This window comes from Streptomyces sp. 142MFCol3.1, from assembly GCF_000424945.1.
GTDB classification, from domain to species: Bacteria; Actinomycetota; Actinomycetes; order Streptomycetales; family Streptomycetaceae; genus Streptomyces; species Streptomyces siamensis.
Window position 1 is genome coordinate 1 of record NZ_AUKV01000007.1, and the last position, 57,671, is coordinate 57,671.

Here is a 57,671-nt window from a genome sequence, read left to right on the forward strand (position 1 = left end):
ATCGACGCCGAGGGCATCGACATGGGCCCGTCCCCCACGGACGCCGCCCTCGCCGCCGACCTCGCGCTGCCGATCGAGGAGCTGGAGCTCACGGTTCGTTCGTACAACTGCCTCAAGCGTGAGGGCGTCCACTCCGTGGGTGAGCTCGTCGCCCGCTCCGAGGCCGACCTCCTGGACATCCGCAACTTCGGTGCGAAGTCCATCGACGAGGTCAAGGCGAAGCTGGCCGGCATGGGCCTGGCCCTGAAGGACAGCCCGCCCGGATTCGACCCCACGGCCGCCGCACTCGGTGCGGACGACGACGCGGACGGGAATTTCGTGGAGACGGAGCAATACTGAACGCTGCGCTGCGCCGGTCATAGAGACACCTCGCGCACGGGGACAGGAGAACCTCCACGCTGTTCCCTGCCCGCTGGGCGAACTCGGCCGGGTCCTCGCCCGCGCACAAAACCTGGCGAAGGCAGCCGGCGGCAGAGCGGCGCAGCGCCGGGTCGGCGCTGACCAGGACGGCTGGCCCGTCAAAGCGGTACTGCGGGGCGTTCGCTGGTGTCTCACGCACTCGACCGGCCCTCTCATCTGTCACCGGAGACGCTGGTACAGCGTGACGCGCCGGCCCCGGACCTGTTTGTCCGCCACTACCGTGAAGTGGGCGGCCAGTACGGCGGCCTTGGTCCTGTCCCGCTCCGCGGAGACCGGCCGGGACACGCGGGATGCGTCGGTGACGAGGAGTATGCGCCGGTGAGTCAGCATCGCGGCGCGTATCCGTCGCGGACCGGCCTCCTCGCCCTTGAGCGTCCCGGACTCCACGGGGCTCTCGGCGAGCGCGAGGTCCCGCAGCCCGGTGAAGTCGCGGGGGGAGACCAGTGCCGTGTCGCGCCGGGCCGCCGGGATGAAGATGACCCCATCGCCGGGCCTCTTCAACTGCCGTACCTCACCGGCCACCGACAGCACGTCGTCGACCCGGCTACCGGGGGACCGCTTGGCCAGGGACTGCGGCATCAACGCCGCCACCGCCACCACGAGCGCCAGCGGGACGAGCCACGGCGCCCCACGTGGGAACCGGGGCGCGGCCGCGCGCACAGCCGTGGCCAGCGCCGTGCCGATCAGCAGGGCCACGCCCAGCATCGTGAAGAGCACGTAGCGGTCCAGGAACATGGGTTTGACGACGGAGATCCCGACGAGGGCGAGTTGGGGCACCGTCAGCAGCGGCAGCCCGACAGCCGCCACCGACAGCCGACCCGCCTCCGGTCCGTCCAGCAGCGCGCAGAGTCCACCGATCGCCAGCAGCACCGCCGGGCCGATCAGCATGTGCCACGTCAGCGGGGGGATCCAGGAGACCTGGTCGGACTGGCTCCGGCTGAAGAGGATCAACGGCGAGGCTGCGGTGGCTGCCGCCGCCGCAGCCACCGCCCAGCGTGCGAGGGTCCTGCGTCCGGCCCCCGCCCAGACGAGGGTCGCCAGGTGCGCGGGCAGGATCAGCAGGGACAGCCAGTTCAGCAGGGCGCACAGCAGGACCGTGCCCGAGTACGCCAGCCAGCGGCCCGTTGCGCGGCGCTCGCCGAACGCGGTCACCAGCAGCAGCGTCGAGACGCTGGCCCCGGCCGCCACCATCGCGTACGGACGGCCCTCCTGGAGGTAGAACTGCACGGCCGGCAGCAGCCCGAGGGCTAGCCCTCCCCCGAGGCCGGCCCACACCCCCGCCAGGCGTTGCCCGATGGCCGCCACGCAGGTGGCGGCCACCCCCATGGCCAGGACCGAGGGCAGCCGCAGGGTGGTGGTGCTCGCCCCGAAGCAGGTGAACAGCCCGTGCATCAGCAGGTAGTACAGCCCGTGCACGGCGTCGACCCGCCCCAGCATGTGCCAGATGTCGGGGACAGACCGCAGGGCCACCTGCCAGGTGGCGGCTTCGTCCCGCCAGACGCTGTGCTGCCGGGACAGGCCCCACAGCCCCAGCGCGACGGTCCACGGCAACGCAATCAACCATAGGGGTATGCGGAGGCGGGCGACGGTGACATGGCTGTTCATCTAGGCGGCCAGGGCCTCGTCGTGGAGGGCGAGCACGGAGTCGCACCGGTCGCGGACGCGGTCGTCGTGGGTGGCTATGAGCACTGCGCAGCCGGCCTCGCTCATCTCCCGGAGGATGTCGACGACCACCGTGGCATTGGTGTGGTCAAGAGCACCGGTCGGCTCGTCGGCGAGGACCAGGCCCGGCTGCTTGACGAGGAGCCGGGCGAGCGCGACACGCTGTTGTTCGCCGCCGCTGAGGCGGTGGACCTTCTCGGTCTCCCGCCCCGCCAGGCCAACGCGGCTAAGGGCCTCGGCGAGAGCGGTTTCGCTCCGGTCGCGCAGGGACCGCCGTGGTGCGGCCGCGACCCTCAGGTTCGCCGCCACATCGGCGTTCTCGATCAGTGCGTAGTTCTGGAAGAGGTATCCCAGGACGTCACGGCGGAACAGTCGGCTCTCACGCGGACCGAACCCGGTGATGTCCTTCCCCTCGTACAGGATCTGCCCCGAGCTCGGCTTGTCGAGCAGGCCGATGCAGTTGAGGAGGGTGGACTTCCCCGAGCCGCTGGGGCCTACGAGGGCGACCATCTCGCCACGGCTGACGGAGCGGGTGACGTCGGACCACAAGGTCCGGGTGCCGAAGGTCTTCGACAGCTTGACGATCTCGATCACGGAAGTGCTCCTGCTGGACGGAGGAAACGGGCCCGGTGCGGTGCTCACGCCCCGGCCACCCCCTCCTTGACGATGCGCCGGTGGAACGCCCGGAGAGCGAGGAGAACGGCGCAGAATTCGACGGCGACCAGTCCGGCGATGGTGGCGAGGTCCATTGCCGTGACATGGACAGGGGGGTAGGGGGCGGGGATGCCCTGGGAGGTGATGTCCTTCAGTTCCTGGTTCTGCTGCCAGGCGCGGATGGGCACCCACCAGGCCAGGAAGACCGCGAGGAGGCCCTCGACGGCCAGGATGTTGCGGTGGATCGAGGCGAACCGCCAGCCGTTGATGTGCTGCGCGAATATCGCGTCCGCGTTCTTGCGCGCATGGATGACGCAGACGCCGAGTCCGGTGATGAGGAGGACGCCCGTCGCCGCGAGGAGGTCGAAGAGCTGCAGCCGGAACGCGTTGCGGGCGTCGCGCAGCAGCGCGGCGGCGTTCTGCCCCACCGGGTTCACGGCTGCCACGTAGGTCTGCAGTTCACCGTCGTGGGCCGCCATCGCACGCAGGACGTCCCCGGGGTCGGGGAAGATGATCCCGTCCTGCGTCGCGAACGTCGTGTACGCGTCGTCGGTCAGGATCCTCGAGCCGTCGGGCACCACGACGAGGACCGGGTCGCGCACAAGCGACCGGTCGTCGTCCGGGCTGTACGCCATGTTCGGGCTGAGGTTGCCCGAGTTGTAGGCGAAGATCTGCTGACCGCTCCTGGCCTGCAGCGTCTCGACCTCGACCCGCCGGCGCAGTGCCGGATCCAGTCGGCCGAACACGTCGGGGACCGTGGCCCTGATGTCCGCCGTGTACGGCGCCAGGGACTGCGGAAGGATCAGCCGCACCGCGTGGTCCTCCGGGGCCTTCCCGTCGTGCGGCACCGGGGTGTACCGCCGCCCGTTCGGGTCGAGGACCGGCTGCTCGGCGAGGAAGGCCTCGTTGACGACGAGCATCTCCCCCTCGGGGAGGCGCGAGTCGGTGGAGACGCTCTGCAGATCGCGGCGGCCAGCGACGACGATCTCGCCCGCCGCGTCGGATTTGCGCAGCCACCGGCCCACGTGCGTCACCACGGCGCCCGTGTGACCACCCCAGCTGCCGTTGAGGCGGATGGTGACGGCGTCACCGGCCTTGGCGTAGACGTCCTGGTTGTCCTGGCGGGCCAGCACGTGCTGCCCCGCCAGAGTGACGTCCATGGCGAACCCCAGGGCGAGCAGCACCGCGGGGACGCGCACCAGGTACGTGGCGAGGAAGGCCGTCCTGGCGGGCAACTCGCCCTTGAGGGCGCGCAGTACCTCGACCTTGAACGTCAGGGTGAGCACGGCGGCATGGGCGGCCAGCACGAACAGGACCAGCAGGACGGCGAGACACGCGGCCACGGCGGCGAAGAGGCCCAGCCAGGCGAAGCCGTTGTAGAGGCCCAGGAAGACCAGAACCCCTGCCGTGACGGCACTGGCCGCGACCGGCCAGAATCCCGCCAGCTGTCCTAGGTCGCGAAGGAGGACGTCGGTGAACGACCTGCCCTGCAGGCGCAGCACCCCGTAGGTTCGCGCGCTGAGCAGCACACTCGCGCCCGTCATCGTCACGGCGGCGAGCGCGACCACGCCGAAGGACCAGAAGAGGTCGTCGTCCGTGAAGGACGCGGCCAGGTCGCCGGACGCGAGCGGGTGCTGCGCGCTCGCGGTCATGCCGAGACGGGCGAGTTCGGCCGTCAGCATGTCCGCGGCGCCGGGCGCGCCGAAGACGTAGTAGAAACCGCGGGGGTCCCGCTGCCCGATCTCGGCCAGCGGGTGCACCTCGGTTTCGATGTGCCCGCTGAAGCCGGGATATCCGTCGGTCAGCCACGAGGCGGCGTCGGACTTCGGGTCACCGGTGGTCAGGTACAGGTGCCGCAGCCGGTCGGGGTTCTTCAGGTCGGGCAGTTCACGCGCCACCGTGACCCGGTGCTCCTCGGCGAACCGGGCGACGGCACGGGTGACCTGCGCACCGTTCACCGAGTCGTCGGATTTGAACACCCAGACCTGTGCCGAACTGCCCAGCACCAGTTGCTCGTCCAGCCCGCGCACGAACAGGAAGGCGAGCATCGCCGAGAAGACCAGCACTGCGACATGGACGAACTTGATACCTCGGTGGAGCATCGACTACCTAGGTCCGGGCGCTCGGGGAGCGCGCATGTCGTGGGGGGCGGGGGGAACCGCGGCACCTCCGGCTGCGGGGGAGGATCCCCCGCAGCCGAAGAGGCGCCTGTCAGCGGCTCATGGCTGTGTCAGCCACGAGCACCGGGCGTCAACAGGCCGGGTCGTAGTAGGCGTGGCTGATGGTGTTCGCCTTCTCAGCCGACGCCTTGGACCACACGTTCTCCTTGGTGCAGCCACTCTTGGCCCAGTACTTGCCCTCCACCGAGGAGGCGTGCCAATTCTTCTTGTGGAAGTAGTTGGAGTACACGTAGTTGGCGCCGACGTCGTGGCTCCATCTGCCACCGCCGACGTCCTCCGACACAGCCAGCGCGGGAGCGGCGGCGGCAGTGAGGAGGGCACCGGCCGCGATGACGGCCTTGAGCCCGTTCTTTATCGTCATGAGTGACTCACTTTCACTTCGCTATCCTGATGGACTGTCGACCTCGGGGCGTACCGCAGGCATGCTCGATCCGCTTTTCACGGACGAGGAAATACCGCTGTCGGTCGACGCGGGGCAGAGCCGGGCCCATTCGGAAAAGGGCGGACCGTCCTGTCGGCTACAAGACGGACATGCCGGCTCGCCAGTTCTCACCCTGGCACGCGAGGGGATTCTGGAAAATCTCGAATGAAACGAATCTGCGCCGGAAATGCAGCTACTGGCCGGACCGTCTCAGGCGGCGATCCATGGAACCCGGCAGGCGTGCGGCTTCGGACCCTCGGGGCACAGGGCCCTGATCACTGCCTTACGGATGGCTCGCCAGGTGCGCAGGGAACACACCATGCGTACGGACAGTTCCACGGGCTCGCGCGCCCCGCTGCTCTCGCCTGGGTGTTCGACGGCCCACTGTTCCGCCAGGAAGCCGTAGACATCGGCGGTCGTCAGCTCGCTGCCGAATACGGTGTGGGCGACGTTCTCCTCGACGATCCGCGCGCTGCGGGACGCCACGGCTTCCCCGACCAGGTTCCTGGCCCAGGCCAGCCCGCGCTCGTCCGCGTACAGCCCGAAGCTGAGGGTGCGCGTTCTCATACCCGTCAGCCCCTCGTGATGTCCTTCTTCGTGCAGTGCTTCGCACGATAGCCCTCGCGCATCTGGTCGTTGGCGTCCTTGATGGCCGCCTTCCACGCGTCCGGCTGGGTCTTCGCCCAGCCATGACCCTGGACGAACCCGTGGGCGCTGTTGTCGGAGATGCGCATCTTGGTGCACTGCACGTGCGCGGTCCATCCGCTCGCCGCCTGGGCGGGAGCGGCGACCCCCATGGAGAACACGGCCGCGACAACGGTGGTGACGAGCGGGGAGACGGCAAGCAGTCTGCGCATAGAGAGATCCTCCACGATATCGATGGTCGTTCGCCGCAGAGGGCAGCCTGTCGAATACCGCGGTGCACACTTTTCCGCCATCGCCGGAATCACCGAACAACGCCTCGGCCGAACAGGTCGAGACGGACTCCAAGTGCTGGACCACTACCCCCTGAGCGCCATCCGATTTCCGGTGGTCAGCCGACCGGATGGGCACACCGAGAACCTACAACGAATGATCAATCGTTGGCCAGTAATTCTTGCAATCGTGATCACCGTCACCTCTGGGGGGACACAGATAATGTCCCGTCAAAATTCGGGCCCAGCACCTACTTCCACGACAGACGGTCCCGCGACGCGTCCGCGGCCTGCCGGTCGGTGAGGTTCTCGGCGAACTGCAGCACCGTCACCAGGGCAAGCAGGGCCGGGGACTGGGCGGGTGCCCCGCGGTCGGGAAAGGCATCGGTGAACAACGAGTCGTCGAAGACCTCGGCCAGATGGTCACGGACCCGCATGGGCAGGCTGCCGCGGGGGAAGGCCGCGCCGGCCGTCCTCGCAGTCTGCTCGGGAATGGGCGCCAGTTCTTTCTCGGCCGCATGGACACCGCACCAACCCCTGCGGCCGGGACGGACAGAACGACCGCACCGACGATCGGCCGCACGCTGTACGGCGTGCGTCTCTCCGCCTGAGCACCGGCGTCGCCACCCGCGCCAGGGACCGATCGGCCCCATCGGGAGGGGCCGGACAGCGCGGCAACGGGTTCCCGCAGGCCCTGCTCTGGGCAGCGGCGACGGACGAGCATCGACAGTGGAGCCGCGCACGGGACCCTCCGTGAACGGTGTCGCGAACGATGCGGAGGCAGTGATGACCGTGGCAACCCGTGCAGACGTGGACGCTCCCGCCGAGGCCTGGCGCGGTTTCGCCGGACGAGGCTGGCGCGGATCCGTCGACGTGCGTGACTTCATCCAGGCCAACTACACGCCGTACGAAGGCGGTCCCGAGTTCCTGGCCGGCCCCACCGAGCGCACGCTCGCCGTCTGGCGCAAGGTGAGTGCCCTGTTCCCCGAGGAGCGGCTCAAGGGCATCCTCGACGTGGACACCGCCACACCCTCGACGATCACTTCCCACCGGCCGGGCTTCATCGACCGCGAGCGCGAACTCGTCGTCGGCCTGCAGACCGACGCCCCGCTGCGGCGGGCGATCATGCCGAACGGCGGCCTGCGCATGGTGGAGGCCGGTCTGAAGGCGTACGGCTACGCGCCCGACCCGTTCGTCACCAAGGTCTTCGGCACCTACCGCAAGACCCACAACGACGGCGTCTTCGACGCCTACACCCCCGAGATGCGGGCCGCCCGCAAGGCAGGGATCATCACCGGGCTGCCGGACGCGTACGGCCGCGGCCGGATCATCGGCGACTACCGGCGCGTCGCGCTGTACGGCTCCGACCGGCTGATCGAGGCCAAGCGGGCCGAGCGGGCCCTGCTGGACGCGCAGCCCTCCGGTCCGGACGTCATCCGTGACCGCGAGGAACTGGCCGAGCAGATCCGGGCGTTGGGCGAACTGACGACGATGGCCGCCTCGTACGGCTGCGACGTCTCGCGCCCCGCCGCCACCGCGCACGAGGCCGTGCAGTGGCTCTACCTCGGTTTCCTGGCCGCCGTGAAGGAGCAGAACGGCGCCGCGATGTCGCTCGGCCGCACCTCCACCTTCCTGGACGTCTACCTCCAGCGGGACCTGGACGAGGGGACCATCGACGAGACCCGCGCCCAGGAGCTGATCGACGACTTCGTCATCAAGCTGCGGATCGTCCGGTTCCTGCGCACCCCCGAGTACGACGCGCTGTTCTCCGGCGACCCCACCTGGGTGACGGAGTCCATCGGCGGCATCGGCGCCGACGGACGCACCCTGGTCACCCGCACCTCCTTCCGCTTCCTGCAGACCCTGTACAACCTCGGCGCCGCGCCCGAGCCCAACCTCACCGTGTTCTGGTCGCCGCGGCTGCCCGAGGGCTTCAAGCAGTTCTGCGCGCAGGTCTCCATCGACACCAGCGCGATCCAGTACGAGTCCGACGACCTCATGCGGCCGCGCACCGGCGACGACACCGCGATCGCCTGCTGCGTCTCGGCGATGGCGGTGGGGAAGCAGATGCAGTTCTTCGGCGCCCGGGTCAACCTTGCCAAGGCGCTGCTGTACGCGATCAACGGCGGCCGGGACGAGATGAGCGGAGAGCAGGTCGCTCCCGAGGCGCCCGCCCTGACCCGCGAGTACCTGGACTACGAACAACTGCGGGCTGCGTTCGACCACATGCTCGACTGGCTGGCGGCCACGTACGTCAACGCGCTCGACGTCATCCACTACATGCACGACAAGTACGCCTACGAGCGCATCGAGATGGCGTTGCACGACCACCCCGTGCACCGGTTCATGGCGTGCGGCATCGCCGGCCTCTCGGTGGCCGTGGACAGCCTCTCGGCCGTCAAGTACGCCCGGGTGAAGGTGATCCGGGACGAGACCGGGCTGGCCGTGGACTACGAGGTCGAGGGCGACTTCCCCGCGTACGGCAACAACGACGACCGCGCGGACGCGCTCGCCGCCGAACTGGTCGAGTCGTTCATGGCGAAGGTGCGCGAGCACCCCACCTACCGGGGCGCCGAGCACACGCAGTCGGTGCTGACCATCACCTCGAACGTGGTGTACGGCAAGCACACCGGCAACACGCCCGACGGCCGCCGCGCCGGCGCCCCGTTCGCGCCCGGCGCCAACCCGATGAACGGCCGGGACCGGCACGGGGTGGCCGCCTCGGCCCTGTCCGTGGCCAAGCTCCCGTACGAGCAGGCCCGCGACGGCATCTCGCTGACCACGACGATCACACCCGAGGGGCTCGGCCATGACCCCGCCGAGCGTGCGGGCCACCTGGTCGGCATCCTCGACGCGTACACGGCCTCCGGCGGCTTCCACATGAACGTCAACGTCCTGGACCGGGCCACGCTCGAGGACGCCATGGAACACCCGGAGAAGTACCCGGAGCTGACCGTCCGGGTGTCCGGCTATGCCGTCAACTTCGTCCGCCTGACCCGCGAGCAGCAGCTCGACGTGATCAGCCGCACCTTCCACGGGGCGCTGTGAACACCGCGGCGAAGCCGGTGACAGGCCAGGCGCTCCCGGCGCCGGGGCAGCTCACCGGCCGGGTGCACTCCTGGGACCTGTCCACCGGCGTGGACGGTCCCGGGACCCGGTTCGTGCTCTTCGTCAGCGGCTGCCCCCTGCGCTGCCTGTACTGCGCCAACCCCGACACCTGGCACATGCGCGACGGCAAGCCGGCCACCGTCGACGAGGTGATGGCCGAGATCGAGAAGTACCGGCCCTTCGTCACCGCCGCCGGCGGAGGAGTGACACTCACCGGCGGCGAGGCCCTGCTGCAGCCCGCGTTCACGGCCGGGATCTTCCGCCGCTGCAAGGAACTCGGTCTGCACACGGCCCTGGACACCTCCGGATTCCTCGGCGATCGCGCGAGCGACGAACTGCTCGCCGACACCGACCTGGTGCTGCTGGACATCAAGTCCTTCGACGTCCGCACCTACCGGAAACTGACCGGAGGCGAACTCTCGCCGACCCTGAACTTCGCCACTCGCCTGGACCGGCTCGGCGTCCCGGTGTGGATCCGCTACGTCCTCGTGCCCGGCTGGACGGACGACCCGGAAGCCGTCGACGGCCTCGCCCGCTTCGTCGCCGGACTGGGCAACGTCGACCGGGTCGACGTCCTGCCGTTCCACAAGCTCGGCGCCCACAAGTACGACGCTCTCGGTATCCCCTTCCCCCTGCGCGACACCCCTGTTCCCGATCCGGAGCTGACGCGACGAGTGCGCGAACAGTTCCGAGAGCACGGTCTGAGGGCAGTGTGAACCGGCTGGTCGGGGACGGCGTCAGCGTGTGCAGCCTCACGGCGTGCAACTGCCGGCCGCGGCACTGAAAAGCCGCTCAACGCCACCTGTGCCCGCAACTGCGCACGCCCGCTGTACGCTTCCCGGCTGCCCATGACCGGGGCAAGGCGGCTCCGACGCCGGGAGCCGGCGGCTGCCGTACCCCAAGCGGTGCGACGACGCCGAATGCGAAAGCGGCGGCTCGGCGCCCCAGTCAGGTGTTCGCGTCGGTGATCCGGAGGCCCGTGATCAAGTCCGGGCGGATGCGGACCGCGTAGTCCATGGTCTGGTTCACCCACGGGTTGAGCAGCGCACGGTAGCGGGCCAACTCCTCCGGCTCGGTCACCAGGTGGGCGTAACCGGTGACCGTCACGCTCCAGCCGAGGTGCCTGTCCGGGTCGATGGCGTCGGCCTCATAGGCGACGACCACGCCCTGGCCGTCCGCCTGCCGCGCGCGCGAGGTCAGCGCCGCGCCCTCGTGCGTGCGGATGATGATGTCGCCGTTGTCCAGGATGTGGTTGACCGGGCGGATGGTCGGCAGCGCGTGACGAGTGAAGACGATCCTCCCGAAGGCCACGCTGCCCAGCAGCCGCAGGGCTTCGTCCCTGTCGATCTCGATGCTCCGGCGTGGTCCGGGAGGAAGGGTCTGGGCGTGGTCGATGGTCATGGCGGGCTTCCGTACGGTTTCGTTGTTCACTGTTGTGCGTCTTCGGCCGGCGCGCGGATGCTGTCGGCCGGTGACCGGCCGCCGCGGCTCGGCCGGGTGCCGCTACGGCATGCGCGTCGTCCCTTCGAGTCGGGCTGTGGACGGCTGCTTGCCCGTGGCACCCGGGTTCAGCGGGCCCACGGGCAGGCTCGATCAGGTCATTGGAACCGCACCGGAGCTCCTCATGCCAGGGCCGTTCGGCCCTCGTCGGCGTCCGGCCGGCCCTGCCCGGCCCCGTGGTAGGCGGTGCGCATGATGTCCTGCATGTCGTCGAGCATGGGCATCCGCGGGTTGGCGGGGGCGCACTGGTCCTCGTAGGCGTTCAGGGCCTGCTGGGGCAGCGCGTCGAGGAAGGATCGCTCGTCGATGCCGAGGGCCTGGAACGAGGCCTCGATGCCCACGGCGTCCCGCAGCCGCTCCACCGCGCCGGCCAGCGACTCCACTCCCTCCTGCGGGGTGGCGGCCGGCAGGCCCAGGGCGCGGGCTATGTCCTGGAAGCGTTCGGGAGCCCGGTAGTTCTCGTACTTGGGCCAGCCCGTCAGCTTGGCCGGCACGGTTCCGTTGTAGCGGATGACGTGCGGCAGCAGGACCGCGTTGGTACGCCCGTGCGCGATGTGGAACGTGGCGCCGAGGGTGTGCGACATGGCGTGGACGATGCCGAGGAAGGCGTTGCCGAACGCCAGGCCCGCGATGGTGCCGGCGTTGTGCATCTTCTCCCGCGCGTCGGGGCGGCTCGCGCGGTCGTTCACGGCCGCCTCGATGTTGCCGAAGATCAGACGGATCGCGTGCAGGGCGAGGCCGTCGGTGAAGTCGTTGGCGTACACGGACGCGTACGCCTCGATGGCGTGGGTGAGGGCGTCGAAGCCGCTGTCGGCGGCCAGTGCCGGGGGCAGGTCCGCGGTGAGCAGCGGGTCCACAATGGCCACGCTGGGCGTGAGGGCGTAGTCGGCCAGCGGGTACTTCTTGCCGGTGGCCGGGTCGGAGATCACCGCGAAGGGGGTGACCTCCGCGCCGGTTCCGGAGGTGGTGGGCACACACACCAGGCGGGCGCGGGCGCCGAGGACTGGGAAGCGGAAGGCGCGCTTGCGGATGTCGGAGAACTTCTGCCGCATGTCGGCGAAGTCGACGTCCGGGTGCTCGTACAGCAGCCACATCACCTTGGCCGCGTCCATCGGTGAGCCGCCGCCGAGCGCGACGATCGTGTCCGGGCGGAAGTCCCGCATGAGCTGGGCGCCGCGCTGGACGGAGTCGATGCTCGGCTCGGGCTCGACGTTGTCGATGATCTGCACGGTGACGGGCTCGTGGCGGCGCTGGAGGACCCGGCTGATGCGGTCGACGAAGCCGAGGCGGGTCATGGTCGCGTCGGTGACGATCGTGACGCGGTGGACGTCCGGCATGGCCGCGAGATAACGGAGGGACTGCGGCTCGAAGTAGATCTTCGGCGGAACCTTGAACCACTGCAGGTTGTTGCGGCGCATGCTGACCCGTTTGACGTTCAGGAGTTGGGCGACGGAGACGTTGTTGGACACCGAGGTGTGGCCCCAGGAGCCGCAGCCCAGCGTGAGTGACGGCAGCAGGCTGTTGTAGATGCCGCCAATGGCACCTTGCGAAGAAGGGGCGTTGACGATGATCCGTACGGTCTTCATGCGTCGGCCGTACGCTTCCGCGAGCGTGGGGTCCTCGGTGTGGATGACCGCGGTGTGGCCCTGACCGTGGAACGCGACCATGTCGGCGGCCAGGTCGAAGCCCTCCTGCTCGGAGCGGGCCCGCAGCACGGCGAGCACCGGGCAGAGCTTCTCCCGGGTCAACGGCTCGTCGGGGCCGACCCGTTCGGCCTCGGCCAGGATCAGCGAGGTGCCGCCCGGGACGCTGAAGCCGGCCTGTTCGGCGATCCATGCGGGGCTCTGGCCGACGGCCGCGGCATTGACCTTGGGTTCACAGCCCGCGTTCGCCCGGCCGGTCGGGAACAGGAACGCTTCCAGCTTCGCCTTCTCCTCGGCGGTCGCGAGGTGGGCGTGCAGGGTGCGGAACTCGGTCAGTGCCGCGTCGTAGATGTCGTCGTCCAGGATGACGGCCTGTTCGGAGGCGCAGATCATGCCGTTGTCGAAGGACTTGGACAGCACCAGGTCGTTGACGGCGCGGCGCAGCTTGGCGCTGTTGTGTACGTAGGCGGGGACGTTGCCGGCACCGACTCCCAGGGCGGGCTTGCCTGCCGAGTAGGCGGCCCTGACCATGGCGTTGCCGCCGGTTGCGAGGATCAGCGAGATGCCGGGGTGGCGCATGAGGATGCCGGTCGCTTCGACGGACGGGGTTCTGATCCACTGCACGCAGTGTTCCGGCGCGCCGGCGGCGACGGCCGCGTCCCGCACGGTCCGGGCCGCCTCCGCGCTGCACCGCTGGGCGGAGGGGTGGAAGGCGAACACGATCGGGTTGCGGGTCTTCAGCGCCATCAGGGCCTTGAAGACGGTGGTGGACGTCGGGTTGGTGACGGGCGTGACCGCGCAGACCACACCGACCGGTTCGGCCACCTCGATCATGTCCTCGATGTCGTCGCGGGCGATGACGCCGACCGTCCTCACCGGGCCCATGCTGTGCGTGACGTGCTCGCACGCGAACATGTTCTTGGCGGCCTTGTCCTCGAAGACGCCACGCCCGGTCTCCTCCACCGCGAGGCGGGCGAGCGCGGTGTGGTGGTCGAGGGCGGCGACCGAGGCCTTCTTGACGATGTGGTCGACCTGCTCCTGGGTGAGGGCGTCGTAGTCGGCGAGCGCCTTGAGCCCGTTCGTGACCAGTTGGTCCACGGCGATGGCGATGTCGGACGGCGCGCCGGTGGCGGACGTTGCCTCGGTTCCGGCGTCGTGACGGGTCATGGGGTGCGCCTCCGTTGACGAGGGGCCGCCGAGGGTGGCCGGCGGCGGGCGGACATGAGCGGCACCGCGGGGGACCGGTGGCGCTCGCGTCTTCACCCTTGTCCCGTCTCGCCCCCTCTCCCAGGTGCCGATGGTCCCTTCCGGGGGCTGACCGGCACCGCTTCGAACAGGCTGGGTGAGCCCCTCGGTCAAGGGGCCGGTCCTGGATTCATCGCCGTGCGTCCTGTGCCGCCGGGTGGCCGGCGCAGGACGATTCAGTGCGGGGCAGGTTGTGCCGGGCGGCTGTCGTCGATGTCGAAGCCGAGCTTGCCGACCACACCGACGACACCCTCCGCACCCCAGGTCGACCGAACGGCCAGGGGGACGTCACTGCGACGGTGGAGGCGTCCTTCCAGCGTGACCATGCCGTCCCGGACCGAGACGGCGACTGCGCCGGGTGGCAGGTTCAGCGCGCCGGCCAGGACCTCCTCCATCACCTGCCGGCGGATCTCATCGTCCGTACGCCGGAAGACCCGCAGCAGATCGCGGCGGGTGGCGATCCCGATGAGGCGGTCCTCCTCGTCCACCACGGGCAGACGATCAACATGCTGACGTTCCATCAGCCGCGCGGCGTTCGGCACGTGTTGCTCGGGGTGGATGGTGACCGCCGGAGTCGCCATCAGCTCTCCCGCGGTCGTGGCCGCAGTGCCATGCGCGAGGTCGGCACCCGAGACCACCCCGACCACCTTGTCGTCGTGGTCCACGACCGGCAGCGCGCGGATGCGGTGGCGCTCCAGCAGCCGCACCACCTCGTCCAACGGCGTCTGCCGGTCTGCACGGACGACCTCGCGGGTCATGACTTCGCCGACGGTGCGCGTTTCCATGGCGCTTCCCTCCTTCACGGTGCGAGCGGGAGGCGACAGGCCTGGCTCCCCGCTGGGTGACGGTTCCTCAGCCCGCGGCACCCACGGGCCGGCACGTCGCCCCTTCAGCCTCGCGGTCACCCTGCGCCGCGGTGCAGGGCCCGGACGTACCCCCGGGGAGGGCCGATCCGCCTCACACCGCGGGGCCGGGGGGCTCTAATCCCGCCCTCTGATGAGCCGGCCCCCACGCCACGGAGGGGGCGTGGCCGACCTGCGGGCCGCCTCCTTGCGGTGCAGGACCCGCGTGATCTGGCTGCGGAGGCGGTCCTGCAGCCGGTCGGCCAGTTCATGTGCCGTCGCTTCCTGCGCGTGCACGACCACGAGGGCCTTCCCCACGACGAGTTCGGCACCGGCGGACCAGGGCTGCTCGGCGTGGTGCGCTGCGGCCTTCACGATCCTCACCTCGCCGCTGACCTCGGGAACTCCGGGCCTGTCGAGGGCCGTTTCGACCTTGGTCCGGACGTAGGCGAGTGCCTCTTCGTCCACATCGCCTTCCGCTCGCACCTGTACGGCGACGGTGGAGGGGACGTGCGTGCCGGTGTCCTTCGCGGTCATCTGCTCCGCTCCTTCGATCGTTGGGCAGGGCTTCAGACTTCTGCGCGGGCCGGCGCGGGCCCAGGGCTGTCAGGCCCCGGGAACGGGGCCGTAGGGCTTGTCCTCGCAGGGCCGCCGGACGCACTCATCGGCGCTGTGGTCCGACTGCCGAGGAGCCCGCAGGGAATGCGGTCCTCCACGTGGATGTGACCGGCCCGCCGGTTCGCCCCCGCACGACGCGACTACGTCCGGCCCTGCAAGGCTCTTTGGAAACAGGGCCGACCGGCCCTGCCCCTTCGGCCCGGATCCGGGAAAGATCCCGGTACGAAGACCGATACGGTCACGAGTGGACATCCACCAGCAACGCGGAACCAGGGAGCAAGTGATGGCGGACAGCAAGCGGCCCGGCCCGGACAGCCCGATCCGGGTCTTCCTGCTGGACGACCACGAGGTGGTACGACGGGGCGTGCGCGACCTGCTCGACGACGAGCCGGACATCGATGTGATCGGCGAAGCCGGCACCGTGGAGCAGGCCCTGGTGCGCGTCCCCGCGCTGCGCCCGCAGGTGGCGGTCCTCGACGTCCGGCTGCCCGACGGTGACGGGGTGAGCGTGTGCCGGGAACTGCGCTCGCGCATGCCGGAGCTGGCCTGCCTGATGCTGACCTCCTTCGACGACGAGGAGGCCCTGCTGGACTCGATCATGGCGGGCGCGTCCGGATACGTCCTGAAGCAGATCCAGGGATCGGACCTGGTCTCCGCGGTACGCACCGTGGCCCGCGGCCAGTCCCTGCTGGATCCGAGCGCCACCACCAGGCTGATGGCCCGCCTTCGGGACGGGCAGCAGAAGGAGGAGGAGCCGGACGCCCTGCCTGGTCTGACCGAGCGGGAGCGGGAGATCCTCGGCCTGATCGGGGAGGGACTGACCAACCGCCAGATCGGCCAGCGGCTCTACCTCGCCGAGAAAACGGTGAAGAACCACATCTCCCGTCTGCTGGCCAAACTCGGCGTGGAGCGCCGCATCCAGGCCGCGGTCATCGCCACCCAGGTCCAGGACCGGCAGCGGTAGGCACGGCGCTGAAGTCCCAAGGCTGACAAGAAGTCACGGCTGGTTCCGGACAGCGGCCGGGCAACACCGGCCGACAGGCCTTCCTCTCCGTCGAGTGACCCTGATCGCATACCGTCGTCTCCCGCGGGCCGATAACGTGACCCGGACGAGGATGATCAGCCGTCGGCAGGGTGAGGGCCTTGGAAGAATCGCTGGTGAGGGCCCCCGAGGGCGCCCGGGTGCGGCTGCCGCAGTTGCGGCTGGACGAGCTGCTGGAGGAATTGCAGGCCCGCCTGGACGCCGCGCGAGGCACCCGGGACCGGGTGCACAGCCTGCTGGAGGCGGTGCTCTCGGTCGGCCGCGAGCTGGACCTGGAGCAGGCGCTGCGCAGCATCGTGGAGGCCGCGGCGGTCCTCGTGGAGGCGGAGTACGCGGCCCTGGGTGTGATCGGCCCGGACGGCACACGGCTGTCGGAGTTCCTCACCGTCGGCGTGAGCCAGGAGCAGATCGCCAAGATCGGGCCCTACCCGGAGGGCCACGGCATCCTGGGCGAGCTGATCCGGCACCCCGAGCCGCTGCGGCTTCCCAAACTCTCCGCGCACTCAGCTTCGTACGGCTTCCCGGCACACCATCCGCCGATGAACACGTTTCTCGGTGTACCGATCCGCGTGCGTGACCAGGTCTTCGGCAACCTGTACCTGACCGAGAAGCGGGGCGGGGCGCAGTTCGACGAGGACGACGAGTCGGTCCTGTCGACGCTGGCCGTGGCGGCCGGCGTGGCGATCGACAACGCCCGCCTGTACGAGGAGTCCCGGCTGCGCGAACGCTGGCTGCGGGCGAACGCCGAGATCACCCACAGCCTCATGTCCGGCAGCGACCGCGGCGAAGTGCTCGGGCTGATCGCCGAACGCGCGAGGGAGATCACCGCCGCGGCCCTCGCGGTGGTCGCGGTGCCGATGGCCGACACCGACGCGCTCATGGTGGAACTCGCCATCGGACACGAGTCGGAGACGCACCGCGGGCTCGTCGTGCCCGCCGACGACCATCTGATCGGAGAGGCCTTCTCCAGCGCCACGCCGGTCACCAGCCCGGACATCTCCCGAGACGGACGCGGCGGGAGGGGAATCGCACCGGAGGGCTCCGCCACCGCGCCACGCTTCACCGGGATGGGCCCGGCCGTGGCTGTCCCCATCGGCGCCGGTGACGGCGTGCGAGGCGTGGTGCTGCTGGTCCGCGCGGCGGGCCAGACGGTGTTCTCCGAGAAGGAGACCGAGCCGTTGCAGGGATTCGCTGCGCAGGCCGCGATCGCCATGGAGCTTGCGGAACGCCGCAAGGACGCCGAGCAGATCGCGGTGCTCCAGGATCGTGACCGCATCGCCCGGGATCTGCACGACCTGGCCATCCAGCGGCTGTTCGCCACCGGAATGACGCTGCAGAGCGCCGGCCGCTTCATCGAGCACACGCAGGCCTCCGACCGCGTGCTGCGAGCGGTGGACGATCTCGACGAGACCATCAAGATCATCAGGTCGGCGATCTTCGGCCTGCGGTCGCGTGATGACGGCGGCGCCGGGGCCGGCCTGCGGGCCCGTGTGGTCCGCGCGGTCGGCGAGGCAGCTCCGGTCCTGGGCTTCGCCCCGAGCGTGCGCATGGAGGGCCTGCTGGATACGGACGTGCCGAAGGAGATCGCCGACCACGTGGTGGCCGTCCTCTCGGAGTCCCTGACCAACATCGCCCGGCACGCGCACGCCGACCGCGCCGATGTCGGTCTCGAGACCGACGGACACGAGGTACGGCTCACGGTGTGCGACAACGGCGTGGGCATCCCGTCCGGCGGCCGCCGCAGCGGTCTGCGCAACATGGCCGAGCGGGCCGAACAGCTGGACGGCAAGCTGGAGTTGTCCAGCCCGGCCGACGGCGGCGGCACCACGCTGACCTGGCGGGTTCCCGTGGAGGAGGACTAGCGGAGCGCCCCGGGGATCCGCTGGACGCCCCGCAGAGCGTCGTCGGTCATGCCGAGGGCAGGCGCTCCTCGCCGTTGCCGGGGCGGTGGTTGACGCGGTCGAGCCAGGTTCTCGATGACGGCGGTACGCGTGATCCTCCCGCAGCCGGCGACGGGCGGCCGCCGCCCATGTATCGACGAGAGCGGCGGCCGCGACGCGGGCGGCGTGCCTCCCCAACACGCGACCCGCGCGGACGCCCTCTTGGCACCCGGGGTTGACGGGAGACCTGCCCACCCCGGAACGAACCAGAAGGACGTGGCGCAGCGGTACCGCTGCCGGCATGAGACCGGCTGCGGTACCTGCCCTGCCATCGTCGTACCGGCCCCGTTTCCGTGAAACGGGTCGACAGGCCCAAGGCCATGGACCGAACGGCCCCGGCCCCCGTGGCAGTTGACCGCCGACCGGGCGGGTTGGGCTGCGCGGGCCCCCGGCACCGGGACCTTCGGGCCGCTCACGGGACGTGTGGCCGCTGACCGTGCCCGGCACCGGCGCAGAAAGATCGTTCACGGATCGACCCACCCGTGTAGCGACCTGCGCAAGGAGTACCACCATGCCCACAACCCCAGGAGACGGAAAGGGGACGGCGCCCGCGGCGACGCTCGGCCTTCCCGGCGCCTCCGCGCTCGTGATCGGCAGCATCATCGGCACCGGGGTCTTCGCCCTCCCCTCCGCCCTCGCCCCGTACGGCCCGATCTCCCTCGTCGCGTTCGTCGCCGTGACGCTCGGCGCGCTCGCCCTGGCCCTGACCTTCGGGGCGCTGTCGAAGCGCGTTCCCGCGAGCGGCGGGCCCTACGTCTACGCCCGCGAGGCCTTCGGCGAGTTCGCCGGCTTCCTGAACGCCTGGTCCTACTGGATCACCGCGTGGGCCGGCAACGCCGCGATCGTCGTGGCCTGGGTCGGCTATGTGGAGGTGTTCGTCAACACCGGGCACAAGACCGGGGGCTCGGTGCTGCTCGCGCTGATCGGGCTCTGGATTCCCGCCGCGATCAACCTCACCGGCGTCCGGAACACGGGTGCGTTCCAGGTGATCACGACCGTGCTGAAGTTCGTTCCGCTGGTCTTCATGGCCACCGTCGGGCTGCTGTTCATCGACCCCGACAACTTCGGCGTCTTCAACGCCAGCGGGCAATCGGCGCTGGGCGCGATATCGGCTGCGGCCGCCATCGCGCTGTTCAGCTACCTCGGGCTGGAGGCCGCCTCGGTGGTCGCCGGCCGCGTGCGCGAGCCCGGGCGGAACGTGCCGCGCGCCACCGTGTACGGCACGCTCATCTGCGCCGTCATCTACATCCTGGGCACCCTCGCGGTCTTCGGTACCGTCTCCCACGGCACGCTGGGTCACACGACCGCGCCGTTCACCGACGCGGCGAACAACATCTTCGGCGGCACCTGGGCCGGTGACATCGTCGCCGCCGCCGCGATCATCTCCGGCATCGGCGCGCTCAACGGCTGGACCATGCTCTGCGCCGAGATGCCCTACGCCGCAGCCCGCGACGGACTCTTCCCCCGCGCGTTCGCCAGGCTGCGCGGTGCGAACGACGTCCCGGTCTTCGGCATCGTCGCCTCCACCGTGCTGGCCTCGCTGATCACCGTGTTCAGCTACACACGCTTCCAGGACGTCTTCACCAAGATCGTGCTGCTGAGCGTGCTCACCGCCGTGATCCCGTACCTGTTCTCCGCCGCCGCTCAGCTGTACTGGCTCCTGGTGGGTGACCGGGACAGGCTGAGCCGCCGGCAGCTGGCCCGGGACGTCACCGTCGCCGCGCTCGCCCTCGTCTTCTCGTACTGGTCGATCCAGGGCAGCGGGTACCAGACCGTCTACTACGGCCTGTTCGTGTTGCTGCTCGGCGTGCCGGTATACGTCTGGCTCAAGCGGGGACAGAGCGCCCACCGCGAGACGGCGGCGCCAAAGACCGCGGTGATCCCGGCTCAGCGGGAGCGGGCTCCCGAGACGCCCCTGCCCGCTCGGCGGCTCTCACGCGCACTGCGTACGAACCGTATCGGCGGACTCCGCAGGCGTGACGACTTCCGCCCGCACGACTGACCACCACGCAGCACGGAAGCACGGAGGAACACCCACCATGAACACCTTCCACGTCGACTCGGAAGTCGGGCGTCTGCGCCAGGTGATCCTGCACCGCCCCGGCCTCGAACTCTCCCGCCTCACCCCGCGCAACGTCGACGCCCTGCTCTTCGACGACATCCTGTGGGCCAAGCGCGCCCGCGAGGAACACGACGCCTTCGCCCAGGTCCTGCGCGACCACGGCGCCCACGTCCACTACTTCGCCGACCTGCTGGCCCAGACCCTCGACATCCCGCAGGCCCGCGACCGGCTGCTGGACGGGGTCATCACCCCGGCCACCGTCGGGCCGGCCCTGATCGACCCGGTGCGCGAACTGTGCGCCGAGCTGGACGGGGAGACTCTTGCCGGCTACCTCATCGGCGGGCTGCTCAAGAGCGACCTACCGCTCGCCACCCCGCACAGCCTGGTCTGGAACGCGCTCGACGCCGACGACTTCGCTCTCGCCCCGCTGCCCAACCACCTCTTCCCTCGCGACAACTCCTGCTGGATGTACGACCAGTTGTCGGTCAACCCGATGGCCAAGACCGCCCGGCGCCGCGAGAGCCTGCACGCCGAGGTCATCTACCGCTTCCACCCGATGTTCGCCGGCCGGGCGCCCGCGCCGATCCTCGACGGCCTGGCGGGCACACTCGAGGGTGGCGACGTCCACGTCCTCGGCAACGGCGCAGTCATGATCGGCATGGGTGAGCGCACTACTGCCCAGGCTGTGGAGAATCTGACCGCCCGGCTGTTCGCCAACGGCACGGCCAGTCGCGTGATCGCGGTCCAACTGCCCGCCGCCCGCGCCTACATGCACCTGGACACGGTGCTGACCATGGTCGACCGGGACACCTTCGTCATCTACCCCGGCCTCGCGGACTCCCTGCGCTCCTGGAGCCTGACCCCCAGCGACAGCCGTCCGACCGGCTTCGACGTCACCCCGAACTCCGACCTGGCCACCGCCCTCGCCGAGGCCCTCGCCCTGGACAAGGTCCGCATGCTCTCCGCGCCGCAGGACATCCTGGGCGCCGAGCGCGAGCAGTGGGACGACGGCAGCAACTTCCTCGCCCTCGCCCCAGGCGTCGTCGTCGGCTACGAGCGCAACGTCACCACCAACACCTACCTGCGCAAGCAGGGCATCGAGATCGTCACCATCGCCGGCGCCGAACTCGGCCGCGGTCGCGGCGGGCCCCGCTGCATGAGCTGCCCCATCGAACGCGACCCGGCCGCCTGACCCAGCAAGGAGAGCCACACCATGACCGTCGACCTGCGAGGCCGTTCCTACCTGAGCGAACTCGACTTCACCGCCGCCGAGATCCACCACCTGCTCACCCTCGCCGCCGAGCTGAAGGCGGCCAAGCACGCACGCACCGAACAGCGCCGGCTCACCGGCCGGAACCTCGCCCTGATCTTCGAGAAGACCTCAACCCGCACCCGCTGCGCCTTCGAGGTCGCCGCCGCCGACCAGGGCGCCCACACCACCTACCTCGGCCCGGGCGACACCCACGTGGGCACCAAGGAATCGATCACCGACACCGCCCGGGTGCTGGGCCGCATGTTCGACGCCATCGAGTACCGCGGCTCCGCGCAGCAGATCGTCAACGACCTCGCCGCCCACTCCGGCGTCCCCGTCTACAACGGGCTGACCGACACCGCACACCCCACCCAGAGCCTGTGCGACATGCTCACGATGCGGGAGCACAGCCCCAAGCCGCTGTCCGACATCGCCTACTGCTACCTGGGTGACGCCCGCAACAACATGGGCAACTCCCTGCTGGCCATGGGCGCGCTACTCGGAATGGACGTCCGGATCGCCGCGCCGCAGGCGCTGTGGCCGGAGCCGGAGCTGGTGGTGACCTGCCGCGCTCTCGCGGACCGCAGCGGTGCCCGCATCACTCTCACGGAGGATGTCGAGACCGCCGTACGCGGCGCCGACTTCCTGCACACCGACGTCTGGGTCTCCATGGGGGAGCCCGCCGAGAAATGGCGCGAGCGGATCGAACTGCTTCTTCCGTACCAGGTCGACGACAAGACGCTCGCCCTCACCGGCAACGAGGACGCGAAGTTCATGCACTGCCTGCCGGCCCTGCACGACCACCGCACCCGGCTCGGCCAGGAGCTGTTCGAGACCTACGGCCTGAACGGCCTCGAAGTCACCGACGAGGTCTTCTCCTCGCCCGCGTCGATCGTGTTCGACCAGGCGGAGAACCGGCTCCACACCATCAAGGCCGTGCTCGTCGCCACCCTGGAGGACTGAACCATGCGTATCGTCGTCGCCCTCGGCGGCAACGCCCTGCTGCACCGCGGCGAACGCCCCGACGCGGACGTCCAGCAGGCGAACATCGACCGGGCCGCCACCGCACTGGCCGCCCTCGCCCACGACAACGAGCTCGTCGTCACCCACGGCAACGGCCCGCAGATCGGCCTGCTCGCGGTGGAGAGCGCGGCCGACCCCGCACTCAGCGCCCCGTACCCGCTGCATCTGCTCGGCGCGCAGACACAGGGCATGATCGGATCTCTGCTGGCCTGCACGATGCACGACGCCCTGCCTGGGCGCCGGATCGCCACCCTCGTCACCCACACCATGGTGCGGGCCGACGATCCGGCCTTCGAACGGCCCACGAAGTTCGTCGGCCAGGTCTACCCGAAGGATGTGGCGAAGTCCCTCGCCCGCGCGCGCGGCTGGCACATCGCTCAGGACACGGGCGGCTGGCGCCGGGTCGTGCCCTCCCCGGTTCCCGAACGCATCGTGGAGACCGACACCATCCACGACCTCCTCAACGGCGGCACGCTCGTGGTCTGCGCCGGCGGCGGGGGCGTCCCCGTGACCGCCGACCGCGACACCGGGGCACTGACCGGGGTGGAGGCCGTCATCGACAAGGACCTCACCGCCGCCCTGCTCGCCGAGGACCTGAAGGCCGACTTCCTGCTCATCCTGACCGACGTACCCAACGTGTACGAGGGGTACGGCACACCCGAACAGCGGCCCGTCCTCGACGCGACCCCCGACGAACTGCGGCGCGGCGGCTTCCCGGACGGCTCCATGGGTCCCAAAGCCGAGGCGGCGGCCCGGTTCGTCGAGCGCACCGGAGGCCTGGCCGCGATCGGTGCCCTGGACGCGGCCTACGAGATCGTCCACGGAACGTCGGGCACGCTGATCCGGCCGGACCTCACGAGTGGGTGACGGTGGCATGCGGCGCGTCGTGCCGCCTCCCACCGACAGGTTCGACGGCGGACACGCCGTGCCCCGGCGGCCGGCGAACGCGACCGACTTGTCGTGCTCAGCCGTACCCGACGCCGGTCCGGTGGTCGATCCCGGCGCCCTTGCCCACAGCACGTTCATACCGCCACGCGGAAGTTCACCGAGCGAAGACCACACGTCCGTGTGGCCTGGGCCGTGCGGTCCCGAAAGCCCGGGGAATGAGGGTCGTGGGACCCAAGCGGCGCCTCGCGTCCCCGCACAAAATGTAGGTAGCGGGCTCGCCCGGCCCGCGGGCACCGTCCCCGACCTCGACGGCATCGACACGGCGCGCGCCCAAGAGGCCGTCGAGACCCATGTTCATCACGTGTCAGCAGCAAGACGCCGGCAGTGACGAGCAGACCGAAGAGCAGGAGGTGCGCACCATGCTTTCGCCCGTCGTCGCCGCAGTGGACGGATCCGTCGAGAGCCTTGCCGCTGCCGAGTGGGCGGCCCGCGAGGCCGTGCGCCGTGACCGCCCGTTGCGACTGGTGCACGCCTGGAACTGGCATCCCCGCCAGAAGGACGGCGAGCCGGCGAACGCCGCGCAGCGGCATCTGGCGCGACGCGTCCTGCGGCAGGCGGAGGAGCGCATCCGCGCCGCCGCCCCTGATGTACGCGTCACCGACGAGCAGGTCGAGGGTCCGGCGACCGCGGCCTTGCTGAAGGCCGCCGCGCAAGCGGAGCTGCTGGTGCTGGGCTCACGTGGCCTGAGCGGCCTCACCGGGCTTCTGGTCGGCTCGGTCGCCCTCGGGGTGGTCGCGAAGGCCACGCGTCCCGTCGTTCTCGTACGCACCGGGGAGGAGGCCGAGGACGAGCACGTCCCGGCGGACGACGGCGGTCCGTCCACTCGGACCGGCTACCGCGACGTGGTCCTCGGCATCGACCTCGCCGACGCCTGCGACGAGGTGATCGCGTTCGCGTTCGAGGCTGCCCGGCAACGGCACGCCAGGCTACGTGTCGTGCATGCCTGGCAGCCGCCGTCCGCGATCGGTCTCGGCCCCGGCGAGATCGGTCTGGTCAACGATCCCGAGCGGGCCGGGGAGTGGCAGCAGTTCCTGTCGGCCGTCCTGAACGTGTGGCGCGAGAAGTACCCGGAGACCGAGGTCCTGGAGACCGTTGTGGAGGGCAAGGCCTCCCCCGCGCTGGTCCGGGCCGCCTCCGCCGCGAGCCTGCTCGTCGTCGGCCGCCGCGTGGCCGAGCGACCGGCACTCCCACGCATCGGCCCCGTCACCCGTGCCGCCATCCACCACGCCGGCTGCCCGCTGGCCGTCGTCCCCCACGAGTGAGAAGCCGGAGAGCGCGCCGACTTCTTCTCCTTCGCGCCAACGACCTCGCACAGACGACCTGGGGGGCTGTCCCGCGACGACGCCGAGGCGTCCTGCCTCCCGCTGTACACGCTGCGTCCGAGGCGGCCAGGAAAGGGCAATGACCGCTGTCCGGCACGAGATGCGGCCGTACGGACGGATGGGCATCCGCGGTTCGATCCATGCCCAGGACGCAACTCCGGGCATACCCGACTCCCCTGCCGACCAGGCCCCGGTGCCGGGACCATTGGGCCCCATCGCACTCGCCCGGACTGGGCCGGAAGGCCACCGGGCCGGGACCTCGAGCCCCACGTGCACCAGGGCTCGGACCGCCTAGCGTTCCCAGCCATGGAGAACGATCAGAACGCACGGCCTCAGGCTTCGAGCGCTGGTGAAGGCTGGCCGCTGGCCGCCCGCAGGCTGCTCACCCGCCGTGAGGTGTCGGCCGACGGGCGCGCCGTGTTCGGCGAGAGCAACGGCGAGTGGGAGGGGTTCTACCGCGACCGCTGGGCCCACGACAAGGTGGTGCGCTCCACGCACGGTGTGAACTGCACGGGTTCCTGCTCGTGGATGGTGTACGTCAAGGACGGGATCATCACCTGGGAGCACCAGGCCACCGACTACCCGTCGATCGGTGCGGACTGCCCCGAGTACGAGCCGCGCGGCTGCCCGCGCGGTGCGTCGTTCTCCTGGTACACCTACTCGCCCAGCCGGGTCCGCTACCCGTACGTGCGCGGCACGTTGCTGAAGCTGTGGCGCGAGGCCCGCAAGCGGCTCGGCGACCCGGTGGCGGCCTGGGCCGAGATCACCGGCGACCCGGCGAAGGCCCGCGCCTACAAGCGGGCCCGCGGCAAGGGCGGCCTGGTGCGCGCCGACTGGGACGAGGTGACCGAACTGGTCGCCGCCGCCCACGTGCACACCATCAAGGCATACGGCCCGGACCGCGTCGCCGGCTTCTCTCCGATCCCGGCGATGTCGATGGCGTCCTTCGCCGCCGGCTCCCGGTTCATGTCGCTGATCGGCGGCACCCTGCTGTCGTTCTACGACTGGTACGCCGACCTGCCGATCGCCTCGCCGCAGGTCTTCGGCGACCAGACCGACGTCCCCGAGGCGGCCGACTGGTGGAACGCCGGCTATCTCATCATGTGGGGCTCCAACATCCCTGTCACCCGCACACCGGACGCCCACTTCCTCACCGAGACCCGCTACAACGGCACCAAGGTCGTCGCGGTCAGTCCCGACTACGCCGACAACGTCAAACACGCGGACGAGTGGCTCGCCCCGCACCCCGGCACCGACGGGGCGCTGGCCATGGCCATGGGCCACGTGATCCTGCGCGAGTTCCTCGTCGACCGCGAAGTGCCCCACTTCCAGGGCTACCTGCGCAAGTACACCGACGCGCCGTTCCTGGTGACCCTGCGCGAGCACACCGAGGGCGGCCTGGTCCCGGACGGATTCCTGACCGCCGCCGATCTCGGACACGACGCGGAACACGCGGAGTCCAAGACGGTTCTCCTCGACGCGGCCACCGGCGAACCGGTCGTGCCGAACGGCTCGCTCGGCTTCCGCTGGGGCAAGGGCGAGCAAGGCCGCTGGAACCTCGGCCTCGGCGACACGGTGCCCGAACTGAGCCTGCTCGACAGCGCGGAGGAGACGGCCGAGGTCGCGCTGCCCCGCTTCGACGAGGGGCCCACGGAGGGCGGCTCGGTGATGGTGCGCGGGGTGCCGGTCCGCAGGATCGGCGGGCGCCTGGTCACCACGGTCTTCGACCTCATGCTCGCCCAGTACGGGGTGCGGCGGCCTGGCCTGCCGGGCAACTGGCCGGCGTCCTACGAGGACGCGAGCGAGCCGTACACGCCGGCCTGGCAGGAGACCATCACCTCCGTCCCGGCGGAACAGGCGGCCCGGATCGCCCGGGAGTTCGCCCGCAACGCCGAACGCACCCAAGGACGGTCGATGATCGCGATGGGGGCGGGCACCAACCACTGGTTCCACTCCGACACCATCTACCGCGCCTTCCTCGCGCTGACCACGATGACCGGCTGCCAGGGCGTCAACGGCGGCGGCTGGGCCCACTACGTGGGCCAGGAGAAGGTCCGCCCCCTGACCGGCTTCCAGCACCTGGCGTTCGCCTTCGACTGGCAGCGGCCCACCCGGCACATGACCGGCACCTCCTACTGGTATCTGAACACCGACCAGTGGCGCTACGAGGCGTTCGGGCCCGACGAGCTGGCCTCGCCGCTCGGTGAGGGCCGCTTCAAGGGCAAGGCGTTCGCGGACTCCCTCGCCCAGGCGGTGCGGCTCGGCTGGACACCCGGCCACCCCGGCTTCGACCGCAACCCACTCGACCTGACCGACGAGGCGGCAGCCCAGGGCCGTCCGGTCGCCGAACACGTCGTCGACGAACTCAAGGCGAACCGGCTGAAGTTCGCGGTCGAGGACCCCGACAACCCGGCCAACTTCCCCCGCGTGCTGACCGTGTGGCGGGCGAACCTGCTCGGCTCCTCCGGGAAGGGCAACGAGTACTTCCTGCGCCACCTGCTCGGCACCGACGCCGCCGTCCGCTCCCAGGAGACCCCGCCCGAAGGGCGCCCGAAGGAGGTCGTCTGGCATGAGGAGGCCCCCGAGGGCAAGCTCGACCTGCTCGTCACCATGGACTTCCGGATGACCTCCACCAGCCTGCTCTCCGACGTCGTCCTGCCGGCCGCCACCTGGTACGAGAAGGACGACCTGTCCAGCACGGACATGCACCCCTTCGTGCACGCCTTCACCCCGGCCATCGCCCCGCCCTGGCAGGCCCGCACCGACTACGGCACCTTCCTGACCATCGCCGACAAGTTCAGCGACCTGGCCGCCGAATACCTGGGCACCCGCACGGACGTGCTGGCCGTACCGCTCCAGCACGACACTCCCGACGAGCTCGCCCAGCCCGGCGGCGTCGTACGGGACTGGAAGGCCGGGGAGTGCGAACCGATCCCGGGGCGGACCATGCCCAAGCTCGTCACCATCGAGCGGGACTACGCCGCCGTCGCGCAGAAGATGCGCGCGGTCGGTCCGCTGCTCGACACTCTCGGCACCACCACCAAGGGCGTCACCGTCCACCCGGACCAGGAGATCGACGAGCTGCGCCATCGCTGCGGCACCGTCCGCGACGGGGTGGCCGCCGGCCGTCCGTCGCTGGCCAACGCGTCCGACATGTGCGAGGCGATCCTCGCCCTGTCCGGCACCACCAACGGACGCCTGGCCACCGAGGGGTTCAGGGAGCTCGAGCGGCAGACCGGCAGCGAGGGGCTGGTGGAACTCGCCTCCGAACGGGAGGCGGAACGGATCACCTTCGCCGACACCCGTACCCAGCCCCGGTCGGTCATCACCTCCTACGAGTGGTCGGGCTCGGAGACGGGCGGGCGTCGCTACTCACCGTTCGTCATCAACACCGAGCACAACAAGCCCTGGCACACCCTCACCGGCCGGCAGCACTTCTTCGTCCAGCACGACTGGATGGCCGAACTCGGCGAACAACTCCCCGTGTACCGGCCCCCGTTGAACACGCCCCGGCACTACGGCGACGAGCATCTACGTGAGGACGGCCGGGCAGAGGTCACGGTCCGCTATCTGACGCCGCACTCGAAGTGGTCCATCCACTCGAACTACCAGGACAACAAGTACATGCTCGACCTGTCCCGCGGCGGACCCACGATCTGGATGTCCACCGCCGACGCCGAGAAGATCGGCGTGAAGGACAACGAGTGGATCGAGGCGTACAACCGCAACGGCGTCGTCGCCGCCCGGGCCGTGGTCACGCACCGTATGCCGGAGGGCACGGTGTACATGTACCACGCGCAGGACCGCAACGTGAACGTCCCCAGGACCGAGGTCAGTGGCAAGCGCGGCGGCATCCACAACTCCCTGACGAGGCTGCTGCTCAAGCCCACCCATCTCGCCGGCGGCTACGCCCAGTTCACCTACGCCTTCAACTACTACGGCCCGACCGGCAACCAGCGCGACGAGGTCACCGTCATCCGCCGCCGCAGCCAGCAAGTGGAGTACTGACATGCGCGTCATGGCACAGATCGCGATGGTGATGAACCTCGACAAGTGCATCGGCTGCCACACCTGCTCGGTCACCTGCAAGCAGACGTGGACCAACCGCACCGGCGTCGAGTACGCCTGGTTCAACAACGTCGAGACCAAGCCCGGCGTCGGCTACCCCCGCCGCTACGAAGACCAGGAACACTGGAAGGGCGGCTGGATGCTGGACAAGCGCGGACGCCTCGTCCTGCGCTCCGGAGGCCGCCTCAAGCGGCTCCTGTCCCTCTTCTCCAACCCCGACCTGCCCGCGATAGATGACTACTACGAGCCGGTCACCTACGACTACGACAACCTCGTCAATGCCCCGGCCCAGAAGGACATGCCCGTCGCCCGCCCGCGCTCGGTCCTGACCGGCAAGCCCACATCCATCACCTGGGGCGCAAACTGGGAGGACGGCCTGGGCGGCGCCCCCGAGAACGCCGGCGGCGACCCCAACCTCACCGGGGAATGGGCCGAGAAGGTCAAGTTCGAGTTCGAGCAGACCTTCCTCTTCCACCTTCCCCGCCTGTGCGAGCACTGCCTCAATCCGGCCTGCGTCTCCGCTTGCCCGTCCGGGGCGATGTACAAGCGGGTCGAGGACGGCATCGTCCTGGTCGACCAGGACCGCTGCCGCGGCTGGCGGATGTGCGTGACGGCGTGCCCGTACAAGAAGGTGTACGTCAACCACGCCACCGGCAAGGCCGAGAAGTGCACCTTCTGCTTCCCGCGCATCGAGGCCGGCCAGCCCACCGTCTGCTCGGAGACCTGCGTGGGGCGGCTGCGCTACCTCGGACTGCTTCTCTACGACGCCGACAAAGTGGGCGAGGCCGCGGCCACGCCCGACGAGCAGGACCTGCTGGAGGCCCAGCGGGGCGTCTTCCTGGACCCGCGCGATCCCGAGGTGATCGCAGCCGGCCGCGCCTCCGGCATCCCCGAGGACTGGCTGGACGCCGCCCGCCGCTCGCCGGTGTACGACCTGGTCATGCGCTACAAGGTGGCGCTGCCGCTGCACCCGGAGTACCGGACGATGCCGATGGTCTGGTACGTGCCGCCGCTGTCCCCCGTTCTCGACGCCGTCGACGCGGCGGGCGGTGACCAGGACGATCCCGACCACGTGTTCGCGGCTGTCACCCGGCTGCGCATCCCGCTGGAGTACCTGGCGGAGCTGTTCACCGCCGGGGACGCCGACGTCGTCGCCGGTGTGCTGATGAAGCTCACCGCGCTGCGCTCGTTCATGCGGGAGCGCACCCTCGGTGAGGAAGGCGACGAGGCGGTGCTGAAGGCCGTCGGCCTGACCGCCCGTGAGGCGGAGGATCTGCACCGGCTGCTGGCCGTCGCAAAGTACAAGGACCGCTACGTCGTCCCGGCCGCGCACAAGGAGGACGCGGCCGCGTTGACTGCGATGGAGAACCGCTGCCCGGTCGGGTCCTCGGGCGACGCCGAGCCCCGCAAGGTCATGCTCGGCATTCCCGCCCTGCGACGCGACACCACCGCCGGAGGACGTCCGTGAGCCCGCTGCCCGCAACGATTCCCGCCCTCGTCCGCACCCGCGTCCGGGCGGCAGTACGCCGCCCGGCCCGGCTCACCCCCGAGGAGACGGCGGGCCGCGCGCTGATACTGCGGCTCGTGTCGCTCTTCCTGCAGTACCCGGACGCAGAACTGACGGCAGCAAGGACGGAGTTGGCAACCGTGGTGCAGGCCCTGCCGGCCACGCCCGCGGCGCTGCACCTGGCACGGTTCACCGACTGGTTCGCCGCACAGGTCCCCGAGGAGCTGGAGCGGCACTACGTCGAGATGTTCGATCTGCGTCGCAAGAGCAGCCTCTACCTCACCTACTACCTGCACGGCGACACCCGCCGCCGGGGCATGGCCCTGCTCACTCTGAACCAGCGCTACCGGGCCGTCGGCTGGGACACCGACGGCGGAGAACTGCCCGACCACCTCCCGGTCGTGCTGGAGTTCGCCGCCCTGGCGGGTCCGGGAGGAGGCGAGGCACCGCTGCGCCAGCACCGGCGAGGACTGGAACTGATCCACCGCGCCCTGACCGACGCCCAATCCCCCTACCAGCACGTCCTGGCCACGCTGCTCACCCTGCTGCCACCGCCCACCGAGGCCGACCGCGCGGCAGTCGCCCGACTCGTGGCCGAGGGGCCGCCGAACGAGGACGTCGGCCTCGACCCCTACGGGACCTACGGGGACGGCGAGTTCGCCCCGCCGGGCACCTTCGTTCCGCCGTCACCCGCCCCGCCGACCTGTGTGCCACCCGCCCCGACCAGCCGCACGGAAAGTCCCCGATGAACGCCCCACTGTCCCCCTTGGCCGCCGCCCCGGCGAGCGGCGCCGATCTGCTGCTGTGGGTCGCCTTCCCCTACATCTGCCTGGCCGTGTTCGTGGTCGGGCACGTCTGGCGCTACCGGCAGGACCAGTTCGGCTGGACCTCCCGCACCAGCCAGCTGCTCGAACACCGCTGGCTGCGCTGGGGCAGCCCACTGTTCCACCTGGGCGCCTTCGCCGTGATCGCCGGTCATGTGGTGGGCCTGGCGGTGCCCGCGTCCTGGACCGAAGCAGCCGGCATCAGCGAGCACGCGTACCACACCACGGCCGTCGGGCTGGGCTCCGTCGCCGGGGTCGCCATGGTTGCCGGCCTGGGCATGCTGTGCGCCCGTCGCCTGCTCGCCCGCCGGATCCGCCTCACCACCGACCGCAGCGACAAGGTGCTCTTCCCCCTCCTTTCCGTCACGGTCCTGCTGGGCTTCAGCGCCACCGCCGTGCACAACGTCTTCGGCGGCGGCTACGACTACCGCGAGACCGTTTCCGTCTGGTTCCGCGGCATCTTCTCCCTCCATCCGCACCCCGAGGCGATCGCCGGGGCGCCGCTGCTGTTCCAACTGCACGCCCTCAGCGCCTGCCTGCTCTTCGCCGCCTGGCCCTTCACCCGCCTCGTCCACGTGTGGAGCGCCCCGGTCGGCTACCTGGCCCGGCCGTATCTGGTCTACCGGCGGCGGGCCACACCGGCCGCAGCCCCGACGGCGGGTGGCCGGCCACGGCCGGCCTCTGGGCCCCGGCGAGCGGCATGAGTCACGGACCCGCGCTCGCGCCGGACGCCACGAGCGCCCGGCGCGCGCACGCCGTGGGCGCGAGCCGCCGAACGGGCATGGTCATGCTCCTGACCGGGATCGTCGGCTGGCTCGCCTCCTTTGCGCTGACCGTGGACGACTGGCGGCTCCTTCGCGACCCCTCCTATCAACCACCGTGCAACCTCAGTCCCGTCGTGAGTTGCGGCAGTGTCATGTCCAGCCCCGAGGGCCACCTGTTCGGCTTCCCCAACATGCTGCTCGGACTGGGCGCCTTCGCCGCCGTGGCCGCACTGGGCGCCGCCGTGCTCTGCGGTGCCCTCCTGCACCGTCGGCTGTGGCTCGCGCTGGACGCCGGGGCGCTGGCAGGGGTCGTGTTCGTCCACTGGCTGATCGGACAGTCGCTCTACGAGCTGGGCAAGATCTGCCCCTACTGCGCTGTCGTCTGGACCGTCACCATCGCTCTGTTCTGGTTCCTCGTCCTGCACAGCCTGGACAGCGGGCTCATCCCCGTGCCCCGGGGAGCACTGGCGGTCGTCCGGGACACGCACTGGATGCTGTTGGTCGCCTGGTACGGGGTGATCGCGCTGCTCGTCCTCACCCGCTTCTGGTCGTACTGGAGCAGCCGGGGCTGACCGTGTGTGCCGCAGCCCGCCGGGAAGGGACTGTCGGCCCACCAGGAAGGACTGTTCGGCCGCTGCGCCGGGCCACTCCGGCGCAGCATGCTGATCAGCGACCGATCCGGAGGTGTCCCGTGTCCTACTGCAACCAGCATCCGTGCGGCTGTCTCCACCGCCGGCCGCCGTCACGGGTGCGGCGCACGGTCCGGTCCGGTCACCGTCCGGCCGCCCGCCTCGTCTGCCCTGACTCCAGGGCGGCCGGACGCAGCCTCAGGGCGCTGGGCAGGGCGGCCTGATGAGCGCCACCGACCGTGCCGTCCGCCGTCAGCGGCACGACGCGGCCGACCGGCCGTTCATCGTCATCTGGGAGTCCACCCGCGCCTGCCCGCTGGCCTGTCTGCACTGCCGGGCCGAGGCGGTGCCCGACCGCGACCCGCGCGAGCTGGACACCGCCGCCGCCAAGGACCTTCTGGACCAGGTGGCCGCCTTCGGACAGCCCGCCCCGCTGTTCGTGATCACTGGCGGCGACCCGTTCCAGCGCCCCGACCTGACCGACCTCATCGCGTACGGCAGGGAGATCGGGCTCGTGGTTCTGCCGCTGGCCCGCCACCTGCTCGACCCGCAGGCCAAGGAGCGCTTCACCGCCGCGGCGGGCCGCCGGTTCGGAACACTGACCGGCGCGGTGTTCCTGCCGGCGCAGCTGGCCACCGGCTGGCCCATGGCCTGGCACAAGGGAGTCACCTGGGCCTCGCTCGCCGAACCCGGCTACGGCCGTGCCCTCGCGGCCAAACTCGCCCTCTTCGTGGTGGTGATGGCCGCCGCGGGCGGCCACGGCATCGCCCACGCGAAGGGCCGCTCCGAACTGGCGCGGACCCTGGCGGTCGTGTCCCTCGTCGGCTCGCTCGGCGTCGTCCTGCTGGCCACCGCCCTGCCCGCCACCCGACCTGCAACCACGACAGAGAGGAAGAGGAGGCATCATGCGCACCCGGACCCGGCTGGACTCCGCCACCGTGGAGTCGCTCCTGGCGGCGGCCGTGGCAGCCCCGTCGATCCACAACACACAGCCCTGGCGCTTCCGCGTCAGTCCTCGCGACCAACTGCTGGAGGTCCATTCGGCGCCGGAGCGAACGCTGCCGCTGGCCGACCCGATGCATCGCGCCCAGTATCTGTCAGTGGGCGCCGCGGTCTTCAACCTCCGGCTCGCCGCCGTCCACCAGGGCTGGCGGCCGGAGGTGAGACTGCTGCCGGATCCGCACCAGCCGGGGCTGCTCGCCACCGTACGACTGACTGGTCCATTCGGCGCGGACGACCAGCCCTCGGACCCGGGTCTTCATGAGGCCATCGCACGGCGGCACACCAGCCGGATGCCGTTCACCGGCCGACCGGTGCCCGAGCCGTTCGTGGCGGAGATGGCGGCGGCCGCGCACGCCGCCGGCGCACGCCTGCACGTGCCGGACGTCGCCGGAACCCGGCGGCTGCTGCGCCTGACCGCCGCGGCCGAGGCACGCAACCACACCCGCCCGGACCGCACCGCCGAAACCCGCACCTGGATCACCGCCCCGGGAGCAGACACCCCCTACGGGATACCCGTCACCGCCCTCGGTCCGCCCGACGCGGCCGCGCGGATGCCGATGCGGGACTTCGTCGGCGCGCTGCCCGCCCTCCGCTTGCCGGCGCTGTGGTTCGAACGCCACATCCAGGTGGCCCTGCTGTGGACGTCCCACGACCGGCGGGACGACTGGCTGCGGGCGGGCCAGGCACTTCAGTACGTGCTGCTCACGGCGACCGCCCACGGGCTGCGCACGTCACTTCTGCACCAGGCCATGGAGTGGCCCGACCTGCGGGCCGCGACGGCCCTGCCGGGACACAGGCGGTGTCATCCGCAGATGCTGATCCGATTCGGCTACGGACCGGACGGCGGCCGCACCCCGCGAGCGCCCGGGCGTTGGCGTCCCGGACCACCGCCTGCCACCGAAACCGAAACGAGTTGAGGGCGCGGACTGTCCCTGTGCCGTCCGAGGAAGACGGCGGACAGGCCGTACCTGTCCGCCGTGAAGAAGGCTGGCCTCTCAGCCCGCGCCGCAGGTACCCCCGGGGCCGCGGCCGGTAACGAGCTCCGCCTCAGTGTCCGAGCGGCCTGGGTGACTCCGGTTCTCCACGGAGAACGAGCGGCCGGACGGGCAACGATGGTGACATCTGAGGCGGATTGGCCCTGCGTGCCTGGCCGTTGGGCGCGGGGGAGGCGGATCTGACCTTGAGGACCGTTCACCTGGTCCATAGGGCCCCTCGGCCCATGTCGCCCGGGCGCCCGGATGCGGACAGTGGCTGCGAGGCGTTCGATCCGGGGCGAGGAACACGCGGTTCCCGTACGACCCCACGCGCCGAACCAACGTGAGAGTGAAGGGACGGACACCATGGTCCAGCCGACGACGGAGAACGAGAGGCCGGTCTCGGGTGCGCCGGTGCCAGGCCGGGCATGGCTGATGCTGGCCCTGGCCACCATCGGGTTCGCCGTCAACTTCTGGGCGTGGGCGCTGCTGAGCCCGCTCGGCCCGCGGTTCAAGGACTCCCTCGACCTGTCTTCGTTCCAGCAGTCGTTGCTGGTGGCGGTACCGGTCGTGGTCGGCTCCCTCGGCCGCATCCCGGTGGGCGCGCTGACCGACCGGTTCGGCGGCCGGATCATGTTCCCGATCGTGTCCGCGGCCACCATCGTGCCGGTCCTCTATCTGGGTCTGGCCGGGCACTCCTCGCTCACCGCGCTGCTGGCCGGCGGGTTCTTCCTCGGCATCGGCGGCACCGCCTTCGCCGTCGGCGTGCCCTTCGTCAACGCCTGGTTCCCGCCCGCACGACGCGGGCTGGCCATCGGCGTCTTCGGCGCCGGCATGGGCGGCACCGCGATCAGCGCCCTGACCACCGTCAAGCTGGTCGACGCACACAGCATGTCCACCCCCTTCCTGATCACCGCCGTAGTGCTCGCCGTCTACGCCGTGGCCGCCGGACTCCTGCTGCGCGACGCCCCCGGCCGCACGGCGCCGACCGAGCCGCTGACCCGCCGTCTGGCGGCCACCTTCAAGCTGGGCATCACCTGGCAGGCGTCCGCCCTGTATGCGGTGGCCTTCGGCGGCTACGTCGCCTTCTCCGTCTACCTGCCCACCTACCTCAAGACCGGCTACGGCCTCACCCAGGCGGACGCCGCGAACCGCATGGCCGGCTTCGTGCTGCTGGCGGTGGCGATGCGCCCGGTCGGCGGCTGGCTGTCGGACCGCATCGGCCCGGTCCGGGTGCTGGCCGCATCGCTGGCCGTGGTGGCCGTGGGAGCGGTGGTGCAGTCCTTCGCCCCGTCGCTGGCCCCGGTGGGCACCGTCGCGTTCCTGGCGATGGCCGGCGCGCTCGGCGCGGGCAGCGGTGCGACCTTCGCTCTGGTGGCCCTGCTGACTCCGGCGAACAAGGTCGGCTCCGTCACCGGAGTCGTCGGCGCCGCGGGCGGCCTGGGCGGCTTCGTGCCGCCCCTGGTGATGGGGTCGCTCTACGGCGAGTACGGGACGTACGCGGCCGGCCTCGTCCTGCTGGCGATCGTGGCCGCCGCGGCACTGGGCTTCACCCTCACCGGTGTCCGCTCCGCCGTCCTGGGCGGCGGCCGGGCTCCCCGCACCGACCGTGGACAGCGGCACCACGGGGCGCACACGACGGCGTGAGACCACGCGGCTGACAACGACGCAACGAACAGGCGAGGAGAAACCCAGATGTGCGAGTACTGCGGCTGCCAGTCCCTGGCGTCCATCGACGAGCTGACCCGCGAGCACGACGAGGTCGTCCGCCTGATCAGCCACCTGCGCCCCGCCCAGGACAACGGTGGCGTGGCCCGGATGGCCGAAATCGCCCGTGAGATCACCACCGTGCTCGACCCCCACACCCGCGTCGAGGAGCACGGCCTGTTCCCCGCCATGGCCGCCGACTTCCCCGAGCAGATCGCCGCCCTGGAGGCCGAGCACCGCCGCATCGAGTCGGTTCTGGCCGAGGCCGCCGACGGCGTCACTCCCTCGGATCCGGCCTGGCCGGACCGCCTGATGGAGGTGATGGCGATGCTGCGCAACCACATCCTCAAGGAGCAGGACGGCGTCTTCCCGGCCGCACTCGCCGGCCTCGGCACCGAGGAGTGGGAATCGGTCGAGAAGGTGCGCGCGGGGGCGGGCAGTGCCCTGTCCCCGCCCGCCGCCTGACGCTCGTTCACCGCAGGTCACCACGGCGGTCCGGCCTCAACACCGGCTGGACCACCGCTCGTCTGTGCGGGCTGATCCGTTCCGGCGTGCTGTCTCGTTCGCGCACAGCCCTGCGAGAGCGGTCGGCAGTTCGGCGCGCAAACGATCTCGGCACCCGGTTTGCGTGACCGTGGTGCGGCTGTCGACCTCCCCGGGGACAGCGGTCGTATTGTCGTGAACGGCCAGACTTGATCACGACTCGAACGGGCCGGCACGCCCGGGGCGGAGTGGCACGGTGAGCTCGGAGACCAGCCGGACACGGGCAGGCATGGACAGCGACCTGACGGACGCACTGGTGCGCTCCCGCCGGTTCTTCACCCGGGCGGAGGTCTCCGAGGACCTGCGCACCGTGCACCGAAAGGGCGGCAGGCAGGCCGACGACTTCTACCGGGACCGCTGGTCGCACGACAAGGTCGTGCGCTCCACGCACGGCGTGAACTGCACCGGCTCCTGCTCGTGGAAGGTGTACGTCAAGGACGGCATCATCACCTGGGAGGCCCAGCAGACCGACTACCCCTCGGTCGGACCCGACCGCCCCGAGTACGAGCCGCGCGGCTGCCCACGCGGAGCCGCCTTCTCCTGGTACACGTACTCGCCCACGAGGGTGCGCTACCCCTATGTGCGCGGGGTGCTCCTGCAGATGTACCGGGAGGCGAAGGCCCGCCTCGGCGATCCGGTGGCGGCCTGGGCGGACATCGTCTCCGACCCCGAGAAGGCGCGCCGCTACAAGAAGGCGCGCGGCAAGGGCGGCCTGGTCCGTGCGAGCTGGGACGAGGCGACCGAGATGGTCGCCGCCGCACACGTGCACACCATCAAGGAGCACGGCCCCGACCGGCTCGCCGGGTTCTCCCCCATCCCGGCGATGTCGATGGTCTCGCACGCCGCAGGGGCCCGCTTCTACTCGCTGCTGGGCGGGGTGATGCTGTCCTTCTACGACTGGTACGCGGATCTGCCGGTTGCCTCCCCGCAGGTGTTCGGCGACCAGACGGACGTACCGGAGTCGGGGGACTGGTGGGATGCCGGCTATCTGATCATGTGGGGTTCGAACCTGCCGGTGACCCGCACCCCTGACGCGCACTGGATGGCGGAGGCCCGCTACCGGGGTCAGAAGGTGGTGGCGGTCTCTCCGGACTACGCGGACAACGTGAAGTTCGCCGACGAGTGGCTGCCCGCCCAGCCCGGCACCGACGGGGCGCTGGCCATGGCCATGGGGCATGTGATCCTCAAGGAGTTCTTCGTCGACCGGCCCACCCCGTACTTCACCGGCTACGTCAAGCAGTACACGGATCTCCCCTTCCTGGTCTCCCTCGACGAGGTCGAAGGAGAACCGGGCACGTACACGCCGGGCAAGTTCCTGACCGCCGCCGATCTGGGCGGCGAGCACGCCGAGGCCGAGCATGCGCAGTTCAGGACCGTGCTGCTCGATGCCGCCACCGGAAGGCCGGTGGTGCCCAACGGCACACTCGGCGACCGCTTCGGCGAGTCCGGCGCCGGGAAATGGAACCTGGACCTCGCCGGCACCGACCCCCTGCTGTCCGCCGAGGGCAGTGACGAGGCACCGGTCGCCGTCGAACTGCCCCGCTTCGACGCCCCCGACGGCAGCGCGGACCGGTTGAGGCGCGGCGTGCCGGTGCGCCGGGTGGCCGGGCGGCTGGTGACCACGGTGTACGACCTGCTGCTGGCCCAGTACGGCGTGGCCCGCGACGGGCTGCCCGGCCACTGGCCCACCGGCTACGACGACGCGGCCGAGCCGTACACACCGGCCTGGCAGGAAGCGATCACCGGCGTGGAGGCCGGGAAGGCGGCCCGTATCGCCCGGGAGTTCGCTGCCAACGCCGAGGAGTCCAGCGGCCGTTCGATGATCATCATGGGTGCGGGGACGAACCACTGGTTCCACTCCGACACCATCTACCGGGCGTTCCTGACCCTGACCACGCTGACCGGCTGCCAGGGCGTCAACGGCGGCGGCTGGGCGCACTATGTCGGCCAGGAGAAGGTCCGGCCGATCACCGGCTACTCGGCCATCGCCACCGCGGCGGACTGGAACAGGCCGGCCCGGCAGATGATCCAGACCGCGTACTGGTACCTGCACGGCGACCAGTTCCGCTACGACCCGTTCTCCGCCGACACCCTGGCGGCGACCGGCCCGGGCACGGGCGGCCCGTTCGCCGGGAAGACCACGGCGGATGTGATCGCGCAGTCGGCGCGGATGGGCTGGATGCCGTCGTATCCGACCTTCGACCGCAATCCCCTCGATCTGGCCGACGAGGCCGAGACGGCCGGGCGCAGCGTGGGTGAACACGTGGTGGAGGAACTGAAGGCGGGGCGGCTGGGGTTCGCGGGCGAGGATCCGGACGCCCCGGAGAACTTCCCGCGCGTGCTGACGGTGTGGCGCGCCAACCTGCTGGGATCCTCGGCCAAGGGCAACGAGTACTTCCTCAAGCACCTGCTGGGCACCGACGCCTCGGTCCGCGCGGCCGAAGCGCCGCCGGAGGCCCGTCCGACGGACGTGGTGTGGCGAGATCAGGCCCCCGAGGGCAAACTCGACCTGCTGCTCACCCTGGACTTCCGCATGACCAGCACCACGGTCTTCTCCGACATCGTGCTGCCGGCGGCGACCTGGTACGAGAAGCACGACCTGTCCAGCACGGACATGCACCCCTTCGTGCACTCGTTCAACCCGGCCATCGCCCCTCCGTGGCAGACCCGCACCGACTGGGACGCCTTCCACACGATCGCGAAGGAGTTCAGCCGCCAGGCCGTCGGGCATCTCGGGGTGCGAAAGGACGTGGTGGCCGCGCCGCTGCTGCACGACACCCCGGACGAGCTGGCCAATCCGCACGGCCGGGTCCGCGACTGGAAGGCCGGCGAGTGTGAGCCGGTACCCGGCCGCACCATGCCCAAGCTGATCACGGTCGAGCGCGACTACGGTGCCGTCGCCCACAAGATGGGTGCCCTCGGCCCGCTGCTGGACAGCCTGGGCGCCACCACCAAGGGCGTCACCTTCAAGCTCGAGCGCGAGCTGGAGTACCTGCGGCACAAGAACGGCACCGTGCACGGCGGGGCCGCCGACGGACGGCCGTCGATCGCCCGCGACGTGCACGCCTGCGAGGCGATCCTCGCGATGTCCGGCACCACCAACGGCCATCTCGCCACCCAGGGCTTCCACACCCTGGAGGCCCGTACCGGCACCCGACTGGCCGATCTGGCCGCCGAGCACGAGGGCAAACAGATCACCTTCGCCGACACCCAGGCCGCACCCGTCCCGGTCATCACGTCCCCGGAGTGGTCCGGCTCGGAGACCGGCGGGCGCCGCTACTCCCCGTTCACCGTCAACGTCGAACGCCTCAAGCCCTGGCACACCCTCACCGGACGCCAGCACTTCTATCTCGACCACGACTGGATGACCGCGCTGGGCGAGCAACTACCCGTATACCGACCACCTTTGAACATGCACGCACTGTTCGACGAACCCCGTGTGGGCGACGTCGGCGAGCTCGGGGTGACGGTGCGCTACCTGACCCCGCACAACAAGTGGTCCATCCACTCCGAGTACCAGGACAACCTGTTCATGCTGTCCCTGTCCCGGGGCGGGCCGACGATCTGGATGAGCACGAAGGACGCGGCGAAGGTCGGCGTGAGCGACAACGACTGGATCGAGGCGGTCAACCGCAACGGGGTCGTCGCGGCCCGCGCGATCGTCTCGCACCGCATGCCCGAGGGCACCGTCTACATGCACCACGCCCAGGACCGCCTGATCGACGTGCCCCGCACCGAGACCACCGGCCGGCGTGGCGGCATCCACAACAGCCTGACCCGGCTGCTGATCAAACCGAGCCACCTGATCGGCGGCTACGCCCAGCTGTCCTACGCCTTCAACTACCTCGGCCCGACCGGCAACCAGCGCGACGAGGTCACCGTCATCCGCCGCCGCACGGACCAGGAGGTGCAGTACTGATGCGCGTCATGGCCCAGATGGCGATGGTGATGAACCTCGACAAGTGCATCGGCTGCCACACCTGCTCGGTCACCTGCAAACAGGCGTGGACCAACCGCACCGGCGTCGAGTACGTGTGGTTCAACAACGTCGAGACCCGCCCCGGCCAGGGCTACCCCCGCCGCTACGAGGACCAGGAGACCTGGCGCGGCGGCTGGGAGCTGAACAAGAAGGGCCGCCTCGCGCTGAAGGCGGGCGGCCGGTTCAAGAAGCTGATCACGATCTTCTCCAACCCGGTCCTGCCCACGCTCGACGACTACTACGAGCCCTGGACGTACGACTACGAGACCCTGACGAACGCCCCGCTGCAGGAGCACACCCCCGTCGCCCGCCCCAAATCCCTGATCACCGGCAAGGACATGAAGATCTCCTGGTCGGCGAACTGGGACGACGACCTCGGCGACTCCGCCGCGACCGGTGAGAAGGACGTGCTGCTCAATCAGGTCTCGGAGAAGATCAAGCTCGAGTTCGAGCAGACCTTCATGTTCTACCTGCCGCGGATCTGCGAGCACTGCCTCAACCCGTCATGCGCCGCGTCCTGCCCCTCCGGCGCGATCTACAAGCGGGAAGAGGACGGCATCGTCCTGGTCGACCAGGACCGCTGCCGCGGCTGGCGGATGTGCGTGACCGGATGCCCGTACAAGAAGGTCTACTTCAACCACCGCACCGGCAAGGCCGAGAAGTGCACCTTCTGCTTCCCCCGCGTCGAGGTCGGCCTGCCCACCGTCTGCTCCGAGACCTGCGTGGGCCGGCTGCGCTACATCGGGCTCGTCCTCTACGACGCCGACAAGGTGCTGGAGGCCGCCTCCACCCCGGACGACACCGATCTGTACGAAGCCCAGCGTGGCGTCTTCCTCGATCCCGACGACCCACAGGTCGTGCGGGAGGCGGAGAAGGCGGGCATCCCCCGGGACTGGATCGAGGCCGCCCAGCGCTCTCCGATCCATGCGCTGATCAACACGTTCAAGGTGGCGCTGCCGCTGCACCCGGAGTACCGGACGATGCCCATGGTCTGGTACATCCCGCCGCTGTCCCCGGTGGTGGACGCCGTGCGTGACACCGGCGAGGACGCCGAGGACCACCGAAACCTGTTCGCCGCAGTCGACGCGCTGCGCATCCCCGTCGACTACCTCGCTCAGCTGTTCACCGCGGGCGACCCGGCCCCCGTGGACGCGGTGCTGCGCCGCCTGGCGGCGATGCGCGCCTACATGCGTGACATCAACCTCGGCCGTGAACCCGATGCCGCCGTCCCTGAGGCGGTGGGGATGGGCGAGGAGCAGATGTACGACATGTACCGGCTGCTGGCGCTCGCCAAGTACGACGAGCGGTACGTCATCCCGCCCGCGCACGCCGAACAGGCCCACCAGCTCGAAGAACTCGCCACCGAGTGCAGCCTGGACTACGAGGGCGGCCCCGGCATGGGCGGCTCCGGCCCCTTCGGCGAGACCTCCGGCGGCGCCGCCCCGATCGCGGTGGAGAACTTCCACGCCCTGCGGGACCGCCAGACGTCCGACACTCCCGCCGCCCCCACCGACAAGGCCACCCGCGTCAATCTCCTCAACTGGGACGGCAAGAGCTCCCCACCCGGCCTTTTCCCGGACAGGCCATCCGACGGCAGCGCTACCGGCGGGGAGGGAGAGCCGAAGCCATGAGACGCAAGCCCACGCGCACCGCCCGCCCGCAGCCCTGGCACCCCCACGCCTGGCAGGTGCAGTCCCTGCTGCTCGCCTACCCCGACGAGCAGTTCGAACAGCTCCTGGCCCTGGCCGGCCGGGTCGCCGCCACCCTGCCCGAGCCGGTGGCCGGTCCCCTGCTCCGTTTCACCGCACACGCCGAGCGGACCGCCCCCGCCGATCTGGCCACGGCCTACGTCGCCACCTTCGACCACCGCAAACGCTGCTGCCTGTACCTGACGTACTACGCGCACGGCGACACCAGGAAGCGCGGCGTCGGCTTGTTGCGGCTGAAGCAGACGTATGCGGCGGCCGGTTGGCGCCTGAGCGACGACGAACTGCCCGACCACCTCGCCGTCGTCCTCGAGTTCGCCGCCACCGACCCGGCCACCGGGCAACGCCTGCTCACCGACCATCGGGCCGGCCTGGAACTGCTGCGCCTGGCCCTGACCGAGGACGGCTCGCCCTGGGCGCACGTGCTGGACTCCGTCTCGGCCACCCTGCCCGCCCTCGCCGGCGACGAGCGCGAAGCCGTCCTGCGCCTCGCCGCCCAGGGCCCGCCCGAAGAACAGGTCGGCCTCGACCCTTACGCCTCGCCGGTGTTCCTGCCCGCCCCCGTCGTAGGAGGCCCCCGATGACCGCACCCGCGCAGTCCCTCACCGCGGCGGCCGAGACGGGCACCGGCGGCATCCTGCTGTGGGTCGTCCTGCCCTACATCGCCCTCGCCGTCTTCGTCCTCGGCCACGTCTGGCGCTACCGCTACGACAAGTTCGGCTGGACCACCCGCTCCTCCCAGCTCTACGAACGACGCCTGCTGCGCATCGGCAGCCCCCTGTTCCACTTCGGCATCCTCGTCGTGCTGCTGGGCCACATCGGCGGCCTGGTCATCCCCAAGAGCTGGACCACAGCGGCCGGGATCAGCGAGCACACCTATCACGTGGGCGCGGTTGTCCTGGGCACGATCGCCGGCGTCGCCACGCTCGGCGGACTGGCCATCCTGGTCTACCGGCGCCGCACGGTGGGCCCGGTCTTCTCCGCGACCACCCGCAACGACAAGGCCATGTACCTGTCCCTGACGGTGACCATCGTGCTCGGCCTGTCCGCCACGGTCGTCGCCAATCTCATCGGCGGAGGCTACGACTACCGCGAGACCATCTCCCCCTGGTTCCGCTCCATCTTCTACCTCCAGCCCGACCCCGACCGGATGACCGGCGCCCCGATCCTCTTCAAGCTCCACGCCATCAGCGCCATGCTGCTCTTCGCAGCCTGGCCCTTCACCCGCCTGGTCCACATGCTCACCGCACCCGTGGGCTACCTGACCCGCCCCTACATCGTCTACCGCAGCCGGGACGTCCAACTCGGCGCCCGCGCCCCGCGCCGCGGATGGGAGCGCACCCGATGACCTCGACCCCGAACGGCTCCGGCGCGGTCGTGCCGTTGCGCAGCCTCGGCCAGGAACTGCTGGCCGAGGCCCGCACCGTCGGCTCCGGGCGGGCCGCACGCACCATCGTGGCCCTCCCCGGACTGCGGACCACGCTGCTGGCCCTGACAGCAGGACGTGAACTCGCCGAACACCAGGCCCCCGGCGCCGCGACCCTGATCTGCCTGGCCGGACAGGCCCGCCTGGCCACCGCCGAGCGTGAATGGGACCTCCACGAGGACGCCCTCGTAGCCATCCCCGATCAACGTCACCGGCTCATCGCCGACAGCGACACGCTCGTCCTGCTCACCGTCCGACTGGACTGAGAGCACACCGCTGGGGTGTGCGCATCGTGGCGGCATGCCCGCTCGGCTCGCGTTGGCCCGGCCGCGTGCACCGGTGTCCTGCGGCCCTCGGGTTCTTCCCGGCGCTGGGCTGAGGGCCACGTCGTTCGCGGTTCCGGCGAGCGCCCTGACGTGGCAGGTGGCCCCTGGTCCGACCTCGAGGATCAGGCCGCGGCGACCACGACGGTGATCCCGGTGATGATGCCGTACATCACCAGCCAGTTCGCCCCGCGCACGACGCATGACCGACCGCGGGTCATTCCGCGGGGAGCGGCGAACTTCGCCTTCCTCGGCCAGTTCACCGAGATACCGGAGGACGTGGTCTTCACCGTTGAATACTCCGTGCGCGGCGCCGTGCACGCCGTCTACGGACTGCTCGGCCTCGACGAGCGCGAGATCCCCGGCGTCTACCACGCCCTCGCCGACCCGAGAACGGCCTTCGGCGCACTCAAGGCCGCACTGTCCTGAGCTGCACTGCCATTCCTGTGGCGCCGGCACAAAGTGTGACACCGCGGTGCACCAGCCTTCCGTCGCCCCCGTAAGGGGCTGCAAGGGGTTGCTCCCTCCCGTCTCCGGTGGCCTGCCCGGAGAAGCCGGGCCAGGCTTCCCAGAGCGGGCGCACCGGCGGGCCACCTGGAGGCGGTGACCGGACCGGCCCGACGGGCCCTGTCCTCAGGGAAGTTCGGCCCTATGTGAGACCACGGCGTCACCGACACGATCGATGTGCCGGTCGGATCCGCCGCACGGTCCCCGGCTGTGACGGTGAGCGCCGTCCCGATATGTGCCCGCGTTCCAAAGGAGAGCCATGCTTTCGCCCGAGTCGGCCGCTGTCATTCGCGCCACCCTGCCCGCCGTCGGCGGGGCGCTGGACGAGATCACGGCACGTTTCTACGGCACCATGTTCGCCGAGCAGCCCGAGTTGCTGGACGGGCTGTTCAACCGCGGCAACCAGGCCAGTGGCGAGCAGCGACGTGCACTGGCCGGGTCCATCGCGTCCTTTGCCCAGGCACTGCTGGCCGACCCCGACACCCGCCCCGACGCGCTGCTTGCCCGGATCGCCCACAAGCACGCCGCGCTCGGCGTCACCGAGGACCAGTACACGATCGTCCACAAGTACCTCTTCCGTGCCATCGCCGACGTGCTCGGTGAGGCGGTCACACCGGAGGTCGCCGGGGCCTGGGACGAGGTGTACTGGCTGATGGCCGGAGCCCTCATCGCCCAGGAGGCCCGGCTCTACCAGGAAGCCCAGGTCGATCCCCGGCACCCGTGGCGACAGTGGACCGTAGTGGAGCGGCGGGAGGAGACCCCGGACGTGGCGTCCTTCCTGCTGCGCCCGGCAGACCACGGCCCCGTGCCGCCGGCCCGCGCCGGCCAGTACGTCAGCGTCCGCGTGCTCATGCCCGACGGCATCCACCAGACCCGCCAGTACAGCCTGTCCAACGCTCCGGGCGACCGGCTGCGGCGCATCACCGTCAGGCGGGTGGCGAGCGTTGCCGAGGCCCCGGAGGGCGAGGTCTCCAACCAACTGCACCGTACAGTCCTGCCCGGCGGCGAACTCACCCTGTCGGCCCCGTTCGGAGATGTCGTGCTCGACGACGCCGACACCCCCCTCGTGCTGGTGTCCGCCGGCATCGGCATCACCCCCATGGTCGCCATGCTCGAACACCTCGCTGCCACCGGCTCGCCCCGTCCGGTCCTTGTCCTGCACGCCGACCGCACCCCTGCTGACCATGCCCTGCGCACCGACATCCGCCGTCTCGTGGAACAACTGCCCGACGCACGGGCAGAGTTCTGGTACGAACAGGACGCAACCGACGAACCCGGTTCTCGCACAGGCCTGATGGATCTCGACGGACTGGACCTGCCCGCCGACGCCGACGTGTACCTGTGCGGATCGCTTCCCTTCATGCGCGCCGTCCGCTCCCAACTGCTCCAGGCCGGTATCCCCGCGCGCCGCATCCGCTACGAGGTCTTCGGCCCCGACCTGTGGCTGGCCCACGCCGAGGGCTGAGACGTCCGCCCGCCGAGGCAGCAGGAAGCACACGATCAGGGAGGGCCCGCAAGGCTGGTGATCAAGGCCGCGCGCGGGCGGGCCAACCGCGCCGGCCGCGGGTCCTGGGACACCGCGGCCGTCACAGCTCGCCGGGTGCCCCGAGGCCGGTCAGGGCGCCCACCGGATCGAGGTCGGGGGTACCTCGGGGCCACCAGTCGTCGTGGCCCGGCTCCGACTCGTAGGCGTACCAGAGACCGTTCTGGCCCAAGCGCAGCTGGGCGTGACCCCGCGGGTGGGTGAGGTGGTTGCGCCAGGGACGGAAGGCGGGCAGGTCGGCGGCGAGCAGGAGCGGCCGGGCCCGGTCGAAGCGGCCCGCCGGAGGGTCCCAGGGTTCCTCGAGCACCCTGAGCGCCTCGTACCCGCCCTGGCGCCATGCGGCGACGGCCCGCGCCAGGTCGGTCGCGGTGCGCCCGGACGCGGAGGCCAAAGACGCGTACAGGGCGCGGGTCGCGGCCGTGAGTCCGGAACCGGGCCGGGCCGCGGCGATACGGACCGCGTCCTGCCACAGCGTCAGCTCGGCGACGGGGTCACGGCCCGTGGTGATCAGCGCGTGCGCGCGGGCGGCGGCGTCGGTCGCCAACTGGTCGAGCGCGAACGGGTCCGGGCCCCCGGGCACGCCTGGGTAGGTCGGCGGCTGCTCGGGGTGCGCGGGCGGCGGCAGTGGTGCGGGGAGCGGCGGCAGGGCGCGCGTCGCGAGCACGTCTCGAGCGCGCACGCCGGGGACGGGTGCCGGTTCCTGTTCCTGGGCGGCGCGGGCGGCGCGGGCGGCGCGGGCCGCACTGCGCCGGGACAGCGCGTCGAGCAGCTCGCGCTCGCCACGACCGCGCAGCAGGAGCAGGACGAACGGGTCCTCGTCCAGCAGACGTGCCGCCTGGTAGCAGAGGGCGGCGGCGTGCTTGCAGGGACGGCCCGAGTCGGGGCAGCTGCACCGCGGTTCCAGCTCGTCGGGGCCGGGAAGCAGCGCGACCCCGCATTCCGCGAGCGACCTGGGCATCTGCTTGTCGAGGAGCGCGGCGATGTGCCCGGGCCGCTCGGCCGCGGCGTCCAGGAAACGGTCCCAGTCCTCGTCCGGCAGCGTCCGGACCCCGACCTGCACGCGATACGGCCGCGGGCGCGTGCCGTGCACGTACGCGAGCAGCAGGCCCGGGGTGACGGTGATGGCGTCCACGTGTCCGTGTCCCGCGTACGTCCGCCCGCGTGCCAGCCGTGCCGCGTCCAGTGCCCCTTCCTCCAGGGCGCTGACCCACGCGTTCCCCCACCATGTCTCCGCGAAGGCGTCGGTCTGCGGCATCCGCGCCGGGAAGGCCGCGAACGTACGGCGCAGCTCGCCGTCGCGCCCCGGGGACGCCATGGAACGGGGCAGCCGGTCGCCGGTGAGCGCGGCCCTGTCCGCGGTTCCAGGGCGCGCCTCGCGCGCCTCGGCCGATCCGCCGTGCCCGGAGCCGGGACGCGCCGTACGGCCGCCGCGCGGCGGCTCGCTCAGGTCGTCCGGTTCTCCGGACGGCGAGTCCGCGGCCGCCCGGTACCGAGCGCCGCTTCCTGCCGGGTCCGCGGCCCGCGGGGTCTCGTCCTCGTCGCCCGGCCGCCAGGGTGTGGGGGTCGGGGCCGCCGGGAGCGACCCCCCGGGCAGCGCGGAGCGGCCACGGCGCCCTCCGTCGTCCGCGTCACCCGCGTCACCGTTGTCGCCGGGGACGGCGTCGGGGGCCGTCGGCGGCAGGTCCGAGGGACGCTCGGGGCGCCCGGCCGCGGGCTCTCGGCCCGCGGCGCGGGGCCGTGCCTGCGGCCGCTCCGCGGGCGCGTACGTGTTCTCGGGGCCGTCGGCGTCGTCGGTGGGCATCCGGAACGCCCCGGCGAGCAGCTCCCGCAGTTCTCGGGCCCGCGGCTCCGGGTCCCGGCGGCGGCGCCCAGGCGGGGCCGCCCGGCGGCCGGTCCTCGACTCGGCGGACCGGCTCCCGTCCTCGACCCCCTTGAAAACAGGGTCGGTTGGCCTTCGCCTCTCGGGTTCTGTCTCATCTGCAGCGGCATCGGCGCGGGCTCTCCGCGCCTCGTCGCGCGCCGCACGCAACGCTTCCCGCGCCACGTCACCGGGGCGCGCGCCGCGGCCCGCGGCGCCCGAGGCGGGGCTGTCCGCCGGACGGGGTCCGCGCCCGCCCGCCGCACGCGCCGAACCCGGTCCGTCGGCCCCGGAGGCGTCCCCCGGCGCGGAGGTCTCGCCTCGCATCGAGGCGGCGCCCGGCACCGAGGGCAGCTCGTCCCGGTCGTCGCCCGGCACCGAGAGCAGCTCGTCCCGGTCGTCGCCCGGCATCGCGGACGGTGCGGGTGCAGGGGTCTTCGCCCCGGCCCCCCGCTCCCGCGCGGCCCGCAGGGCACGGCGGGCCTCGTCGGCGGGGCGCGCGCCGGTCACCGGGCGTGGGTTCTGTGCCGCACCGGTCACCGGGCGTGAGTCCACCGCCGCGTCGGTCGTCGGCCGCTCCTCGGCTGCGCCACCGGTCATGCGGACCTCCGCAGCGACACCAGGTCCGACAGCTCACGGTCGGTCAGTTCGGTCAAGGACGCCTCGCCGGAGCCGAGGATCGCGTCGGCCAGCGCCCGCTTCGCTTCGAGCATCTCGGCGATGCGGTCCTCCACCGTGCCCTCGGTGATGAGGCGGTGGACCTGCACGGGCTGGGTCTGGCCGATGCGGTAGGCGCGGTCGGTGGCCTGTTCCTCGACGGCCGGGTTCCACCAGCGGTCGAAGTGCACCACGTGGCCGGCCCGGGTGAGGTTCAGGCCGGTGCCCGCGGCCTTGAGGGAGAGCACCAGGACCGGCGTCGCCCCGCTCTGGAAGCGGTCCACCATGCGCTCGCGGTCGGCGACCGGGGTGCCGCCGTGCAGCAGCTCCACCGGGACGGCGCGGGCCGTGAGATGGGCCGTGATCAACCGGGCCATGCCGACGTACTGGGTGAAGACCAGGGCCGAACCGTCCTCGGCGAGCAGCGTGTCCAGCAGCTCGTCGAGCAGGGCCAGCTTGCCGGAGCGGACGGAGGGCCCGTGGGCGGCGGAGCGTGCCTCCTCCTTGAGGTACAGCGCCGGGTGGTTGCAGATCTGCTTGAGCGAGGTGAGCAGTTTCAGGACCAGACCCCGGCGGGCCATGCCCTCGGACGTCTCGATCGCCAGCATCGACTCCCGGACCACCGCTTCGTAGAGGGACGCCTGTTCGCGGGTCAGCGGTACGGGGTGGTCCGTCTCCGTCTTCGGCGGGAGCTCGGGGACGATGCCGGGGTCCGACTTCTTGCGGCGGAGCAGGAAGGGGCGGATCAGCCGGGCCAGACGGGCCACCGCCTCCTCGTCCTCGCCGTTCTCCACGGCGCGGGCGTGCCGTGCGCGGAAGGACTTGAGGGGGCCGAGCAGGCCCGGGGTCGTCCAGTCGAGCAGGGCCCACAGTTCGGAGAGGTTGTTCTCCACGGGGGTGCCGGTGAGCGCCACGCGCGCGGGGGCGGGGACGGTGCGCAGGGCCTTCGCCGTCGCCGAGTACGGGTTCTTGACGTGCTGTGCCTCGTCCGCGACGACCATGCCCCACTTCTGCTGGGCGAGCAGGGGTGCGGTGGACCGCATGGTCCCGTACGTCGTCAGGACGAAGCCGCCCTCGAGGCCGTCCAGGGTGCGGTCGGGGCCGTGGAAGCGGCGCACGGGGACTCCGGGCGCGAAACGGGTGATCTCCCGCTGCCAGTTGCCCAGCAGCGATGCGGGGCAGACGACCAGGGTGGGCTCGCTGCGGGCGCGCCGCAGGTGCAGCGCGACGACGGTGACGGTCTTACCGAGCCCCATGTCGTCGGCGAGGCAGCCGCCGAGGCCCAGGGAGGTCATGAGGTCGAGCCAGGCGAGGCCGCGCAGTTGGTAGTCCCGCAGGCGGGCCTGGAGGCCGGGTGGCGGCTCGACCGGTCCCACGCCCGCGGTCAGGCGGTCGCGCAGCGCGGCCAGCGCGCCGACCGGCACCGCGTCGACGGTCTCGCCGTCGACCTCGGCGCTGCCGGTGAGGGCGACGGACAGCGCGTCGACCGGGTCGAGGAGGCCCAGTTCGCGCTTGCGCGCCTTGCGGACGAGGGCCGGGTCGACGAGTACCCACTGGTCACGCAGCCGTACGACGGGGCGGTGGGCCTCGGCCAGGGTGTCCATCTCGGCCTCGGTGAGCGGATCTCCGCCGAGCGCCAACTGCCAGCGGAACTGGAGGAGGTCCTCGCTCTCGAAGAATCCCGTGCCGTCCGTCGCCGACCCGGGCGCCGGGCGCACCACGGCGGCGGCGCTGAGGTCCTGGGCGAGGTCGCGGGGCCAGTGCACGGCGACCCCGGCGGCGCCGAGCCGGGTCGCCGCGATGCCGAGCAGATCGGACAGCTCCTCCTCGGAGAGGGCGAGCACGCCGGGCACGTCCTGTTCGGAGAGCCGGTCCAAGGGGGGCCAGACGCGGGCGGCGCGGCGCACGGCCAGCGCCGCGTCGACGCGCGCGCGGGGCCCGAACGTCGTGTCGGCGTCTCCCGCCCACAGGGCCGTGGCGTCCGCGACGAGCGTGGGGTCGGCGAGGCTGTGCACCTGGACGACGGCCGCGCCGGCCCGGCGGGCGCCCTCGCCGTCGTCGAAGAGCTGGTACGCGGACAGGTCGAGGCGGAGCGAGATCCGCACGCCGGCGTCCATGCCCGCGGCGACCTCGGCGGCCCAGTCGTGGGCGCCGGGCAGCCGCTGGGGCTCCCGGGCGGCGAAGGGCCTGCCCGAGGTGTGGGGGGCCGCCGGGGTGCGGGGCAGGGTGTCGGCGACCGCGTCCAGGAAGGCCCGCACCAGGGCTTCCGGTTCCGGCAGGCGCAGCGGGCCCTTGCCGGGGAGGGGGACGGCGTGTCCCTCGTACGGGAGGGCGGCGGCCACGGCCCGCAGGTGGGCGATGTCGTCCTGGTCGAGCGGGCCGGCCCGCCAGGCGTCGAACCCGTCGGGGGTCAGACCCGGCAGCAGCCGGCCGCGTGCGACGAGCCGCAGCGCGTGCAGCGCCGCGGCGCCCCAGCAGGCGGTGGCGGGATGGGCGGCGGGGTCGCGGCGGGCCCCGGCCAGCAGGGGCAGGGCCTCGGCGACCGACAGGGTCACCGCGGGGACGGTGCCTCTGCGGACGCCGGTGCCGTGCGGCCTTACGACCGTGAGGTCGGTCCGGTGGTCCGGTGGCGCGCCGTCGGCGGGCCCGGTGCCGGGGGCCGGTGTGCCGTCCGGATCCCAGAAGGCGATCCGCCCCTCGCGCGGCAGCGGCGCGGGGAGGAAGACGGCGGCGAGCCGCACGGACGGCGCCTGCCCGGTCGCCGTGACCACCCCGTCCCCCATACGTCCTGCCACCTCCCGTCCACCGGTCGAATCAGTTGTCTTCGACTCTACGGGCGGGCTCTGACAATCGGTCTCGCCGGCCGCGTCGCGCCGGACGGGGCCGGGTCACGGTCACGGTCACGGAATGGTGCGCGAGACCACGTACACCATGGGGTGGTCGGGCGTGCTCCAGTTCACGACGATGTCCAGGGTGGGTGCCGGGTCCTTCTGCTTGTGGACCAGGCCGGCCCAGGGGCCGGGTCGGGTGAACTCCCAGCCGACGACCTGCTGGTTGCGGGCGCTGATCGTGACGTCGTCCTTCTTCAGGGCGTCACGGCTGGTGCCGACGTCCTTGAGGAAGGTGTCCAGGCCCGTCGGGGTGGTGCCGAACTGCACGTAGAGGCGGCTCGTCTTCCAGTTGTTCGTCTCGTAGTAGGCGACGTCGGTGGAGTTCGTCGGGACCGGCACCTGGTAGAGGCGGCGCTGGACGCGCGACGGCCAGCCGGCGGTGAGGCCGGTCGCCGAGTACTTCGCCTCCTTGTCCTTGCCGCTGTTGCGGCTCTGGTTGGCGGAGATCACCAGGTAGCCCGCGGGCACGCCGATGAGCAGCACGATGATGAGCAGCGTCAGGGCACGGCGGCGGAACTTGTGGCGCGGGTCCTCTGGGGGCCGCTGCGGCTCGTCCGGCGGGGACGCCTGGCGCGGCAGCGAGGCCGTCACAGGGACCCCTGGGTGGTGCGGCGGGACTCGGCGTAGCGCTCGTACCGCTCGTAGCGCTCCACGCGGCGGCGCTTGGCGCGGCGGAAGCGGCGGGCGACCAGGCGGGCGAGGTCGGCCGCGCCGACCATGCCGGCCTCTGGGCCGAGCTGGGCGCGGGCGATACGGGCCTCGGGGCGGTAGCCACGGCCTGTGAGGTGCCTGCGGAAGGCGTCTCGCGCGGGGCCGATGAGCAGGTCGTCGGCCGCGCTGACGCCGCCGCCGATGACGAAGCAGGAGGGGTCCAGGGCGGCGGCCAGGTTGGCGATGCCGACACCGAGCCACTGCCCGATGTCCTGGAGCAGCTCGATGCACATGGCGTCGCCCTCGCGGGCCAGCTCGGTGATCATCGGGCCGGTGATGTCGCCGACGCTGCCCTTGACGTGCTCGATGATGCCGTACGCCACCGGGGAGTCGGCTGCGGCGAGCTCGCGGGCCTCGCGGACCAGGGCGTTGCCCGAGCTGTACTGCTCCCAGCAGCCGCGGTTGCCGCACGGACAGCGGTGGCCGCCGGGCACGACCTGCATGTGCCCGAACTCGCCCGCGACGCCGAACTTGCCGCGCTTGACCTGGCCGTCCTCCAGGATCGCGCCGCCGATGCCGGTGCCGAGCGTGATCATCACCAGGTGGTCCTCGCCGCGGCCGGCGCCGAAGCGCCACTCGGCCCAGGCGGCGGCGTTGGCGTCGTTGTCGACGAGCACCGGGACGGAGAGCCGGCCGGAGAGCCGGTCGCGCAGCGGTTCGTTGCGCCACGACAGGTGTGGGGCGAACAGGACGCGGTTGCGTTCCGCGTCGACCCAGCCCGCGGCGCCGATGCCGACGGCGTGCACGTCGTGCCGGTCGGAGAGGTCCAGGACCAGTTCGACGATGGTGTCCTCGACGACCTTGGGGCTCTTGGACTTGTCCGGCGTCTCGGCGCGGACCTTCTCCAGGATGTTGCCGTCGGCGTCCACGACGCCCGCCATCACCTTGGTGCCGCCGATGTCGATGCCGACGGTGGGGACGCGGGGCGCCGTCAGGTGCGATCGGCGCTCACGCGTCCCCACGGTCCGCAGGACGGTGGCCCGCGCGGAGCCGCGGTGTGCGAGGTCGCGGTAGGTGCTCATCGCGCCGATTCTGCCCTAAGCCCCGGCGGGGCTGCACCGCGGGAGCGCGGGGCGGCCCGTGCGCCGGGGCCCGTGTGCGGCCGGTCGCACCGTGCCGCGTGACCGGGAAGGGGGTGCTTCCTAGGCGCCGCGTTCCAGCTCGTGACGGAGATCGTCCAGCTCGCTGCCCCCGGCCATCTGGCGGGTGAGCTCGTCGAGGGTGATCCCGTCGCGGGTATGGCTGCCGGACATCGTCCCGCGCTTCAGCAGGACGAAACGATCACCCACCAGATACGCGTGATGCGGATTGTGGGTGATCAACACAACACCCAGTCCCGCGTCCCGGGCGGCGGCCACATATTTGAGGACCACACCGGACTGCTTGACGCCGAGGGCGGCGGTGGGCTCGTCGAGGACGAGGACCTTGGCACCGAAGTGGACGGCGCGGGCGATCGCCACACACTGGCGTTCGCCGCCGGAGAGGGTGCCGATGGGCTGGTCGACGTCGCGCAGGTCGATCCCCATGCGCAGCAGCTCCGCGTGGGTCGTCCTGCGCATGTGCTCGACGTCCAGGCGGCGGAAGGGGGCGACGCCCTTGCGCGGCTCGGAACCGAGGAAGAAGTTCCGCCACACCGGCATCAGCGGGACGACGGCCAGGTCCTGGTAGACCGTGGCGATCCCGAGGTCCAGTGCCTCGCGCGGGGAGGCGAGCCGGGTCTCCTCGCCCTCGATGCGGAGGGTGCCCGCGTCGTGCTGGTGCCGACCCGCGATGATCTTGATGAGGGTGGACTTGCCCGCGCCGTTGTCGCCGAGGACACAGGTGATCTCGCCTGCGTGGACCTCCAGCGAGACCCCTTCGAGGGCGCGGATGTTCCCGTAGTACTTGCTGACGTCGTCGAGTGCGACGAGTGCCGTACCTTCGGGGGCGGCCTGACCGGCCGTCGTGTTCGCGTCGGTCGTCACTTCGTCGCCTCCGCCCGCTTGCGGACCCAGTGGTTGAGCAGGGTGGCCAGGAGCAGCATCACCCCGAGGAAGAACTTGAACCAGTCCGGGTTCCACTCGGCGAAGACGATGCCCTTGCTGACCATGCCGAAGATCAGCGCGCCGACCGCCGCGCCGACGGCGGAGCCGTAGCCGCCGGTGATCAGACAGCCGCCGATGACGGCCGCGATGATGTAGATCAGCTCGTTGCCGACGCCTTCACCGGACTGCACGACGTCGAACGAGAACAGCAGGTGCTGGCCGGAGATCCAGGCGCCGAAGGCGACCCCCATGTAGAGGCCGATCTTGGTCTTGTCGACCGGGACGCCCACCGCGCGGGCGGCCTCCTCGCCGCCGCCGACGGCGTAGATCCAGTTGCCGACACGGGTACGCAGCAGGATCCAGGTGGCGACGGCGACCAGGGCGAGCCACCACACAATGGTGATCTTGAAGCCGACCCCGCCGATGGTGATCGTGGAGGCGAAGACGTCCTTGGCGGAGGAGAAGCCCTCCATGTCGGAGATCGACTTGGTGGAGACCGTGCCGCTGATCAGCTTGGTGAAGCCGAGGTTCATGCCGGTCAGCATCAGGAACGTGCCGAGCGTGATGATGAAGCTCGGCGGGTCGGTGCGGGTCAGCATGACGCCGTTGAAGACGCCGATCGCCAGGGTCACGATCAGCGAGACGAGGACACCGACCCAGACGTTCGCGGTCATCTGGTAGCTGAACATCGAGGAGACCAGCGCGGAGCTGGTCACCATGACGCCCGCGGACAGGTCGAACTCGCCGCCGATCATCAGGAGCGCGACCGGGACGGCCATGATGCCGATGGTGGAGGCGGCGTAGAGGACGGTGCTGAGGCTCGACGCCCGGACGAAGCTGTCGGCGAAGACGGCGAAGAAGACGAAGACCGCGATCGCCCCGACCACGGACCCGAGCTCGGGCCGGTTCAGCAGCCTGCGCAGGGTCGAGGTCTTCAGGAGGCGCTCGTCGGTCCTCTCGCCCGGCGACGGCGTGGGGGCGGGTGCCGTCGTGCTCATCGGGTGCCCCGCTTCGCGTAGTCCTCCAGCTCGGCGGCCTGGTCCTTGGTGATGATCTGCGGGCCGGTGAGGACCGGCTTGCCGCCGCCGAGGACGTCGGCGTTGTACTTGTACAGCCAGAGCAGGTCGACGGCCTCGTACCCCTGGAGGTAGGGCTGCTGGTCGACGGCGAAGCCGAGCGTGCCGTTCTTCAGCTCGGCGGCCACCTTCTCGTTCAGGTCGAAGGTGTCGATCTCCGCCTTGCTGCCCGCGTCGTTCTTCGCCTTGACCGCGGTGTCGGCGAAGGGCGCGCCGAGGGTGACGACCGAGTCGATGGACTTGTCGGCCTGGAGCTTGGCGCCGATGGAGGCCTGGACGTCGGGCATGCTCGTGCCCTGGACGTACAGGTTCTGCACGTCGCCGTCGAAGGTCTTCTTGATGCCGGCGCAGCGCTGCTCGTGGCCGACGTTGCCCTGCTCGTGCAGCACGCACAGGGCCTTCTTGCGGCCCCGCTTGTTCAGCTCCTCGCCGACCGCCTCGCCGGCGATGGTCTCGTCCTGGCCGATGTGCGTGAGCGCGCCGAACGCCTTCGACTCCTCGGAGCCGGAGTTCACCGTGATCACGGGGATGCCGGCCTTCTCGGCGCGCGCGACGGCCGCCTTCATGGCGTCGGGCTTCGCGAGCGTGACGATGATGCCGTCGACCTTCTTGTCGACGGCGGCGTCCACGAGCTGCGCCTGCTGCTGCGCCTCGGCGTTGTGCGAGTACAGGAAGTTGATGTTGTCCTTGACGGCGGCCTGCTCGGCGCCGTTCTGGACGATGTCCCAGAACGTGTCGCCATCACCCGAGTGGGTGATCATCGCGAACGTCCACTTCGGCGTGTTCACCGCGGCCCTGCCCTGGGCCGCCGCCGCCTTGCGGGCGTCCTCGGCCCGCTTCCCGCCGGTGCTGCTGCATCCCGCGAGGGACACCCCCAGCGCCCCTGCGAGCGCGATGCTTACCCAGGTCCGAGTCCGTGCCACGAGGCCGTGCCCTTCTTGCTGTGCTCCTTGTGCGCCGGGCCTTGCGGACCGGGCCGGGGACCCTCCGTCAGGCCCTCGCGAGCCGGCGTCGCACCGGCCCAAACGCCCAAGTATCAATCACGGGGATCATCCACCCCACCAGCGGGTCCCGCGCGCGGTGGGCCCGGCGGGTGGCCGTACGGACTTTCCGGCGCGGTCGGCCGGGCTGCGGGGGACCTCCTCGCGAAGCGGGTCCGGGACACCCCGGACGGCTTCCCGAGCGGGCGAGGAGCGGGCGGCGAAGGGGCCGAGCGGGGGCCGGAGTGCTGGGCGTGGCGAAGGGCGCGGGCGAGGGGCGCGAGTGGCCGGCGCGGCCGTACGCGGAGCCGGAAGCGGCTGCGGGCCGGTGCCGGGTCTCAGGGACGTACGAGGAGCTGGAACTCGAAGGAGTAGCGCGAGGCTCGGTAGATGTGGGTGCCGAACTCGACGGCGCGGCCGGTGTCGTCGAACGTCGTCCGCTGCATGGTGAGCAGGGGCGCCCCGGCCGGCTCGCCGAGCCGCTCGCCCTCCTCGGCGGTGGCCGCGCGGGCGCCGACGGACTGGCGGGCGCTGTGCAGCGTGATGCCGGCCGTGCGCATCAGCCTGTACAGCCCCGTCGCCTCCATGCGGTCGCTGTCCAGCTCCAGAAGGCCGGGGGGCAGGAAGTTGCAGAGGTAAGCCATCGGCTCGCCGTGGGCGAGCCGCAGCCGCTCCACCCGATGCACCTCGCTGCCCTCGGTGACGCCGAGCGCGGCGGCGACCTCGGTCGAGGCCTCCTCGACGGTGTTGACGAGCACGCGGGTGGCGGGGCGCTGCCCGGCCGACTCCAGGTCGTCGTAGAGGCTGCTCAGCTCCAGGGGGCGCTTCACCTGGCTGTGCACTACCTGGGTGCCGACGCCGCGGCGCCGCACGAGCAGGCCCTTGTCGACGAGGGACTGGATGGCCTGGCGGACCGTGGGCCGGGAAAGGCCGAGCCGTCCGGCGAGCTCGATCTCGTTGCCCAGCAGGCTGCCCGGGGTCAGCGCTCCGTGTTCGATGGCGGCCTCCAGCTGCTGGGAGAGCTGGAAGTAGAGCGGGACCGGGCTGGTGCGGTCGACGCTGAGCTGGAGCGAGACGGTCGGGTCCACATCTGGTTTCGGCACGGCCCGAGCGTAGCTCCGGGAAATGTTGACGGGAAGTTGTGAGGTTCGATTGTCCGGACAAAGCATTGACAGG

Annotated in this window: 45 protein-coding genes and 1 pseudogene; 27 read left to right on the forward strand and 19 right to left on the reverse strand. The window is 71.1% G+C overall.

Annotation, left to right across the window (positions count from 1 at the left end; genetic code table 11):
- On the forward strand, positions 1 to 339 hold a 339-nt coding region (locus tag H305_RS0111500; protein ID WP_028800512.1), incomplete at its 5' end, for a DNA-directed RNA polymerase subunit alpha C-terminal domain-containing protein.
- A gap of 240 nt (positions 340 to 579) precedes the next feature.
- Here the strand turns inward: H305_RS0111500 and H305_RS0111505 are convergent.
- From H305_RS0111505 to H305_RS0111520, 4 genes are all read right to left on the reverse strand, one after another.
- Positions 580 to 2,025: a glycosyltransferase family 39 protein gene (locus H305_RS0111505; RefSeq protein ID WP_028800513.1), complete on the reverse strand. Its 1,446-nt coding sequence runs from the start codon at positions 2,023 to 2,025 to the stop codon at positions 580 to 582.
- Positions 2,026 to 2,676, reverse strand: coding sequence for an ABC transporter ATP-binding protein (locus H305_RS0111510; RefSeq protein WP_028800514.1), 651 nt, complete (start codon positions 2,674 to 2,676; stop codon positions 2,026 to 2,028).
- Positions 2,677 to 2,720: 44 nt separating this feature from the next.
- Positions 2,721 to 4,838, reverse strand: a complete 2,118-nt coding sequence (locus tag H305_RS0111515) for a hypothetical protein (RefSeq protein ID WP_028800515.1) — start codon at positions 4,836 to 4,838, stop codon at positions 2,721 to 2,723.
- A 148-nt stretch (positions 4,839 to 4,986) separates the two neighbouring features.
- Positions 4,987 to 5,277, reverse strand: a complete 291-nt coding sequence (locus tag H305_RS0111520; RefSeq protein ID WP_037763543.1) for a lactococcin 972 family bacteriocin — start codon at positions 5,275 to 5,277, stop codon at positions 4,987 to 4,989.
- Here H305_RS0111520 and H305_RS53345 point away from each other — a divergent pair.
- Entirely contained in the window at positions 5,276 to 5,506 is a 231-nt protein-coding gene (locus tag H305_RS53345; protein ID WP_158690516.1) for a hypothetical protein, read from the forward strand. The genes H305_RS0111520 and H305_RS53345 overlap by 2 nt on opposite strands.
- A gap of 41 nt (positions 5,507 to 5,547) precedes the next feature.
- Here the strand turns inward: H305_RS53345 and H305_RS0111525 are convergent, their stop codons facing one another.
- From H305_RS0111525 to H305_RS53350, 3 genes are all read right to left on the reverse strand, one after another.
- Entirely contained in the window at positions 5,548 to 5,904 is a 357-nt protein-coding gene (locus H305_RS0111525; RefSeq protein WP_028800517.1) for a hypothetical protein, read from the reverse strand.
- A 5-nt stretch (positions 5,905 to 5,909) separates the two neighbouring features.
- Positions 5,910 to 6,194 carry a hypothetical protein gene (locus H305_RS0111530; protein WP_028800518.1) on the reverse strand — a complete coding sequence of 95 codons (285 nt, stop codon included), beginning with the start codon at positions 6,192 to 6,194 and terminating at the stop codon, positions 5,910 to 5,912.
- A 308-nt stretch (positions 6,195 to 6,502) separates the two neighbouring features.
- A complete protein-coding gene (locus H305_RS53350; RefSeq protein WP_028800519.1) occupies positions 6,503 to 6,688 on the reverse strand; it encodes a transposase in 186 nt (61 codons plus the stop codon).
- 349 nt (positions 6,689 to 7,037) lie between these two features.
- Here H305_RS53350 and pflB point away from each other — a divergent pair, with 349 nt between their 5' ends.
- Entirely contained in the window at positions 7,038 to 9,299 is a 2,262-nt protein-coding gene (gene pflB, locus H305_RS0111540) for a formate C-acetyltransferase (protein WP_028800520.1), read from the forward strand.
- Entirely contained in the window at positions 9,296 to 10,075 is a 780-nt protein-coding gene (gene pflA / locus H305_RS0111545; RefSeq protein WP_234020748.1) for a pyruvate formate-lyase-activating protein, read from the forward strand. Before pflB ends, pflA begins: the two co-directional genes overlap by 4 nt.
- Positions 10,076 to 10,307: 232 nt before the next feature.
- On the opposite strand, the gene H305_RS0111550 is transcribed toward pflA, so the two are convergent.
- The 4 genes from H305_RS0111550 to H305_RS0111565 form a co-directional block, all read right to left on the reverse strand.
- Positions 10,308 to 10,760, reverse strand: coding sequence for a pyridoxamine 5'-phosphate oxidase family protein (locus H305_RS0111550; protein WP_199791385.1), 453 nt, complete (start codon positions 10,758 to 10,760; stop codon positions 10,308 to 10,310).
- A gap of 221 nt (positions 10,761 to 10,981) precedes the next feature.
- Entirely contained in the window at positions 10,982 to 13,669 is a 2,688-nt protein-coding gene (gene adhE, locus H305_RS0111555) for a bifunctional acetaldehyde-CoA/alcohol dehydrogenase (RefSeq protein WP_028800523.1), read from the reverse strand.
- A 254-nt stretch (positions 13,670 to 13,923) separates the two neighbouring features.
- Entirely contained in the window at positions 13,924 to 14,532 is a 609-nt protein-coding gene (locus H305_RS0111560) for a CBS domain-containing protein (protein WP_107440003.1), read from the reverse strand.
- A gap of 195 nt (positions 14,533 to 14,727) precedes the next feature.
- Positions 14,728 to 15,126: a hypothetical protein gene (locus tag H305_RS0111565; protein WP_028800525.1), complete on the reverse strand. Its 399-nt coding sequence runs from the start codon at positions 15,124 to 15,126 to the stop codon at positions 14,728 to 14,730.
- A 364-nt stretch (positions 15,127 to 15,490) separates the two neighbouring features.
- Here H305_RS0111565 and H305_RS0111570 point away from each other — a divergent pair, with 364 nt between their 5' ends.
- The 23 genes and pseudogenes from H305_RS0111570 (at position 15,491) to H305_RS0111690 (ending at position 46,220) form a co-directional block, all read left to right on the forward strand.
- Entirely contained in the window at positions 15,491 to 16,171 is a 681-nt protein-coding gene (locus H305_RS0111570) for a response regulator (protein WP_028800526.1), read from the forward strand.
- Between the two features lie 194 nt (positions 16,172 to 16,365).
- Positions 16,366 to 18,111 (forward strand): GAF domain-containing protein, encoded by a 1,746-nt coding sequence (locus tag H305_RS0111575; RefSeq protein ID WP_028800527.1) that lies wholly within the window; start codon positions 16,366 to 16,368, stop codon positions 18,109 to 18,111.
- Positions 18,112 to 18,700: 589 nt separating this feature from the next.
- Positions 18,701 to 20,191: an APC family permease gene (locus H305_RS0111580; RefSeq protein ID WP_078628997.1), complete on the forward strand. Its 1,491-nt coding sequence runs from the start codon at positions 18,701 to 18,703 to the stop codon at positions 20,189 to 20,191.
- A 37-nt stretch (positions 20,192 to 20,228) separates the two neighbouring features.
- Complete coding sequence (locus H305_RS0111585; protein ID WP_028800529.1) at positions 20,229 to 21,443, forward strand: arginine deiminase; 1,215 nt, start codon at positions 20,229 to 20,231, stop codon at positions 21,441 to 21,443.
- 21 nt (positions 21,444 to 21,464) lie between these two features.
- Positions 21,465 to 22,466, forward strand: a complete 1,002-nt coding sequence (gene argF / locus H305_RS0111590) for an ornithine carbamoyltransferase (protein ID WP_028800530.1) — start codon at positions 21,465 to 21,467, stop codon at positions 22,464 to 22,466.
- Between the two features lie 3 nt (positions 22,467 to 22,469).
- On the forward strand, positions 22,470 to 23,393 hold the full coding sequence (locus tag H305_RS0111595) for a carbamate kinase (protein WP_028800531.1): 924 nt from the start codon (positions 22,470 to 22,472) through the stop codon (positions 23,391 to 23,393).
- Between the two features lie 440 nt (positions 23,394 to 23,833).
- Positions 23,834 to 24,736: a universal stress protein gene (locus H305_RS0111600; protein WP_028800532.1), complete on the forward strand. Its 903-nt coding sequence runs from the start codon at positions 23,834 to 23,836 to the stop codon at positions 24,734 to 24,736.
- A gap of 366 nt (positions 24,737 to 25,102) precedes the next feature.
- Positions 25,103 to 28,804 (forward strand): nitrate reductase subunit alpha, encoded by a 3,702-nt coding sequence (locus tag H305_RS0111605; protein ID WP_028800533.1) that lies wholly within the window; start codon positions 25,103 to 25,105, stop codon positions 28,802 to 28,804.
- Position 28,805: 1 nt separating this feature from the next.
- Positions 28,806 to 30,332, forward strand: coding sequence for a nitrate reductase subunit beta (narH, locus tag H305_RS0111610; RefSeq protein ID WP_028800534.1), 1,527 nt, complete (start codon positions 28,806 to 28,808; stop codon positions 30,330 to 30,332).
- Positions 30,329 to 31,120, forward strand: a complete 792-nt coding sequence (gene narJ / locus H305_RS0111615) for a nitrate reductase molybdenum cofactor assembly chaperone (protein ID WP_028800535.1) — start codon at positions 30,329 to 30,331, stop codon at positions 31,118 to 31,120. The genes narH (H305_RS0111610) and narJ (H305_RS0111615) overlap by 4 nt, the downstream gene beginning before the upstream one ends.
- Positions 31,117 to 31,899 (forward strand): respiratory nitrate reductase subunit gamma, encoded by a 783-nt coding sequence (gene narI / locus H305_RS45485; protein WP_051370526.1) that lies wholly within the window; start codon positions 31,117 to 31,119, stop codon positions 31,897 to 31,899. Before narJ (H305_RS0111615) ends, narI (H305_RS45485) begins: the two co-directional genes overlap by 4 nt.
- Positions 31,896 to 32,531, forward strand: coding sequence for a vitamin K epoxide reductase family protein (locus tag H305_RS45490; RefSeq protein WP_234020750.1), 636 nt, complete (start codon positions 31,896 to 31,898; stop codon positions 32,529 to 32,531). The genes narI (H305_RS45485) and H305_RS45490 overlap by 4 nt, the downstream gene beginning before the upstream one ends.
- A gap of 280 nt (positions 32,532 to 32,811) precedes the next feature.
- Positions 32,812 to 33,036: pseudogene (locus H305_RS56005) on the forward strand (radical SAM/SPASM domain-containing protein); the annotation flags it as partial.
- 457 nt (positions 33,037 to 33,493) lie between these two features.
- Positions 33,494 to 34,507, forward strand: coding sequence for an Acg family FMN-binding oxidoreductase (locus tag H305_RS45500; protein ID WP_051370528.1), 1,014 nt, complete (start codon positions 33,494 to 33,496; stop codon positions 34,505 to 34,507).
- 423 nt (positions 34,508 to 34,930) lie between these two features.
- Positions 34,931 to 36,211, forward strand: a complete 1,281-nt coding sequence (locus H305_RS45505; RefSeq protein WP_078628998.1) for an MFS transporter — start codon at positions 34,931 to 34,933, stop codon at positions 36,209 to 36,211.
- A gap of 48 nt (positions 36,212 to 36,259) precedes the next feature.
- Positions 36,260 to 36,736, forward strand: a complete 477-nt coding sequence (locus tag H305_RS0111655; RefSeq protein ID WP_028800536.1) for a hemerythrin domain-containing protein — start codon at positions 36,260 to 36,262, stop codon at positions 36,734 to 36,736.
- A gap of 307 nt (positions 36,737 to 37,043) precedes the next feature.
- Positions 37,044 to 40,733: a nitrate reductase subunit alpha gene (locus H305_RS0111660; RefSeq protein ID WP_051370529.1), complete on the forward strand. Its 3,690-nt coding sequence runs from the start codon at positions 37,044 to 37,046 to the stop codon at positions 40,731 to 40,733.
- Positions 40,733 to 42,424, forward strand: a complete 1,692-nt coding sequence (gene narH / locus H305_RS0111665) for a nitrate reductase subunit beta (RefSeq protein ID WP_028800538.1) — start codon at positions 40,733 to 40,735, stop codon at positions 42,422 to 42,424. The genes H305_RS0111660 and narH (H305_RS0111665) overlap by 1 nt, the downstream gene beginning before the upstream one ends.
- Entirely contained in the window at positions 42,421 to 43,083 is a 663-nt protein-coding gene (narJ, locus tag H305_RS0111670; protein ID WP_028800539.1) for a nitrate reductase molybdenum cofactor assembly chaperone, read from the forward strand. Before narH (H305_RS0111665) ends, narJ (H305_RS0111670) begins: the two co-directional genes overlap by 4 nt.
- Positions 43,080 to 43,847 carry a respiratory nitrate reductase subunit gamma gene (narI, locus tag H305_RS0111675; RefSeq protein ID WP_028800540.1) on the forward strand — a complete coding sequence of 256 codons (768 nt, stop codon included), beginning with the start codon at positions 43,080 to 43,082 and terminating at the stop codon, positions 43,845 to 43,847. Before narJ (H305_RS0111670) ends, narI (H305_RS0111675) begins: the two co-directional genes overlap by 4 nt.
- Positions 43,844 to 44,191, forward strand: a complete 348-nt coding sequence (locus tag H305_RS0111680; RefSeq protein ID WP_028800541.1) for a hypothetical protein — start codon at positions 43,844 to 43,846, stop codon at positions 44,189 to 44,191. The genes narI (H305_RS0111675) and H305_RS0111680 overlap by 4 nt, the downstream gene beginning before the upstream one ends.
- Before the next feature lie 150 nt (positions 44,192 to 44,341).
- The gene (locus tag H305_RS0111685; RefSeq protein ID WP_028800542.1) at positions 44,342 to 44,677 is read left to right on the forward strand and encodes an oleate hydratase; all 336 of its coding nucleotides are present in this window, start codon (positions 44,342 to 44,344) and stop codon (positions 44,675 to 44,677) included.
- A 337-nt stretch (positions 44,678 to 45,014) separates the two neighbouring features.
- Positions 45,015 to 46,220: a globin domain-containing protein gene (locus H305_RS0111690; protein WP_028800543.1), complete on the forward strand. Its 1,206-nt coding sequence runs from the start codon at positions 45,015 to 45,017 to the stop codon at positions 46,218 to 46,220.
- Between the two features lie 121 nt (positions 46,221 to 46,341).
- On the opposite strand, the gene H305_RS45510 is transcribed toward H305_RS0111690, so the two are convergent.
- The 8 genes from H305_RS45510 to H305_RS0111730 all read right to left on the reverse strand — a co-directional run bounded on the left by H305_RS45510 (position 46,342) and on the right by H305_RS0111730 (position 57,583).
- Positions 46,342 to 48,756 carry an SWIM zinc finger family protein gene (locus tag H305_RS45510; protein ID WP_037763548.1) on the reverse strand — a complete coding sequence of 805 codons (2,415 nt, stop codon included), beginning with the start codon at positions 48,754 to 48,756 and terminating at the stop codon, positions 46,342 to 46,344.
- Positions 48,753 to 51,596, reverse strand: coding sequence for a DEAD/DEAH box helicase (locus H305_RS0111700; RefSeq protein WP_028800544.1), 2,844 nt, complete (start codon positions 51,594 to 51,596; stop codon positions 48,753 to 48,755). Before H305_RS0111700 ends, H305_RS45510 begins: the two co-directional genes overlap by 4 nt.
- A gap of 117 nt (positions 51,597 to 51,713) precedes the next feature.
- Positions 51,714 to 52,295 carry a hypothetical protein gene (locus tag H305_RS0111705; protein WP_028800545.1) on the reverse strand — a complete coding sequence of 194 codons (582 nt, stop codon included), beginning with the start codon at positions 52,293 to 52,295 and terminating at the stop codon, positions 51,714 to 51,716.
- Complete coding sequence (locus H305_RS0111710) at positions 52,292 to 53,437, reverse strand: ROK family glucokinase (protein WP_028800546.1); 1,146 nt, start codon at positions 53,435 to 53,437, stop codon at positions 52,292 to 52,294. Before H305_RS0111710 ends, H305_RS0111705 begins: the two co-directional genes overlap by 4 nt.
- 120 nt (positions 53,438 to 53,557) lie before the next feature.
- Positions 53,558 to 54,379 (reverse strand): ATP-binding cassette domain-containing protein, encoded by an 822-nt coding sequence (locus tag H305_RS0111715; protein WP_028800547.1) that lies wholly within the window; start codon positions 54,377 to 54,379, stop codon positions 53,558 to 53,560.
- On the reverse strand, positions 54,376 to 55,437 hold the full coding sequence (locus H305_RS0111720; protein WP_028800548.1) for an ABC transporter permease: 1,062 nt from the start codon (positions 55,435 to 55,437) through the stop codon (positions 54,376 to 54,378). Before H305_RS0111720 ends, H305_RS0111715 begins: the two co-directional genes overlap by 4 nt.
- Entirely contained in the window at positions 55,434 to 56,438 is a 1,005-nt protein-coding gene (locus H305_RS0111725) for a sugar ABC transporter substrate-binding protein (RefSeq protein ID WP_028800549.1), read from the reverse strand. Before H305_RS0111725 ends, H305_RS0111720 begins: the two co-directional genes overlap by 4 nt.
- A gap of 395 nt (positions 56,439 to 56,833) precedes the next feature.
- Complete coding sequence (locus tag H305_RS0111730) at positions 56,834 to 57,583, reverse strand: GntR family transcriptional regulator (RefSeq protein ID WP_028800550.1); 750 nt, start codon at positions 57,581 to 57,583, stop codon at positions 56,834 to 56,836.
- Between the last annotated feature and the right edge of the window lie 88 nt (positions 57,584 to 57,671).

Coding starts and splice junctions, on each gene's coding strand:
- H305_RS0111565 (WP_028800525.1), bottom strand. CDS start 15,126: ATGACCGCGAAGGACACCGGCACGCACGTCCCCTCCACCGTCGCCGTA.
- narH (WP_028800538.1), top strand. CDS start 40,733: ATGCGCGTCATGGCCCAGATGGCGATGGTGATGAACCTCGACAAGTGC.
- H305_RS45510 (WP_037763548.1), bottom strand. CDS start 48,756: ATGACCGGTGGCGCAGCCGAGGAGCGGCCGACGACCGACGCGGCGGTG.
- H305_RS53345 (WP_158690516.1), top strand. CDS start 5,276: ATGAGTGACTCACTTTCACTTCGCTATCCTGATGGACTGTCGACCTCG.
- H305_RS0111700 (WP_028800544.1), bottom strand. CDS start 51,596: ATGGGGGACGGGGTGGTCACGGCGACCGGGCAGGCGCCGTCCGTGCGG.
- argF (WP_028800530.1), top strand. CDS start 21,465: ATGACCGTCGACCTGCGAGGCCGTTCCTACCTGAGCGAACTCGACTTC.
- H305_RS0111525 (WP_028800517.1), bottom strand. CDS start 5,904: ATGAGAACGCGCACCCTCAGCTTCGGGCTGTACGCGGACGAGCGCGGG.
- H305_RS0111720 (WP_028800548.1), bottom strand. CDS start 55,437: ATGAGCACGACGGCACCCGCCCCCACGCCGTCGCCGGGCGAGAGGACC.
- H305_RS53350 (WP_028800519.1), bottom strand. CDS start 6,688: ATGCGGGTCCGTGACCATCTGGCCGAGGTCTTCGACGACTCGTTGTTC.
- H305_RS0111655 (WP_028800536.1), top strand. CDS start 36,260: ATGTGCGAGTACTGCGGCTGCCAGTCCCTGGCGTCCATCGACGAGCTG.
- H305_RS0111710 (WP_028800546.1), bottom strand. CDS start 53,437: ATGAGCACCTACCGCGACCTCGCACACCGCGGCTCCGCGCGGGCCACC.
- narI (WP_028800540.1), top strand. CDS start 43,080: ATGACCGCACCCGCGCAGTCCCTCACCGCGGCGGCCGAGACGGGCACC.
- pflB (WP_028800520.1), top strand. CDS start 7,038: ATGACCGTGGCAACCCGTGCAGACGTGGACGCTCCCGCCGAGGCCTGG.
- H305_RS0111515 (WP_028800515.1), bottom strand. CDS start 4,838: ATGCTCCACCGAGGTATCAAGTTCGTCCATGTCGCAGTGCTGGTCTTC.
- H305_RS0111580 (WP_078628997.1), top strand. CDS start 18,701: ATGCCCACAACCCCAGGAGACGGAAAGGGGACGGCGCCCGCGGCGACG.
- narH (WP_028800534.1), top strand. CDS start 28,806: ATGCGCGTCATGGCACAGATCGCGATGGTGATGAACCTCGACAAGTGC.
- narI (WP_051370526.1), top strand. CDS start 31,117: ATGAACGCCCCACTGTCCCCCTTGGCCGCCGCCCCGGCGAGCGGCGCC.
- H305_RS0111595 (WP_028800531.1), top strand. CDS start 22,470: ATGCGTATCGTCGTCGCCCTCGGCGGCAACGCCCTGCTGCACCGCGGC.
- H305_RS0111605 (WP_028800533.1), top strand. CDS start 25,103: ATGGAGAACGATCAGAACGCACGGCCTCAGGCTTCGAGCGCTGGTGAA.
- H305_RS0111585 (WP_028800529.1), top strand. CDS start 20,229: ATGAACACCTTCCACGTCGACTCGGAAGTCGGGCGTCTGCGCCAGGTG.
- narJ (WP_028800539.1), top strand. CDS start 42,421: ATGAGACGCAAGCCCACGCGCACCGCCCGCCCGCAGCCCTGGCACCCC.
- H305_RS0111680 (WP_028800541.1), top strand. CDS start 43,844: ATGACCTCGACCCCGAACGGCTCCGGCGCGGTCGTGCCGTTGCGCAGC.
- H305_RS0111690 (WP_028800543.1), top strand. CDS start 45,015: ATGCTTTCGCCCGAGTCGGCCGCTGTCATTCGCGCCACCCTGCCCGCC.
- H305_RS45500 (WP_051370528.1), top strand. CDS start 33,494: ATGCGCACCCGGACCCGGCTGGACTCCGCCACCGTGGAGTCGCTCCTG.
- adhE (WP_028800523.1), bottom strand. CDS start 13,669: ATGACCCGTCACGACGCCGGAACCGAGGCAACGTCCGCCACCGGCGCG.
- H305_RS45490 (WP_234020750.1), top strand. CDS start 31,896: ATGAGTCACGGACCCGCGCTCGCGCCGGACGCCACGAGCGCCCGGCGC.
- H305_RS0111505 (WP_028800513.1), bottom strand. CDS start 2,025: ATGAACAGCCATGTCACCGTCGCCCGCCTCCGCATACCCCTATGGTTG.
- H305_RS0111600 (WP_028800532.1), top strand. CDS start 23,834: ATGCTTTCGCCCGTCGTCGCCGCAGTGGACGGATCCGTCGAGAGCCTT.
- H305_RS0111550 (WP_199791385.1), bottom strand. CDS start 10,760: ATGACCATCGACCACGCCCAGACCCTTCCTCCCGGACCACGCCGGAGC.
- H305_RS0111660 (WP_051370529.1), top strand. CDS start 37,044: ATGGACAGCGACCTGACGGACGCACTGGTGCGCTCCCGCCGGTTCTTC.
- H305_RS0111560 (WP_107440003.1), bottom strand. CDS start 14,532: ATGGAAACGCGCACCGTCGGCGAAGTCATGACCCGCGAGGTCGTCCGT.
- H305_RS45505 (WP_078628998.1), top strand. CDS start 34,931: ATGGTCCAGCCGACGACGGAGAACGAGAGGCCGGTCTCGGGTGCGCCG.
- H305_RS0111530 (WP_028800518.1), bottom strand. CDS start 6,194: ATGCGCAGACTGCTTGCCGTCTCCCCGCTCGTCACCACCGTTGTCGCG.
- H305_RS0111520 (WP_037763543.1), bottom strand. CDS start 5,277: ATGACGATAAAGAACGGGCTCAAGGCCGTCATCGCGGCCGGTGCCCTC.
- H305_RS0111570 (WP_028800526.1), top strand. CDS start 15,491: ATGGCGGACAGCAAGCGGCCCGGCCCGGACAGCCCGATCCGGGTCTTC.